This is a genomic window from Chlorobaculum thiosulfatiphilum, assembly GCF_006265165.1.
In the GTDB taxonomy this organism is placed as follows: Bacteria; Bacteroidota; Chlorobiia; order Chlorobiales; family Chlorobiaceae; genus Chlorobaculum; species Chlorobaculum thiosulfatiphilum.
This window is the reverse complement of the sequence record NZ_VDCH01000011.1, coordinates 1-57,671: the sequence shown is the minus strand read 5'-3', so window position 1 is coordinate 57,671 and position 57,671 is coordinate 1. Positions and strand designations below refer to the sequence as shown.

The following is a 57,671-nucleotide window of genomic DNA, read 5'->3' as shown; positions in this document are numbered from 1 at the left end:
CGCAAACCCTCTTCCTGCCGCTGGGCACTATCGGGAAATTGTAAGACATATCACCTTCAACGATGGATTGCGTGGTGAGATTGATTGTTCAGAGTACCCGGAGAAAGGGCCTGTGTTCGCGCCACTCAAAGAGCCGGGCTTTTTCAGAAAAGCTTTTATCGAAGGCGGAACGATCGCATGGCCCAACGGAGCGGATATCGCTCCCGAATCTCTCTACGAAAAACTCCTGCAAAAAGAACAAAACCGGGAAGGTGTTGTACATCAATAGAATGTGCATTTTCAGCGACAAAACAATATCCAAGAAGCCCATAATCATAAATATATCACTTCACCCAGATCGTAACAATAAATGTAAAAACATAAATAATGAACTTTCCAACTTTAAAATAGGATGGATTTCCCAACTTTTCAGCAAATGAAGCTAAAGAAACAACAGGCCAACCCCAAAATGTCCACGCCGTTGTCATTACAAACAAAATTAAAAATCTACAAGCAATTGAAAATATTATGCTTATCGCAAGAATAGACGTAAACAAAAAGGCAATAATCCCTAAACCGTCATCATTCTCACTTTTCTCATCAACTTCAGAAATACGATTTTCAACAAATCGAATAATCTTGCCTTCTATTTGGTCATCAATCGATGATTCATCAAGTATCGACTGCCATATTGGAATAAAATAATCACGAAGAACTAGGACACCTAACGTTGGCACAACAAATGCAGCGAGAGCAATAAAGCCATTAGGATTATCACTAAAAACAAAAATCACTCCTGGCGATAATAGAGAAAGACATACAAGTGAAAGTAAAAGTGGTTTTAATCGAAACAATACTGATTTAAATAAGCAAGTAATTTGCTCAAATTGATTTTTAGCCGCCGTACGCAGTTGATCCTCTAATTTTCGAGTACGATTCTCGCCCAGCAAATCACTCACTGCAAAAATCATAGCTAAAAAACCAAGTATAATGCTCATACAACATAAAAATGTAAATAATCAAATCTTCTCCCTACAACAATTTATCCAATCGACGCTCCTTTACTTCTATTGCACTTCTCACAAAGAAGCTCAACATTTCGTGCCGTATTGCCGCCACCAAGTGACACCGGAATAATATGGTCATACTCCAGTTTCTCTCTGCTCCCACATTTTACGCACTTCCCACCATCTCTTCGCCAGACTTGCATTCTCACCTTCTCTGGAATCCTTTCACGTATAGAGCCAACGGTCAATTTTGAGTCATCCTGACCAATGCAATGAAGTCTTTCTAAATAACGTCTTTCTCGGTCAAACTCACCAATCACAAGAGCTTTGAATTCATCTTCTTTATACGGACCTGAACATTCGTACATTAGATCATGAAAAACAACATAGTGAGAGTTTTGGCTAGACCAATATGAGCAATTATCCAAAACAACACGAGGGATCTCATTTCTTTTACTAAAAAACTGCGGAGCGTGCTTAGCTAATTTTTCAATCTTTTTCACAAGCATCAATTGGGCACGCAGTTCATTTCTTTTTTCTTCAATCTGTGCTGGTGTCTTTTTAAATTTTTCAAAGTATAGATCATCAAGATAAAAAGGCTCCAAATAGTTAGAATTCGCAAACTCCATATCAGAAAGAATACTACTCTTAATCTTTTCGAAATCTATCAATGAAACCCGTTTTACTTGCGCATTTTGTAGTGCCATAATCTAATAAACTTAATAAAAGCTAATAATTCGGGGTCAGCTTTGTACTCGAACCGTATATCCATCAATCAAATCCAACCCAAAAAGCGCCGAGCAATCACCCGGCGCTTTCAGAGTCAATCAAACCAACCTTACGAACAACCCGTCGTCATTCCGCAATCCTCGCACACTTTGCACGTCCCGTTCTGCTTCACTCGTACCGATCCGCAATTTTCGCACTGTTCGCCGGTGTAGCCCTGCACTCTCGCTTGGGCGGCCTGGCTTTTCAGGACGCTTTTTTCGTCGTGGTGAGGCTTGGCGGCGTGGACGGCGAGTTCCGGTTCCGAGGCTTTTGACTTCGCCGCGTGGCCATTGCCGTTTCCGTTGGCCGGAACTTCCGGCACTTCGTCAACCGCCTTGACGTGGACGAAATCCTTGCGGCCCAGATAGTCGTAGCCGATGGAGCGGAAGACGTAGTCGAGAATCGAGGTCGAGTTCTTGATGGCGTTGTGGCCCTGCACCGCGCCCGCAGGCTCGAAGCGGGTGAAGGTGAAGCTGTCCACCAGCTCTTCGAGCGGCATTCCGTACTGGAGCGCCTTGGAGGCGAGTACGGCGAAGCAGTTCAGCAGCCCCTTGAACGACGCGCCCTCCTTGTACATGTCGATGAACACTTCGCCCAGCGAACCGTCCTCGTACTCGCCGGTTCTGAGGAACACCTTGTGGCCGCCGACGTACGCCTCGCGGATGTAACCTTTGCGGCGCTTGGGCAGCATCCGGCGCTCCGAGCGGTGATAGACGCGCTCGACGATGCGCTCCTGCACCTCCTTCGGCCCTTTGGTTTCGTCGAGATCCTCCTCGGTGCCGAGCATGACGACCTCGTCGAGGTCGGCGATGGACGAAATGTTGAGCGGCTGCGAAAGCTTGGAGCCGTCGCGGTAGATCGTGATCGCCTTGACCATCGACTGCCACGCGGCTTTATAGACCTCGCCGATTTCAACGGTGGTGGCGGTAGCCGGCATGTTGACCGTCTTGGAGATCGCGCCGGAGATAAAGGGCTGCACGGCGGACATCATGTGCACGTGCGCCATGTGGTTGATGTAGCGCTCGCCCTTGCGCCCGCAGGTGCTGGCGCAGTCGAAGACCGGCAGGTGCTCCGGTTTGAGGTGCGGCGCGCCCTCGATCATCATGGTGCCGCAAACGTAGTCGTTGGCTACCTCGATGTCCGCGTCGGTCGCGCCGAGGGCGAGGAGCATGTCGAAACCGCCGTCGTTCAGGTCGGCGTCGGAGAAGCCGAGCGAGCGGCAGAACTCCTCGCCGATGATCCACTTGTTGAAGGCGAAGCGGATATCGAAGACGCTTTCGAGCTGCTTTTCGACCGCCTCGATCTTTTCGTCGGTAAAGCCGCGGCTCTTGAGCCACTGCTGGTTGATGCCGGGGCAGCCGCGCAACGTGCCGTGACCTTTGCAATATTTTTCGATCTTTTCGATCTGCGCGTCGGTGTAGCCAAGCCGCCCGAGCGCCTTGTGCACCGACTGGTTGACGATCTTGAAGTAGCCGCCGCCCGCCAGCTTCTTGAACTTCACGATGGCGAACTCCGGCTCGATGCCGGTGGTGTCGCAATCCATGACGAGGCCGATGGTGCCGGTCGGCGCGATCACACTCACCTGCGCGTTGCGGAAGCCGTGCTTTTTGCCCTTTTTGAGCGCTTCGTCCCACACTTTTCCGGCGGCCTCGAACAGCTCCTTCGGGCAATATTCCGAATCGATGCCGCGAGGCTTGACCACCAGCCCTTCGTAATCGTCCTCCGAGCTGTTGATCGCCGCGCGGCGGTGGTTGCGGATGACGCGCAGCATGTCGTCGCTGTTCTCGCGGTAGCGGGCGAACGCGCCGTGATCTTTCGCCAGATCGGCGGAGGTGACGTAGGCCTGGCCGGTCATGAGCGCCGCGATGCCGCCCGCGATGGCAAGGCCGCGCGGCGAGTCGTAGGGAATGCCGAGCACCATCAGCACACGCCCCATGTTGGCGAAACCGAGGCCGAGCGTGCGGAACTCGTAGCTCAGGCGGGCGATCTCCGCCGACGGGAAGTGCGCCATCAGCACGGAGATTTCGAGCACCACCGTCCAGAGGCTCGAAGCGTGCTGGAGTTCGGTGATCTTGATTTTGCCCGTCTCCTCGTCGAGGAAATGCGCGAGGTTCAGGCTGGCGAGGTTGCAGGCGGTGTCGTCGAGGAACATATATTCGCTGCAATTGTGGACGGCGATGCCGTTGGCGACAAAGTGGCTCGTCTCCGGCTCGGTGAGGTCATACACCGGCTCCTCGCCGAGTCGGGTGAGCGAGGCCACGGCGTCGGTGAGCGAATCGTTGTACGCGCCGACCGTCTGGTTCAGGCGGCGCAGTTCGTCCGATTTGCGGCTCTCCGGCATGAAGCCAATCGCCTCCTCGAAGAGCACGCGCGAACTGCGGCTGATGCGCAGGGTGTGCATCTGCTGGACGGGATACTCTTTCGAGCCGCCGTTGCCGTCGGGCAGCAGCGCGACAAGCTCGCCCGCGCGGCGGTTCTCGTAGATTTTCGCCTTGATGCCGAAGTTGAGCAGAAGCAACTGCACCTGGCGAAGCAGTTCGAGCGAGGTGGAGTCGAGCGCGACGTACTGCGACTTCTCGCCGTAGTTCGCCACCGTGCCATCCGCCGTGAAGAGTCCGCGAAGCAACGCGGCCTGCTCTTCGCGCGACAGGCGGAACACCGCGTCGGTGAAGGCTTTGCGCTCGCTGCCCGCGTCGAGCACCGCGAAAGCTTCGAGCTGCCGGAGGATGCGCGGGCTGCCGACGGCGACGCGAGCCGTGGTCACGGTTTCGGTGACGGAGCCCGGCTTGTTGTGCTCACCGAGGTCTGGGCGCATGTCGTTGATAAGCGCATTGGCCCATTCGGCGATTTCGCGCTCGGCTTTATCGACGGTCAGGAAGGCCACGCGGCGCGGCTCTCCGTCGGCGGTGCTGCCCGATGTCGTTGTGATGCAGCCATCCCCGGCAAGCAGGCCGACAAGCTGCGCGGTCTCGGCGGAACCGGTCGTCTCCTTGCCAAACTCCGCGCCGACGAGGCGAACCACGTCATCCTTGCAGAGTTCGCAGGCTTTGACGTCGCCGCGATTCTCGGTGAAAACCGGATGGTCGCCGGTGAGTTTCAGCGAGTAGCCGCTTTTCGTCTTCAGTTCATAGACGGGCTTCGTGCCGGTCGGGAAGATCTTTTCGACCCAGTGCATTTGGCCGTCGATGCTCTTGATTCCGCGCGACTGGCCAACCAGCCCGCCGATGCGTTCAAGGCCACGGTCGGTCGCCACCAGCGTGTCGGCGGTGACGCACGGGTTGCTCGCGTTGATGCGGCCGCTCGCGGGGCAGGTGTGCCACTCGTTGATGGTGGAGTCGAACTGCAAGCCGGGGTCGGCGCACTTCCAGGCGCTCATCACGATCTTTTCCCAGAGGTCCTTGGCGCGAACCGCACGAGCGTCCTTGCCGGTGGTGCGCTCGCGGAGCACCCACATTTCGTCGTTCTGCACGGCCTTCATGAACTCGTTGGTCACGCGAACACTGTTGTTGGAGTTCTGCCCGCCGACGGTTGCGTAGGCTTCGGACTCGTAGTGCGTGTCGTACTCGTCGAAATCGAGGGTCGTGTAGCCCTGCTCGACGAGCGCCAGCACGCGCAAAATGTAGCTCAGCGGCACGGCGCGCTGCAGGGCATTGCGGATGAGCCGGTCGAGCATTTCGTTCTCCTGCCGGTCAGCGCCGCCCCTGAGCGCCTCATCGACGATCGCCTTCAGGAAGCGCGAGCAGATTTTGGAACCGGCAACCATCGCGGCAACCTTGTCCTCCTCCTTGGCTTTCCACTCGATGAACTTTTCGATGTCGGGATGGTCGATGTCGATGATCACCATCTTGGCCGCGCGGCGCGTGGTGCCGCCGGACTTGATCGCGCCCGCCGCCGAGTCGAAGATTTTCAGGAAGCTCATCAGCCCCGACGAGCTGCCGCCGCCGCTGAGCTTTTCGCCCGAGCCGCGCAGGTTCGAGTAGTTGGTGCCCGACCCGCTGCCAAACTTGAAGACGCGCGCCTCGCGGATGGCGAGGTCGAAAATGCCGCCTTCGTTGACCAGGTCGTCCTGGATCGACTGGATGAAACAGGCATGCGCCTGCGGGCGGGAGTAGGCGTCCTCGGATTCGCGGGTCTCGCCGGTCACCGGATCGACGTAGTAGTGCCCCTGCGCCGGGCCGTTGATGTCGTAGGCGAACTGGAGGCCGGTGTTGAACCACTGCGGCGAGTTCGGCGCGGCCATCTGCGCGAGCAGCATGTACGCCACCTCGTCGTAAAACGCCTGCGCGTCCTCCTCGGTGTCGAAGTAATTGTGCTTGCGGCCCCAATCCTGCCAGCAGCCGACCATGCGGTGCGCCACCTGCCTGATGGAATTTTCGCTGCCGGTGACCGGCTGGCCATCCGCGCCGATGATGAGGTTGCCCTCGGCATCACGCTGCGGCACGCCGGTTTTACGGAAATATTTCTGCGCCAGAATGTCGGAGGCAACCTGCGACCAGGAAACCGGCACTTCGACATCGTTCATCTCGAAGACCTTCGAGCCATCGGGATTGCGAAGCACGGAGGTTCTGAGGGTGTACTCGAAACGATCGTAAACGTTTTCACCGGGTGAGGTAAACAGGCGGGCGATTTTCATGTGAAGTCTCCAGAATCGATAATTGGTTGTTGATAGGTAAATCTTTTACATTCCATGACTTACCTCATCCCGGCAGCAAGCCGGAAGCCGTCGTGCATCTTGACGTATGGATAGTACGGACAATATAACCACCTCGCCAAACTGACGAAAAAAGATCATGGAATAAAAAAGATCAGGTCATTGAAAAGGTCGCCCAGCTCACTTCCCGGAGCCAATCGGCGGCATTCATCACGGCAGGTTTCCTGACTTCGACGGCTGCGTCTTTCTCCGACGCTTTCGCTTGAGGCATCCTTCCCCGGCGTTCCCCGTGGTAATCAGAGGTCGGCCAAGTGCATGCGCTCAAACCGTGGCATCCGTCCGGACAGAGCTGTCCGGGAGGCGCACGGCAAACCATCTTACAGTTGCGGGCACAGTGTGCGATTCACACGCACTTCCCTTTTACCCGGATGCTCTCATCCGGCACCGTAATACTCAAAGAGCTCCCAATGGTAAGGATTTTTTTGAAGGCGGGCAAAGCTGGAAGGCGATTTTCCGGACGGCGGAAGGGTGACTTAACGATGCTGAACCCGCCCGACGCGGATGGCAAAACGCTTTGCGGGCGAGGAGCGGGACAGAATTTTTTTACGGTCGAGATGGCACGTCACTTAAGCTTCCACAGCTTCGGATCGACCGTCACCAGCCACTCCAGCGTACGCCGGATGCCCTCGTCCTGCGGCACTTCGCTGCGCCAGCCGAGCATTTTGCGGGCTTTCGACACATCGGCCAAAGCCCGCGAGGCGAGCACATCGACCGCCTGCCGGGTCAGCAACGGGCGCTTTTCGCTTCCGGCAAAACGCCAGGCAGCCTCCATCAACCCGGCGACGGATCGAACCAGTCCGAAGGGCAAGTGGAGCGACGGCGGCGTCGAGCCAATCGCCACGGCAACGCGCCGGCACACCTCCTCGAAGGTGATCGCCTCGCCATCGCAGGCCATGAACGCCTCGCCCACGGCTTCCGGGCGGGTGGCGGCGAGCATCGCCAGATCGACGAGGTTGTCGATATAGATCATGCTCATCGGCGCGTTGCGCGACCAGTAGAACATCTGCCGCTTGCGGATGGTGTCGGCAAGCAGCGGAAAGAGCGTCCGGTCGCCGGGGCCGTAAACCCAAACCGGATAGAGAATGCTCGCCGAAAGCCCGCGCTTCATGACCGACCAAACCTCGTTTGTGCCGCCGATTTTGGTATCGGGATAGGATTGCTTTCGCGTCATGTAGGGCGTCTCTTCGTCGATGCGGCCAAGCAGGTGGTGGTCGAAGCACTCGAACGAGCTGACATGCACCAGCCGCCCGACGCCGTGCCGGAGCGCCGACTCGCAAATCGCGCGGGCGCCGCCGACATTGATGTCGATGAAGTCCCGCATCGGCCCCCAGTCGGAGGTCAGCGCCGCGGCATGCAACACGAGGTCGCACCCGCGCACGGCCGCATCGACCGCAGCCGCGTCGCGCACATCCCCCACGACCACCTCCACGCCAGAAGCCCGCAGCGACTCGATGCGCGAATTCCCCTTCCGCACGAGCGCCTTCACGCCGTACCCGTCCCGCAGGCACCGCTTCACCAGATGCGACCCGATAAACCCGGAAGCTCCGGTAACGAGAACTGTTGTACTCATATGATTTGAATGTTTATGCCGGTCATTATCTCAGTGGAGAAAAACAAAAAATTGAATTGACCGGGAAGGACTGGATACGCAAGCTCACTGAAATCAGAAATGGTTCAGCGGCTTCGCGCGACATCGCCACCACATTACCTTTGCCGAGGCGCGAACTTCCCCGTCACATCGTCGAAGTACGGACAACGCTCAATGCCAAACGCCTGCCATAACGTATCGAGCAATGGCCGAACAGTTCCTTCAATATCCACAGTATTCAAGTCATCTATCCACTCTTCAGGTAAAACAAGATTCGGGCGATCCGCAACAGAAGGAGTCCTGAACGGATCGCCAATGCTTTTATTGATTGATAGTTCAAATCCTTTAACGTTGAGTATTCCTAATCCCAAGATCGCTGGGCCAGCAAAACCCCAACTTTGCACTTTCTCAACAAATAATTTCGCTGATTTATACAGGGGATAGTCTATAGAAGACTCATGAATCAGTTTTTGACTGGTTTCTAAAACATCGCTGCCAAGGATTACGCCTTCATGGATACCATTTCTGAATATCTGGTTATAAGCCTTGTAGCCATCTTCTTTCCAAGCATCAGAGTGAACGACCAAACCATCGAGGTTAAAAACACGATTACCACCGCCTACAATTTTAAAATAATCGGCATAACTGCGATCATAAATTGGTTTCAAATCCACACTCATTCGCCCTGCTAAACCGGCAATAGGCACGAGATGCACCACAAGTTTCGGCCCCGACCTGAGCGGCACGGGTGTCTCCCCATTTAGGATATTTTGGCGGCGGTTTGCAATAAAACGCCGCGCCTGTTCGGCGAGAGTTGCCGTGCGGTCGAAGGCTCCGCGAATCTGGTCGTATGACATGTCTGAAATCATTGTGCCGTTACGCATAACAAAACGCCACCATTGGTTATTGTTCTTGTTTTTGCTTATCCGAATGCCGTGTGGCCCATCATACGACGCCGGAACCCGCAGGATGAGGACATATCCTCCGGCTACCTCAACCTTGTGAAATGTCAGACCATGAATTTTGGCTCTTCGCAGAATTTCGTGGGTAAATGGTGAATGAGGATCGTTTGACCGAGCCACAGTCAATGGTAAAGCCCTATGCAAAGACTGATCGAGAAAAGGACAAATACGTATAAATGTTTATATAACAATCACTTATAGACTTTCCTGATCAACATCTGATTGTAACGCTCAGGAATGGTTTTATAGTTATCCATTAATGCCACCCACGAAATTCTGCGAGGAACCTGAATTTTCGGCTCTATTCTTGCGTCAAGCACGTGTCTGATTCGGCGCTCAGCCGCATCTGCTGACTCTGTGGTAATCGGAACAATGTCATTGGCAATGCCCGCCTTCTCTTGAATTCCATAGACGAAATGACCTCCATCCGCATTGGCAAACGCGACAACGTCTTTGCAAAGCTCAATCTTGTTTTTATCCGGCTCGCTCTTGTCCCGTTCGATTGTTTCCGGCAGCTCTCGTTTGAAATCCAGCGTTTGCGACTCCTGGCATTCGCTTTCGCACAGCTCCAGAAGACGCGCTTCATTAATGCTCGCAAGTGATAGTGGCAACATGGTTTGGGGTAAACCTGTGAAATGTTATAAGTACAAACGACGCATAAAAAGATACGCTTTACCGAAGCAAAAAACGTGATTCCAACATCAAAACCGCTCGAAGCAACGATAGTATGGAGCTGGATGCTTCGCTTCGCTCAGCATGACAGAAAAGACAGAAACTCCTCGTATTTCCGCTCTCCCGCTCTTCCCCAATTCATCATTCATAATTTATAATTCATAATTCATCACTCTCCCCTTTTCCCGTCTCGCTTTCTCAGCAGCTCGACCAGTTCGGCGGTGAGGGTGGCCTGGCTTTCGAAGGCTTCGGTGAGGCGTTCCATGTCGGTTCGGCGGTTGCGTTCGGTTTCGGCATCGAAAAGGATCGGCTTCTGGAAGCCTTCGGAAAGGCTGAAGAGGCGCAGGCAGATGCGAATCAGGATGAGGTACACGACCGGCAAAAGATATTCGCCCAGGATGACCGGCATTTGCTGGTAGTGCCGGATGACCGAATCCCAGTCGCCGATGGCGAGAGCGCTCCACTGGACGAAAAAGTAGAGGTAGATCAGCGGATGGAAAATGAGGAGAAGGCGCAGGATTTTGGACTGGCGCTTGCCCGCCGGGTCGCTTTCGTATTTGGAGAGCAGCCACGGGAAGTGGCCGATCAGCATGGCCGCCCGGCGGTCGTTGAGGTAGCGCGCGCCTTGCAGCGCCGAGTCGATGAACGAGGCGACCTGGCTCAGGAGCGCCGTCGAAAGAATGGTGGCCAGAAAGGCGTAGCTGAAATCATCGAACTTGAACGACCCGGCCAAGTACGGCAGGGTGATGGTTTTGGGCTTGATGACGATGAAGAGCAGGGCGATTCCTGCGAGCGTCACCGAAAAGGTGTGCAGCTTGCGGGCGTGGCGCAGGCTTTCGACCACCGCCTCGGCGTTGGCGCCCTGCATCGAGTTGCCGGGCGGGTCGAGGCGCATGAGCGCCGCCGAGTCGGTCGATGGCGAGTAGAGGCCGTTGACGCCGATCTGGCATCCGGTCACGCCGTCGTAGCGCGTGGAGAGATCGATGGTGCTGCGGCTCAGATTCACGCCGTCGAGCCGCGCGCCCAAAAGGTCGGCGCTGCGCAGATCGGCCCCGCGCAAATCCGCGCCGGAGAGCTTCGCTTTCGCAAACGTCGCGCCGGTGAGGTCGGCCTCCGAAAGATCGATGCCTTTCAGGTCGGCGGCGCTGAAATCGGCGTGGCTGAGGTCGGGCCGGATTTCCGGCTGCGCTTTGCGCCAGTGGTTCCAACTGCCAACTCCAGCCCTGAGCCTGTCGAGATGTTTCTTGTCAGCCATGCAACTTGCGGAAAATCAATTCGTTATGGCCGCAGCTCTTTCGCCGGCGAGCGTCTGCGTTCTTTCGAGCCACGAGAGAATGGCGTTGAAGAGCGAGGCGCTGCGGATCACCTGCGCGTAGGTCTCATCGACGGTCATGTCGCGATTTTCCCTCCGTATCTTCAGGCCGAGCTTGCGAGCCGATTCGGCAACGGCGGCGATTTCGCGCGCCAGATCGGCCTCGCTCTCGATAACCGGAGGCCGCATCATGCGCTGGATGTAGCCGATGTTGTTGCGTACGCTGTTCTCGATGATGCCGTCGTTGATGCTGTGGCGCTGCTTGTTGAAGTCGTCGTAGCGGGTGTTGTGCAGCGGCATGGAGAGGTCGCCGCAATAGTGGGCGCAATAGACCAGCGGATAGTTCGCGTATTTGCCGCTCTTCTTCATCGCCTGGTAATCCCTGACCGCGCCGATGATCGCGCCGTAGAGGTGACCTTCGTCGTCGTTGGTCTGGTTGTAGCGTTCGACCTGCGCCATCACCATTTCGGGCGTGACCCGCTTGTTGGCGTTGTTGTTGTAGTAGTGATTCGGGCTTTCGACCGGGCCGAACATCTCTTTCGACTTGGCCACGTCGGGCGCGGCGGCGCTGTACCAGAGGTCGAACCCGGCGGCTTCGGCGACGGAGAGGTGGGTTTTGTCATGCCAGGCATTGGCGTCGGGCTGGAATGGCTGGGCGAAGAAAAGCGCCGTGATGGCGGCGATGCGAAGGGTCAGAAAGCGCATGAGAATTCTTGCTGAAAGGATTGATAATCAAAGAGCACTTCAAGAGCAAGATACGCAGAATCGGAGAAGAGCGGCAACAGCGGAGGAGCGGACGGACGGAGATTTTGCCGGGCCGCAACTCCGCTCGACGCGAGCGTTGCGGCCCGGCGGCGGCGGGTCAGGCGGACATTTCGAGCATTCTCCGGATCGACTTCAGCGCCCCTTCGCGGAGCTGCTCATCGACGGTGATCTCCGGCGCGCGGTTCACCATGCAGAGGTAGAGCTTTTCGAGCGTGTTCTGCTTCATCTGCTTGCAGACGCTGCGCGGATTGGCGGGGTCTTTGGGCGCGGGGATGAAGGTTTTGCCGGGCGAGCGCTTCTCCATTTCGTAGAGGATGCCCGGCTCGGTGGCCACGATGAAGCTTTTCGACGGACTCTTTTCGGTGTAGTCGAGCAGCGCCGAGGTCGAGCCGACGAACGATGCGTGGCGCAGCACCTCCTCGCGGCACTCCGGATGGGCGATCAGCTCCGCGCCGGGGTGCATCGCCTTGACCTGGATCATATAGACCTCGGAGTAGGCTTCGTGCACGTAGCAGAACCCCTGCCAGAGCAGCATATCGCGCCCCGTTTGCTTCATAACCCACGCGCCGAGGTTGCGGTCGGGGCCGAAGATGATCTTCTGCTCCGGCGGAATCTGGCGCACGATATGCTCGGCGTTCGACGAGGTGCAGATAATGTCCGAGAGCTTCTTGATGGCCGCCGTCGAGTTGACGTAGGTGATGGCGATGGCGTCGGGGTGCGCCTCGCGGAAGGCGCGGAACTCCTCCTCCGCGCAACTGTCGGCCAAGGGGCACCCCGCGCCGGCGTCGGGCATGAGCACCAGCTTGCCGGGGTTGAGAATCTTGGCGGTCTCGGCCATGAAATAGACTCCGGCGAAGACGATCACGTCCGCCGAGTTCTTCTCCGCTGCCCGCGCCAGCGCGAGGCTGTCGCCGACGATGTCCGCCGCCTGCTGGATCTCCGGTAACGTGTAGTAGTGGGCAAGGATAACGGCGTTCATCTCTTTTTTGAGCGCCTCGACTCTCTTGAGCAGCTCTTCGGTCGAAAGGCCCGCCGCCTCTTTCTGCATATCGGTTGCTGTGGTCATATCGATACATCGGAAAAAATGAATAAAAAAACTCCTCGACAGCCGAAGAGGAGCATAGTCCGGAGTGAAAGCCAAAAGGGAACGCGGCTTTCTCCGGTGATTCAACTCAGATAATCTTCCAGGTCGTCGTCTTCCCGGATCAGAAGGAGAATGGCCGAATTGGGCACGATCAGATAGCGCTCCTCCTCGTACTCGATCTCGTAAGCGCTGTTCTGGACGAAGATCGCCAGATCGCCGGTTTTGGCCTGAAGCGGAATGTACTGCGGCGTTTCGGCCCGCTCTTTCCACGGCTCGTCAGTGTCGCTTGGCGGGCCGACCGGATAGCCCGGGCCGGTTTTGAGCACGTAGCCGCTCTGGATTTTGGCCTTCTCCTGAACGCCCGGCGGAAGGTAAATGCCGGATTTTGTCGTCTCGTCGAGGGATTTCGGCTTGATGAGCACCCGGTCTCCGACCACGATGAATTTATCCGTAGCATTTCTGCGTTTGTCAAATAACATGCGCTATTGCAATATCTTGGCGTGAATTTCCGTATGCCGGGAAGCCGGATCGGGTCAAACTGATAATCGCCGCCGGGTTTCGCTCGCGTTTGGCGCAACCGGCGGCCGTGAAGCTCAAAATCGTCATTTCAGCCCAAAAAGCAAAAAAACGGTTTGCCGGACGTCTGGCCGGAAACAGCGGAGCGCCGGAAAAATTCATCGAAGAAAAGCGGGCATATCTGTTATATTTTCGATTCGTATCCTGTATTTTCCGGCCAATGCCCCGGATCGAGACTGTACCTGACAAGATCACCCTGGCTACTCCTGTTCCGGTTTCCCGCCGGACAAACAGGCGGCGAGGGCTACGCTCAATGTGTTAACAAGGAAGACAACGGACGTGTCGAGCTTTTTCCGTTTTATCGCCAAGCATACCGCATATCTCTATTTTCTGCTGTATTGCAGTATCTCCATCATGCTCATGCAGCTTCAGCGCAAGGAAACGCTCGATGCTCTTCGCGAGCGCGGCCTCAGCATGAACGCCGCCATCTCCCGGCAATTCACCGGCGCTACCGCCATTTTTACGCTGGAACGGGACAACCGGCAGCTCTTCCTGCAAAACGCGCGACTCTTCGGCCAGCTCCTGCGCCAGCAGGCGGCGCTCCGTGACGCCAGCGAGCTGAACGCCATTCAGGCGACCGCGCCGCAATGGGTCGGCAACTACAAGGTCGCCCGCGTGGTTGACCGGCGCTTCAGCGCTACCGACAACATGCTCATCATCGACGCCGGTTCGCGCCGGGGCATCGCCAAAGACATGGCCGTGCTGACGCCCGACGGGCTGGTTGGACGGGTCATCGAAGTCTCGCCCAACTATGCGAAAGTCCTGCCGGTGATCAACCAGAATTTCATGGTCAGCGTGGTTTCCGACAGCACCCGCACCAGCGGCCTGCTGGCCTGGCGAAACGGTCACGAACGCCTGGCCAAAATGGAGCACGTGCCCGTCAGCAGCAAGCTGCTCAACGGGGAACGGCTGACAACCTCCGGCTACAGCACCTTCGCCACCCGTGGCATTCCGGTTGGCCAGATCATTCGCATATCCAAAGACAAGCTCTTCTACGACGTCGATGTGCGGCTGTCGGTCGATTTTTCATCGTTGTCCTGGGTGCTCGTCTCACTGGCAAAGCCGTCGATGGAAAAGATCGAACTGATGGACTCCCCCGACGTTCCGGCAAAAGAGGAGTGAACGAAACGCCGGTGACACGGCAATCACAGCCAACAAACAGACAATCAGCCCTGACTTGAAAAAGTATTTTCTCTATATAGCCATTGTGGTCGTTCTGGCATTCGTGCAGCGCTTCCTCGTCTCGAGGCTGCTCATCCTGCACACCGCCCCCGACATCCTGGCCATCCTTATCGCCTTCATCGCCGTGACGGTAGGCCAGAGAACCGGCACCAACTACGGTTTCGGGGCGGGCCTCATTGCCGGAATCCTTACGGGCAACCTCGGCCTTTCAGCCCTTATCGGCACCGTGCAGGGATTCGCGGCGGGCTTCTTCCATGTGCCCGAAGAGAGCCATGCGACCTCGGTCAAGAAAAAGCGCAATTTCTATGCCGCCTCGGTGACCGCGCTCGTCGCCGGCTACCTGCTCCAGTCGATCCTTTCCGATCCGCTCGCGCTTCCCCTCTATGTACGGCTGCCGGAAACGGTGATCATCGGCACTCTCATGAGCATGGCGCTGGCCGTGCTCGTCTATCACTTCGTCCTGAAAAAAATGCTGAAGGATTGAGCCATGGATGACTTTCAGCGCGGAATCAAGCTGACCATATTCTTCATCGCCGCCGTTTTCCTCTTTTTTACAGGGCGTCTTTTCTGGCTACAGATTGTCGATCATGACTCCATCGGTTCGAGATCGGGAAGCATCCGCAGAATCTGGGAACAGGCGCCGAGAGGCCATTTCATCGATCGGAATGGCGCGACCGTCCTCGAAAACCGGGCGCTCTACACGCTCAAAATCATCCCGTCCGAACTGCGTGAGCAAAGCATCCCATACCTGGCCTACCTGCTTGAAATTCCCGTCGAGGAGCTGAAAGACAAGGTCGCCGAGGCGAAGGATTACAGTCCGTTTGCCGTTTCGACCATTTACCGCGACCTGAACGAGCTCATCGTGGCCCGCATCAGCGAGAACCTCTGGCGCTTGCCGGGCGTGATCATCGAAATCGAAGACAAGCGCAAATACAGCGACCTGTTCCGCGGAACCCACCTGTTCGGCTACCTGCGCAACGTGAACCGGACGCAGCTCGACACGCTGGCCGAAAAGGGCTACACCCCCAGCGACAAGATCGGCTTTTCCGGCCTCGAACGAATCTACGAGGAGGAGCTCCGGGGAGAGAAGGGCGCTCGCTACGAACTGGTCAATCCGCTCGGGATGCTGGTCGGCAAGTACAACGAGGGCAAGAGCGACGTGCCGTCAATAAAGGGCAACGACCTGTACCTCACCATCGACGCGGAGCTTCAGCAGCTTGCCGAAAATCTGCTCCGGGCGACGGGCAAATCGGGCGCGGTGGTGGCCATCGATCCCTCGGACGGCGGCATACTGGCGCTGTGCAGCGAACCCGATTTCGACCTCGACATCCTCAACGGCAAAACCCGAAAAAAGGAGTGGGCCGAAATCGCCCTTTCGCCCCAGAAGCCGCTCTTCAACCGCGCCGTGCAGGCGGTCTATCCGCCCGGTTCCACCTACAAAATGGTGCTGGCCATCGCCGGACTCGAAGAAGGGGTCATCAAATCCGAAGACACCATCTTCTGCACCGGCGGTTGGAACTTCGGCAGACGCACCTTCCACTGCCACGGCGGCCACGCTCACGGCACGGTCAACATGAAAAAAGCGATCATCGAGTCCTGCAACATCTACTTCTACCAGCTCATGCTCAAGGTCGGCCTCGACACGTGGGACAAGTATGGCAAAATGTTCGGATTCGGCCAGCGCGAGGGCATCGACCTGCCTGGCGAACGGCGAGGTCTGTTGCCGACAACCGAATATTACAACAAGCGTTACGGACAGAGGCGCTGGACGAAAGGCTACCTGGTCAGCCTCGGCATCGGACAGGGCGAGCTTGGGGCCACGCCGCTGCAACTGGCCAACTATACAGCCACTTTGGGTAACGAGGGCACGTGGCACGAACCGCATCTGGTGAAGGGGTACCGCGACACGCGCACCGGCATTTACGTGCCGCTTCAGCACGAATCGCGCACCCTGCCGGTCTCAAAAGAGACCTTCAAAATCATCAAGGAGTCGATGCAGGGCGTGGTGAATAACAAGGAGGGCACCGGCACCCTGGCGCAGGTGGCGGGCGTGACGGTGGCGGGCAAAACCGGCACCGCGCAGAACCCGCATGGCAAGGATCACGCCTGGTTCATCTGCTTCGCGCCGGTCGATCATCCGAAAATCGCCATCGCGGTCCTTGTGGAGAACGCCGGTTTCGGCGGCAGCATCTCGGCCCCGATCGCGCGGGAGATGATCAACTACTACATCAACGAGAAAAACAGGCCGAAAACCGAAAATTCAGGCCTCAAGGCCGTCGCAAAGGTCAAAGCGCTTAACGATTCGCTGAACACGAACCCGCCCGCGGCAACCGTCCCCGCTACGGAAGCGGGAGCTGCAACCGACTCCACCGGCGTCGCGCCACAGGGCGCAGAGGAGGGCGGCGACTGATGAATTTTAAAACCGAACCGGCGACGATCGCGGCCTTTCTCGAAGATACGAGCAACCTGAAAAACGGCTGGACGCCGGGCGTCTTCTTCCCCGAAACGCCGGAGGAGGTCGCGGCGCTGTTGCGTGACGCCGTGGCGGACGGACGACGTTACACCATCGCGGGCAACGGCACCGGCACCACGGGGGCGCGGATTCCGTTCGGCGACCACGTCATCGCCATGCAGAAGCTCGACCGCATCGGCGAGGTCGAGGTGGCGGGCGACGAACGGGCGCTCCTGCGTGTGCAGGGCGGGGCGCTGTTGCAGGATGTTCAGGCGAAAGCCTCGGCGGCTGGCTGGTTCTACCCGCCCGACCCGACCGAAAAAACCTGCTTCATCGGCAGCACCATCTCGAACAACTCCACCGGCTCGCGCTCGCTCAAATACGGCCCGACGCGCAACCACGTGCAGGCGCTGAAGATCGCGCTGCCGCAAGGCGACCTGCTCGACATCGAGCGCGGAGAGCGCTTCGCCGACGCCGACGGACGCTTCACGCTCGACCTGCCGCTCGCCGGTCGCGTAACGTTCCGGCTGCCGGACTATGCGATGCCGACGACCTCGAAGCACAACGCGGGCTACTGGTCAACGCCGGGCATGGACCTGATCGACCTCTGCATCGGTTCGGAGGGAACGCTTGGCGTCATTGTCGAAGCCACGCTGCTGCTCCACCCCGCGCCGGAGCGGGTGATCGCGTGCATCGCCTGGTTCCGGAGCGAGGAGGAGCTGCTCGATTTCGTCGGCAAGGCCCGCGCCGAAAGTGGCGGCGTCAGCCCGCGCGCGCTCGAACTCTTCGACCGCCGGGCGCTGGAGTTCCTCCGGCAGCGCTACCCGGAAATTCCGGCGAAGACGAGCGGCGCGATCTACTTCGAGGAGGAGAGCACGGCGGACGGCGAGGACGGATGCCTCGAAGCGTGGCTCGACCTGATGGAGCGGTGCGGCTCGCCGGTCGAAAAGAGCTGGGCGGCGCTCGACAGCGTGGGGTTGCAGAAGCTGCGCGACTTCCGCCACAAGCTGCCGGTGCTGGTCAACGAATGGCTCAGTCGCCAGTCGGAGAGCAAGGTGAGCACCGACATGGCGCTGCCCGACGAGCGCTTCGCCGACCTCTTCCGCCTCTACCGCGACGCCTGCGACCGCGAGGGATTCACGTACATCATCTTCGGCCACATCGGCAACGCCCACCTGCACCTGAACATTCTGCCGCGCAACCACGAAGAGTTCGTCCGCGCCAAAGCGCTCTACCGGAAGTTCGTCGCCGAAGTGCTCGCGATGGGCGGAACCCTCTCGGCGGAGCACGGCATAGGCAAGCTCAAAAGCGAATATTTAGTACAGATGTACGGCCGCGAAGGGATCATGGAAATGGTGCGTGTAAAAAAAGCGCTCGACCCTTATCTTGTGCTCAACGTCGGCAACATGATTCCGAAGGAGTATTATGAATGAGGCGGAGGCTTTGCGTTCTTTTCGGATGAAACCGTTTTTCCTCGTGTCATTCTGAACGGAGTGAAGAATCCAGTCTTTTTTCAAGTGATACGATAATCGATTAATTTGAAATATTTTACGCGGTTTTTCTGGATTCTTCGCCTGACTGCGTCGGACTCAGAATGACAAACTGGAGGTCGAATAACCAATTGCGCTGTTAAAAATCAAGACAGCCTCACGCCATTATGAACACGAAACCAGAGAGATAATCCGTTGGCAAAAAAGCAGCAAGGCAAGCCGGAATATGTGACGGTGATCAGCAACCGCAAGGCGCGGTTCGAGTTCGAGATTTTCGACACCTTCGAGGCGGGCATCGAATTGCTCGGCAGCGAGGTCAAGTCGGTGCGGCTCGGCAAGGCGAGCCTCAGCGAGAGCTACGCCATGATCCACCACGGCCAGGTGTGGCTCGAAAACATGCAGATCACCCCCTACGAGCACAACACGCTTGACGAACTCGAACCCAAACGCAGCCGCCGCCTCTTGCTGCACAAGGCGGAAATCATGCGCCTGCAATCCAAAATCAGCGAGAAGGGACTGACCCTCATTCCGCTCAAAGCGTACTTCAACAAGCGTGGCGTACTCAAGATCGAACTCGGCCTGGCGCGTGGCAAAAAGCTCTACGACAAACGCGAGACGATCAAAAACCGCGACGCCGAACGGCAGTTGCAGCAGATCAGAAAACAGTATTAATCCCCGACAATCAGACAGACCATGCACTTTCCATCCGTCAAGGAACAGCTCGATATCATCGTCAACAACACCGTCGAGGTCATCAGCACCGGCGAACTCGAACAGAAACTCCAGAAATCGATCAAGACCGGCAGGCCGCTGAAGATCAAGCTCGGCGCGGATCCGTCGCGGCCCGACCTGCACCTCGGCCACTCGGTGGTGCTCCGCAAGTTGCGTGAATTTCAGGATTTGGGACACGAGGCGATTCTCATCATCGGCGACTTCACGGCCATGATCGGCGATCCGTCGGGCAAGAGCAAGACCCGCCCGCAGCTTACCGCCGAAGAGGCTCGCGAAAACGGCAAGAGCTACTTCGAGCAGGCCTCGAAAATCCTCGATCCCGAAAAGACCACCATCTGCTACAACGCCGACTGGCTGGGCCAGATGCAGTTCGCCGACGTGATTCGTCTCGCCAGCCACTACACGGTGGCCCGAATGCTGGAGCGCGACGACTTCGAGAAGCGCTACCGCTCGCAGACGCCGATCTCGATCCACGAGTTCCTCTACCCGCTCGCCCAGGGCATGGACTCGGTGCACCTGAAAAATGACGTCGAGCTTGGCGGCACCGACCAGAAGTTCAACCTGCTCGTTGGGCGCGATCTCCAGCGCGAGTACGGCATTGAGCCGCAGGTGTGCATCACCATGCCGCTGCTCGTCGGCACCGACGGCAGCGAGAAAATGTCCAAGTCGCTCGGCAACGCCATCTGCTTCAACGACACGCCGGAGGATATGTACGGCCGTACGCTCTCGATTCCCGACACGCTGATCGAAAAGTACTGGAACCTGCTCGTACCGCACCACAGCGGCAATGGTGCGCCCATCGCCGAGCGCATCGCCGCCAATCCGCGCGAAACCAAGCGCGAACTCGCCCGCGAGGTGGTCGCGCAGTACTACTCGCCGGAGGACGCTTCGAAAGCGCAGGAGCACTTCGACCGGGTGATCGTCAACAAACAGGCTCCGGACGACCTCGTGACCGTCGAGTTCGAGGAGGCCTCGATGCCCGTCGTCGAGCTGCTCATGGCGCTCAAGGCGTTCCCGTCGAAGAACGAGGCGCGGCGCATGATTCAGCAGGGCGCGGTGCAGGCTGGCGACGAAAAAGTGTCGGACATCAATGCCATCATCGAGTTCAGCGAAACGCCCGTCATCATCCGCGCGGGCAAGCGTAAATTTTTTAAGGTGGCGAGCGCAAAAAAATCGTTTTGATTGCGTTCCGTTTTTCCTATAATTGCACAAACTGACGACTTACTTTAACCTCTATCCGGAGCTACCACCTTGTCATTCGTCCCGACAAAAGTATTCTTCACCAAGGGTGTCGGAAGGCACAAAGAGTATCTCTCTTCGTTCGAGCTTGCCTTGCGTGACGCCAAGATCGAAAAGTGCAACCTGGTGACGGTTTCCAGTATTTTTCCTCCCAAGTGCGAGCGCATCAGCGTCGAAGAGGGGATCAAGCACCTTTCGCCGGGACAGATCACCTTCGCGGTCATGGCGCGTAACTCCACCAACGAGAACAACCGGCTCATCACCGCCTCGGTCGGCGTGGCGCTTCCGGCCGACGACAGCCAGTACGGCTACCTCTCCGAGCACCACCCGTACGGCGAAACCGCCGAGCAGTCGGGCGAGTACGCCGAGGACCTCGCCGCCACGATGCTGGCCACCACGCTCGGCATCGAGTTCGACCCGAACAAGGACTGGGACGAGCGCGAGGGCATCTACAAGATGAGCGGCAAGATCGTCAACTCGTTCAACATCACCGAGTCCGCCGAGGGCGAAACCGGCATGTGGACGACCGTCATCTCCTGCGCGGTGCTGCTGCCGTAAGGGCGACCGAACAGCGAGACATTCGTATCGATACCGGGAATCAGTCGCGTGACCGATTCCCGGTTCTTTTTTCTGGCAAAACGCAACAGGAACAGGGCTTGCGCCCCTCGCCGCCGCCGGAAGTTGAGTCCTGACTGCGTATATTACGCCTTGCCGTCGTCGTTCAGGGGAAACGGCAAGCCGTCTGCGGGAACGCTATCCGCAACTCATCAATCACGCCACCAGAGAGACATGACACAGGAAGTGAAAACCGATGTGCTGGTTATCGGCAGCGGCATCGGAGGGTTGTATTTCGCCATCAACATGGCAGACCACGCCACGGTCACGATCATCACCAAAAAAGAGAGTTCGACCTCCAATACCAACTGGGCGCAGGGCGGCATCGCCGCAACCATCGCCGGTGACGATAGCGCGGAACTGCACATCGACGACACGCTCGACGCGGGCGCGGGTTTGTGCGACGAAGCGATGGTGAGCATTCTGGTGCACGAAGGCCCGGCGCACATCCGGCGCTTGATCGAGCTTGGCGTGGAGTTCACCACCAACCCCGACCACACCCTCGACCTCGGCAAGGAGGGGGGCCATTCGCGCAACCGCATCGTGCACGCGAAGGACCTGACGGGCCGCGAAGTCGAAACGGCGCTGCTCGCCCGCGTCGAGGCGCATCCCAACATCACGCTGCTGGAGCACCACTACGCGCTCGAACTCATCACCGAGCACCACCTCGGCATCAAGACCAACGACATCGACTGCTACGGCGCTTACGTGCTCGACACGCTCAACCACAAGCCGAAGAAGATTCTCTCGAAGGTGACAATGGTCGCCTCCGGCGGACTGGGCCACGTCTATCTGCATACGACCAACCCCGATATCGCCACCGGCGACGGCGTGGCGATGGCCTACCGCGCCGGAGCACAGATCGCCAACATGGAGTTCATCCAGTTCCATCCGACTTCGCTGTTCCACCCGAAAGCCAAGTCGTTCCTGATCTCCGAGGCGGTGCGCGGCTTTGGCGGAATCCTGCGCAACAAGGAGGGCGAGGCGTTCATGCAGCGCTACGACCGGCGCGAAAACCTCGCCCCGCGTGACATCGTGGCGCGAGCGATCGACTCGGAGATGAAAAAGAGCGGCGACGAATGCGTCTTTCTCGACGTGACGCACCTCGACGCGGAGCGGGTGAAGGAGCACTTCCCGCACATTCACGAGACCTGCATGAGCTTCGGCATCGACATGACCAGGGAGATGATTCCGGTGGTTCCGGCGGCGCACTACTCGTGCGGCGGCATCCGGACGGACGAAAGGGGACGCAGCACCATCGCGCGGCTCTACGCCTGCGGCGAAACGAGCTGCACGGGCGTGCACGGCGCGAACCGGCTGGCGAGCAACTCCCTGCTCGAAGCGCTGGTCTTCGCCTGGCGCTCCAGCGAGGACATCCGGACGGAGCTGAACTCGATCCATTTCGAGCACGAATTCCCCGACTGGGACGACTCCGGCACGACCAATCCGGAGGAGTGGATTCTGGTGGCGCACAACAAGAAAGAGACGCAGGCGATCATGAACGACTACGTCGGCATCGTGAGGAGCGACTTTCGGCTCGACCGCGCCCGGCGACGCATCGACTTCCTCAAGGAGGAGACTGAGGCGTACTACAAAAAAACGAGAATCACGCCGCAGATCATCGAGCTGCGCAACATCATGAAAGTCGCGAGCCTCATCATCCAGGGCGCCATCAAACGCCGCGAATCAAGAGGCCTGCACTACACGACAGATTTTCCGCAAAAAGACGACAAGCACTATCTCGCAGACACCGTGCTGCGGTCGTTTTAGGGGCGGAGTTTTGTATAGGAACTTCTGGGACTTATAGGTCGGATAAGTCCCAGAGGAAGAAGAGCTTAAGAAGCTTCTCCCCCAATTCATCATTCATAATTCTCCCCTACCTCACCTCCTGCCAGTCGCGGGCGTAGCGGAAGTCTATGCCAGGCGTGCGGCTTGAAAGTTTGGCGATGACGGGCATCATGCGCTTGTACTGGTTGCGCACCACCATCTTCCGCACCCGCTGGTAGAAGGCGGGGTTAATGCCTTCCGAGAGAATGGCGTCGCGTTCCATGCGCTCTTCGAGCATCATGTACAAAAGCTGATCGACCTCTTCGTAGCTGAAGCCGAGATCAGCTTCGTCGCTCTGCCCTTCCCAGAGGTCGGCGGAGGGCTGCTTGTCGATCAGCTCCACGGGAATGCCGAGGTACCTCGCCAGGCCGAAAAGCTGCGTTTTGTAGAGGTCGCCAATCGGGTTGACCGCTGAGGCCATGTCGCCGAACATGGTGCCGTAGCCGAGCATCAGCTCGGTCTTGTTGCTCGTGCCGAGCACCAGCCGTCCGTCACGCGCCGAGACGTCGTACAGGCAGAGCATCCTCGACCGCGCCATCACGTTGCCTCGCCGCAGGCGGCTGGCGTCGGGACGCGTCGCGAAAAAGGCATCCACCACCTCCGTCACCGGCATCGTCTCGGCCCGAATACCGAGCCTGTCCACCATGAGTTGGGCGTGATCGAGGCTCGCCTGGCTGCTTGTTTTGTAGGGCATCAGGAGCGCCAACACATTCTCTGCGCCGAGCGCCCTGGCGGCCAGCTCGCACACCACCGCCGAATCGATGCCGCCCGAAAGGCCGAGCACCACCGACCTGAAGCCGAACTTCCTGATCTCGTTGCGGATGAAGGGAATGAGAATGGCTTCGACCAGGCTGTAATCGAGATGGAGGTTTCGCGGTTGCATGGATTGAAAATCAAAAAGAGGTGAAAAAACGGATTAGCCCGCTCTGGAGCAGGAACGCGATCATCGTCGCCGTAGCGATCAGCACTGCCGATTTTCTGAAAAATGCGTCGATCTCCAGATTCTCGCTGACGAGCAGGGTCTGCATACCGATGCGAGCGATGAAGAGCGCGTGGACGAGTGCCGCCGCCATGACGAGCCAGCGCCAGGCTCCGGCAAAGCCGAACGGCTCAACGAGCCACACCGGCGTCAGCGAAAAGCAGAGCAGCGTCATGATCTCCTTCCGGATCGATTCGGATCGCGCGGAACCGGCGAGCGAGACAAGCGCTCCGGAGAGCAGCCAGAGCACCGCCACATTGACCGTGAAGCCGATGACCGCCAGCAGCATGGCCATGCGCGGCGCGCCGATGAACGGAAGCTTGACGAACTGCACGATCGCGATGACCGGCGCGGCGTACTCCTTCATGGCGTTCAGCTCCCGCAAGCGCTCGCGGGCCTCCCGCCAGAAGGCATCCGGACGGAAAAGCACGGAAAAGATCGCCGCGAAAAGCCACTTCACGCCCATGATTTTTTCCCTGTTATCTGAGCCATTTCTGGGGATTCTGCTTGGCCTTGCCCTTCCACACCTCGAAATGCACCGTCGATCCTCCTTCGGGCATCGCCGCCGAAGAGCCGATCGACTGGCGGGACTGGATGAGTTCTCCCCTGGCCACCGACACGCGACCAAGATTGGCGTAAACGGTAAGATAGGATTTCGGATGGCGGACGATCACCACGTTGCCGAAGGTCGGCAGGTAGGCCACCTGCACCACCTTGCCGCCGGAGACCGACCTGACCGGAGTGCCGACCGGAACTGAAATGTCAATGCCGTTGCTGACGGTCACGATGTTCAGCTCCTTGTCGAGCGAAGAGCCGAACTTGCGCACGACGACGCCGTTGTTGACCGGCCACGGCAGCGCTCCGCCCTTGTCGAAATCGACCGACACCCGGTCGATCTCCGACTCGGTCTGATCGATAACCACCACCGGCTCTTCCGGCGGAGTTTTACGAGCTGCGGGCGCCGGACGCGCAGGTCTCTTCGGAGCCTCTCCGGAGCGAGCCGGCGGTGGCGGCGTCTCGCCTTCCGGTGGCGCTTTGGTGCGTACGATTCTTTCGTTTTCCGCGGCGATGCGACGACGCTCGGCAGCCCGCTGCACCGCCAGACGCTGACGCCGCAGCGCTTCCAGCCTTGCCCGCTCCTGCTCCTTGCGGATCAGCTCCTGCTGGGCCATGATCAGCGACTCGATCTTTTTCTGCATCGCCCGCTGTTTTCTGCGCACTTCGGTAATCCGGGCCGCATACGTATTCTTGTCTTTCTGAATCACGGTGAGCACCTGCTCCTTCTCTTTCTTTTTGGAGGAGTAGCTCTGCAACTGCTGCTGCTGGTTCTTCATGGCCAGCTCCTTCTCGCGGTAGCTTCGCTGAAGCTGCGCCCGGCTGCTCTCCAGTTGCTCTGCGCTCGTCTGCAAATCGTTCACCTTCGACCTGACCGATCCTGAAAGAAATCCCATGTACCTTGCCCGCACGATCGCGCCATTGACCGAACCCGAAGAGAGCATCAGCTCGGCATTGCGGTCTCCGCCTCGCTTGTAGGCCGCAATGACCACCTGCCGGAAGTCGGTCGAAACATGGTGATAGGTCTCGCGATTCTCCTGAAGCTCGCCCTGAAGCTGGTCGATCTCCTTGTCCAGATTGTTCAGGAGCGACTGGTTTTCCGTGATGAGACGCTCATGAACTTTGATCTGATTGCGAATATTGTTCAGGTCGGCAATCGAGCGGCGCTCGTTCTTTTTGGTGCTGTTGAGCTTTGACTGGTACTCCGAGAGCTGCTTCTTCAGCCCTTTCAGTGTGCTCTCGACCTTGCTGCGCTCGCGGGTAATGCGGGTCATCTCCCGGCTGTCCGCGCGGACAGCGGCGGGCGCAAGGGTCATCGTGACGGCAAAGAGAAGGCTGAGGCAGAGAAGCTTTATGATGGAGACCGAAAAAAAACGGTTGCCGGAAAACATTCGCATGGTATCGGATCGGTTGGCGCTCACAGTTGCAATCAAGAGACCTGCGCGGTGGCCGGGCAGGCTTGCAGGTTCAGATAAAAAGTGGCTTTAAAATAAAATTTGTTTTTCTGAGCCTGAAATAATTAAATACGCCTTTTACCTATAACATTGGAATCAAATGGACAAACTCGTCATCCGGGGCGGAAAAAAGATTTGCGGCTCCATCGCCGCGTCAGGATCGAAAAATTCCGCGCTTCCGGTCATCGCGGCCACCCTGCTCACGCCTGATGGCGCTTTCGCGATCGATCGCATCCCGGATCTCAAGGATGTCCGCACCTTCATCCAGTTGCTCGACTATCTCGGCGCGGAGACTTCGTTCGAGGGCAACCTGCTGACGATCTCGACCGGCCACCTGAAAAGCATCGAGGCGCCGTACGAGCTGGTCAAGAAGATGCGCGCCTCGATCTACGTGCTCGGCCCGCTGCTCGCGCGATTCGGCCACACGAGAGTCTCGCTGCCCGGAGGCTGCGCTTTCGGCCCGCGCCCCGTCGATCTGCACATCATGGTGATGGAAAAGCTCGGCGCGACCGTCACCATCGAGAAGGGGTTCATCGACGCCAAGGTAAACGGAAAGCTTCGCGGCGCGCGCATCGACTTTCCGATCACCTCGGTGGGCGCGACCGGCAACGCCCTGATGGCCACCGTCACCGCCGAAGGGACGACCGTTCTCGACAACGCCGCGCTTGAACCAGAGATCGAGTGCCTCTGCAACTTCCTCGTAAAGATGGGGGCGCAGATCGACGGCATCGGCACCACGACGCTCGTCATTGACGGAGTCGACCGGCTCAAGGCAGTCGGCTTCGAGAACATCTTCGACCGCATCGAAGCGGGCACACTGCTCAGCGCCGCCGCGATCACCGGCGGCAGCGTCACCGTCACCGGCGTCGTGCCGGAGCAGCTCGCCTCGGTGCTCGACGCTTTCCGGCAGTCCGGCTGCACGGTCACGGTCAACGCGGACACGGTAACGCTCGCCGCGCCGGAAAAGCTGCTGCCGGTGGACATTACCGCGCAGCCCTACCCCGAGTTTCCGACCGACATGCAGGCGCAGTGGATGGCGCTCATGACCCAGGCCAGTGGCGACAGCACCATCATCGACCGCATCTACCACGAGCGTTTCAACCACATCCCGGAGCTGAACCGCCTCGGAGCGCACATCGAAATCAGGGACAACTGGGCGCTGGTTCACGGCCCGCAGGAGCTGACCGGCACGAAAGTCATGTCCACCGACCTGCGCGCCTCGGCCTGTCTCGTGCTTGCCGGGCTGGTCGCAAAGGAGACCACCGAGGTGCTGAGAGTCTATCATCTCGACCGCGGATACGAAGCCATCGAGAAGAAACTGACGGCGCTCGGAGCAGACATCGAGCGGGCGAAATATCAGGAATTCTGATGAAAAACGGGCTTAAAAAAAAGTTAAATATCGTTTGCAATTTTAATCACATACCTTATATTAGACCACTCTGAAGAACGACATGGCTTTCTGAAGGGCCCTTAGCTCAGTTGGTCAGAGCAAGCGACTCATAATCGCTGGGTCGTAGGTTCAAGTCCTACAGGGCCCACCAACTGATTCAGAGACAAGTTTATATGGCGTGTTCGTCTAGTGGCCCAGGACATCGCCCTCTCAAGGCGAAGATCACGGGTTCGAATCCCGTACACGCTACTTAGTATAAATTCCGGCACAAGTCGGGATTTATACACTATGCACCCGTAGCTCAACTGGATAGAGCATCTGACTACGGATCAGAAGGTTAGGAGTTCGAATCTCTTCGGGTGCACCAGAAAAATCAGGGACTTGCAGGCTGCGGCTTGCAGGTCTTTTTTGTTTTATGCCCCTCTCCGGCTCTTCCTCGACGTTACGCCCTCCTCACTGTCTCTCTGCGGCTTGAGAATCTCATTCTCCGAAGGTCGCCGAATACCCATTCCTGAACGCGGCTCCCGCACGACAAAAGCTTGCGTGGTTGTGCATATATTTCAACGAATTGACCTCTCCGTTCACACCGAACCAACTCCCATGAAAACAGAGTTACCGGACGCATTGTTAAAAATCGCCGTCGAGACTGCGCTTGTGGCCGGCAAAGAGATTCTTTCAGTTTACGAAACCGGGAATTTTTCTATCGAAGCGAAGGCGGACAAGTCACCGTTGACCAGTGCCGACAAACTGGCTCACGCCGTGATAGCCGCGAAACTGGAAGAGACCGGCGTACCCGTCCTGAGCGAAGAAGGCCGGGCGATTCCTTACGCCGAACGCGCCGCATTGACGCGCTTGTGGATTGTCGATCCTCTCGACGGAACGAAGGAGTTCATTTCGCGCAGCGGTGATTTTACTGTCAATATCGCGCTGATCGACGAGGGACAACCCGTTCTCGGCGTCATCTACGTGCCGGTTCTGGACGAGCTTTTCTTCGGCATTGTGGGCGACGGCGCGTACAAAGTCGAGGGAACAAGCCGGTTCAAGAGCATCGGCGAATTGATGGCGACGGCCATCAAGCTGCCTCTGAAAAGCGACGGAGCCAGGTACCGAGTCGTCAACAGCCGTTCGCACATGAACGAGCGAACGACGGCTTTCATCGATTCCCTGCGCCAGAAACATCCCGATCTGGAGATCGTACAGCGCGGCAGTTCGTTCAAAATCTGCATGGTAGCCTCCGGCGAGGCTGACATCTACCCGCGCTTCGGCCCCACGATGGAATGGGACACCGCCGCTGGTCATGCTATCGCTCTGGCCGCCGGAAAGCACATGGTAAAAGCCGACGAACAAGGTGACCTCGCCTACAACAAAGAGAACCTGCTAAACCCTTTTTTTATCGTACAATAAACGAGTATGACCATTCGGATAATGCTCTGATGCCCGGGCGTAAAGAGCTGCAAGATTCACCTTGCAGCTCTTTTTATTTTTCACGAAAAAATCCCTTAAAAAAATACGCCAAGTCATTCTTCAACAAGCGGATGAGATCGATCCTGTGCAAATGCATCCAGGCAGTAACAAGCCGATTTCCGGTTCCTCTCATCAATAGCCGCAAGCGCCATGCCGCTCCACTCCACCCTCGCAGAAAACATACTCAGAAATCACACAATACCGCCCAATGGCGGACAGATAGCTGCAACTCTAAATAATAAAGCACCTTGGCATGACGACTTTCATCTCTATAATCACGATGATTCAGTGTATATTCAAAAAATATTTTTCTTCTTCCCTGCTGAATAGCTGTAGTATTTCTATCTCGGCAGTTAACCGAGTCACTCCATGCTCTATCCAACAGATGAGCCGCTTTACAACCTTCCCGGCATAATTCCTGGCCCTGCATTTACGTTCAATCCGGACGGCCTCGTTACCGGCTGTAACGTCAACGCTCGCGACGCCGTGTTCGGCCTCGGCGACGGAGGCTTGACCGTCCTGAATCTTCTGGACTCCGCGCATCCCGATGATCGCGAAGCGTTGCGCCTCGCCGTCACGGCGGCGCTGCGGAGCGATTCGGAAGCGTCGTGCGAAGCGAGAATTTTGCATCATAACCGGATGGAATATTTGTGGCATTCGATCAACGCCAGAAAAATCGTGACCGGCGACGAACCATCGCTCATCGCCACATGCCGGGAGATCACCCGCTGCAAGCAGTTCGAAGAGTCCCTGCGCATCAGCGAAACGAAGTTCAAGCGGCTCTTCGACGGCCACTCGACCGTGATGCTGGTCATCGATACGGAGTCGAAAATGATCATCGACGCCAACCGCGCCGCCGCCACCTTTTACGGCTGGCCGGTCGAAGAGCTGCGCCAGATGAACCTCGAACAACTCGCCGTAACCTCTCCCGAATTTCTGGAGCGAGAGATCGAACAGATCAGAAGGCTCAAACAGAAAACCGTTTCAGCCCGCCACCAGAGAGCCGATGGCAGCATCCGGGACGTCGAAGCCTCGACCAGCCTTATCGAAATTCAGGGCAAGGAGGTGTTCTACTGCATTGTCAACGATGTGACCGAGCGCACGCAGATTGAGATGGAGCTGCGTTTCAGCAGGTCACAGCTCGACTTCGCGCTCGAAAAGAGCCATGTCGGCTGGTGGAGCGTGAACATCACGGATGGCTCGGCCTTCGGCACCATCGAACATGCACGGATATTCGGTTACGACTCGACAGACCAGGAGTGGAGCTTTCAGAAGTTTCTCGACCACGTCGTTCCCGAAGATCGCAACCGGATCAGCGCCATGATTCAGCGTTCGAAAACCAGGCAGACCGGCCTGCATTTCGAATGCCGCATTCGCCGGAGCGATGGCGAGCAGCGCTGGATCATGGTGATCGGAGGATTGCAGCCCAATGACCTTCACGGCAAACGGCTCCTGGCAGGCATCGTCATGGATGTTTCGGATCGCAAATCCGCGGAAATCGAACTCCGGGACGCCAAAACAAAGTTCGACCTTGCGCTGAAAGCAGCGCGAGCCGGCGTCTGGGAGATGAACATCGAAACCGGCAAGGCGGTCTGGTCGAACGAGATTGGGCGCCTGCTGGGTCTTGAACAGCAAAAACAGGCCCCGTCGCTCGATCTCTGGATGAAAGCCATTCATCCGGATGACCGGCAAAAAGTGATCGACACCATCACGGAGACCACCAGAGAAGCGATAGAATCAAATATGGAGTTCCGGGTCACCTGGCCCGACGGTTCGATTCACTGGCTGATGTCGCGCGGACAGCCGGTGCACAACGCAAACGGACAGTGGACCGGTTATATCGGCACGATCATCGATTCCACGGAGCGCCGGAAGCTGCTCGAATCGGTACGCCAGCGAGAAATGGAGTATCGTTCGCTGTTCGAAAACATGCCGAACGGTTTTGCCTATTGCCAGGCGTTGTACGATGAAAATGATACTATCGAGGATTTCGTATTCGTCGAGGTCAACCGGAAATTCGAGGAGTTGCTTTCGCTGAAGGATGTCACCGGCAAACGGGCGACGCAAATCATTCCTGGAATCAGGACGACCGACGCTGAATTGTTCAGCATATCGGAACGCATCGTCAAAAGCGGTCAACCTGAATATTTCGACTATTTCCTGAACGCGCTTCAGGAGTGGTTCTCTTTTTCGGTTTACAGCCCGAAACGCGACTATTTCATCGTCATTTTCGATGTCATCACCAAACGCAAGCAGATCGAGCAGTCGTTGCAGGAAAGCGAAAACAAGTTCCGCACCATCACCGAACAGATCTCCGAAATCGTTTTCGTTACTGACTTTACGGGTATCGTCCGCTATATTTCGCCATCTATACAAAAAACGGCAGGATACCGACCTGAAGAGATTGTCGGTCACTCCTTTTTCGATTTTCTCGCAAATGATGAGGTAGAGCGGGCGAAGCACAAGGTCGGCGAAGCGATTGCCAAACGCATCGATTCTGAAGTGTTCGAGTTGAAATACAAGAAAAACGATGGCTCGGATCTTTATGGCGAAGTCGGCGTCAGATACTTTCAGGAAAACAACGGCAGTGATTATTCAGGCATGATCGGCGTGATTCGCGATATAAGCCGGAGGAAAAAGGCTGAAGAAGAGAAAAAAATACTCGAACTCCAGCTTCAGAAAGCCGAACGCCTTGAAACGGTGGGAAGACTTGCCGGCGGCATCGCCCATGACTTCAACAATCTGCTTTCGCCGATTCTCGGTTACGCCGAACTTGGGATGCTCAAAGCCGCCGAAGAGCATTACAACCCCGAATATTACACCGCTATCGTGCAGGCGTCCGAACGCGCCAGGCAACTGATCGCCCAGATTCTGACCTTCAGCAAAGCGCATGACAGCAAGCCTGTGCCTGTCAAGGTTCAGTCCATCATCGAAGAGGTCATTCAGCTCCTCCGTCCGTCGATTCCGGCAAACATCAGGATAGAGATGCATATCGACAAAGCGTGCCGCAATATCCTCATCGACCCTTCGAAGCTGCACCAGATGCTTGTCAATCTCTGCACAAACGCCTTGCAGGCGACCGACAGGAGCAATGGCGTCATCACCATCGAGCTGCGCGAGGTCACGCCCGGCGAAGCATTGCTGAAAAAACTGCCGGGGCTGTTGGTTCAACCCCACGCGGAGCTGAGCATTTCCGACAACGGCGTCGGCATGGACAAGGCGACGAGCGAGCATATTTTCGAGCCATTTTTCACCACCAAGGCCGCCGACAAGGGTTCCGGCCTCGGCTTGTCGGTCGTGCACGGCATCGTCACCGGTTACAACGGGCACATTCTGGTTGAAAGCGAGCCGGGAGAGTTTACGACCTTTCGCGTCTATCTGCCGTTGATCGAAGAGATCAACGAGCAGAAGTGTTCGCGCCCTGTTCCCCAGCAGGGCAAAGGAAGCATTCTTTTTGTCGATGACGAGCAGGTCATCCTCAACATGATCTCGAAAATGCTGAGCAAACAGGGTTTCGAGGTATGCGCCGTGAAGAATCCGCGCGAAGCCATCGAGCTTTTCAGGCAGAATCCCGAAAGATTCGATCTGGTCATCACCGACCTGACCATGCCCGAACTCAGCGGATTCGAACTGTCAACCGAACTGAAAAGTACCTGCCCCCGGATTCCGATTATCCTGATGACCGGCTTTGGCAAGGATCTCGAAGATGAGCATAGTTTGAACAGGCATGGTATCTGCAAAATCCTGAAAAAGCCCGTCAGGCTTGCCGATCTGGTATCGGCGGTCAACGAATCCATCTCCCTGGAAAACGGCTAATGCAGCAAAAATCAACCGCTAAACCGCATGAGCGCAAGCTCGCCGAGATTTCTTTACGAAAAAGTTAAAAATGACGCTGGATTTCCGATTTTTTTGCTACATTAAGCCACTCTATTGAGGAGTGGCCAAATTGGTAAGGCACCTGATTCTGGATCAGGCAATTCCAGGTTCGAGTCCTGGCTCCTCAGCACTCTAAAGCCTTGTAGCGGAAAACGTTACAAGGCTTTTTGCGTTTCTGCCGGGTACAGCTATTCTTTGATTTTTAAGCTTAAACGGACCCTGGAATCCCCTCGAAACTGACCGGATGATCATGACGGAAACATGACTCCCGACCGCCCTCCAAATACCGGATCGCATTGCGCTGACAAATAAATTTCCCAACAATTGCCTCGGCATTCAGGCATATGTGTGCGGGTATGACAATATAAATAATGGCTTTAGCCTAATATCTTGCTTGGGTGGCATTGGTGAGATTTTGTTTCGAGAGCAGGGAACAATGCAGAAATGGCGTGATTTTCGAGAACAGGCGTACGGATTTGTCCCTGCGATGAGGGGTCATGATGAGCATTTTCCTGAAGATTCCAGATCAGCGCTCCCTGAAGTCGCTTACGGGAAGGGATAAAAAAAAGAGACAGAGTTTCCTCTGTCTCTTTTTTGCTTAAGTCCTTGTTCAGGAACTTATTTTGCTTCGCCAGCAGGAGCAGCGGCAGGAGCAGCCTGGTCGGCAGCAGGTGCTTCAGCAGGTGCAGCGGCAGGTGCTTCAGCAGGTGCAGCGGCAGGAGCCTCGGCAGGTGCGGCGGCAGGAGCCTCGGCAGGAGCTTCAGCCGGAGTCTCAGCAGCTTTCTGAGCGCAACCAACGAAAGAAACAGAGCTCAGGAGAAACAGGAAAGCAAAAAGTTTTTTCATGATTCGAATGCAGTTTTGTTTTCAAATAAAAAAATGTTACAGCTTGTTCAGCTCACGAATAATAATCAAAATCACTGATTTTTCAAAAAAACACTCTCAACACACAGGTACTTTTTAACAGGCGATTTTTACGATTATTATACCGCCCTCTTCACGACAACAACAAGTATTCAAAAACACGGATCAGCGATCAGCAGCAAAAGGCATACGACAGAAACGTCTTCGTCTCCTCTCCTGTACGAAGACGGAGAGGAGGAAGACATCCGTAATCAATTAATCGACAAGCATTTGCAGCTCCTGAGGGGTCACCTCGTGGAAGTTGAGGTAACGGTAAACCTTGTCACCGTTCTGCGACAGCGAGCCAGCGATCTCCATATACTCATCCTTGCCGGGCAGATGGCCGAGCAAAGCGCAGACGGCGGCCAGTTCGGCGGAGCCGAGATAGACCTTCGCGCCCTTGCCCATTCGGTCGTCGAAATTGCGGGTGCTGGTCGAGAAAACCACGGCGTTGTCGGCCACGCGGGCCTGGTTGCCCATGCAGAGCGAGCAGCCGGGAATTTCAGTGCGTGCGCCTGCGGTGCCGAAAACCGAGTAGTATCCCTCTTCGACAAGCTTCTTCATGTCCATCTTGGTCGGCGGCACGACCCAGAGCTTGGCCTTTGCCTGACCTTTGCCGCGAAGCACTTCGCCCAGTGCGCGGAAGTGGCCGATGTTGGTCATGCAGCTTCCGACGAACACCTCGTCGATGTTGTTCGGGCGCTTCTCGTCGGCGAGAATCTCGCTAAGCGTGGCCACGTCGTCCGGATCGTTCGGGCAGGCCAGGATCGGCTCGGCGATTTCGTTCATGTCGATCTCGATCACCGCCGCGTACTCGGCGTCGGCGTCCGGCTCCAGCAGCTCCGGCTTCTTGAGCCACTCCTCCATCTTGCCGATGCGGCGGCGGAGCGTCTCGACGTCGCCGTAGCCCTCTTCGATCATCTGACCGAGCAGCCTGGCGTTGGACTTGAGATATTCGATCACCGGCTCCTTGTCGAGGCGCACCGTGCAGGCCGCGGCGCTGCGCTCGGCGGAGGCGTCGGAGAGCTCGAACGCCTGCTCCACCTTGAGCTGCGGCAAGCCCTCGATTTCCAGTACTTTACCGGCGAAGATGTTCTTCTTGCCCTTCTTTTCGACGGTCAGCAATCCTTTCTTGATGGCGACATAGGGAATAGCGTTGACCAGATCACGCAGCGTAATGCCAGGCTGGAGTTCGCCCTTGAAGCGCACGAGCACCGACTCGGGCATGTTGAGCGGCATGGTGCCGGTCACGCCCGCGAAGGCCACGAGGCCGGAACCGGCCGGGAAGGAGCAACCGATCGGGAAGCGGGTGTGCGAGTCGCCGCCGGTGCCGAGCGTGTCGGGCAGCACCATGCGGTTCAGCCAGGTGTGGATGACGCCGTCGCCCGGCTTGAGCGCCACGCCGCCTCGGCTCATGATGAAGTACGGCAGGCTGCGATGCATCTTGACGTCGGTCGGTTTCGGGTAGGCCGCCGTGTGGCAGAAGCTCTGCATGAAGAGGTCGGCGCTGAAGCTGAGTGCGGCAAGCTCCTTGATTTCGTCGCGGGTCATCGGACCGGTGGTGTCCTGCGAACCGACCGTGAGGGTCTCGGCTTCGACGTACATGCCGGGGCGGACGCCGGCGAGGCCACACGCCTTGCCGACCATCTTCTGGGCCAGCGTGTACCCCTTGCCGGTATCGGCGGGCTGTTCGGGGCGGCTGAAGATCGACTCTTCGCCGAGGCCAAGCAGCTTGCGGGCCTTGCGGGTGAGGTTGCGGCCGATGATGAGCGGAATGCGCCCCCCAGCGCGAACTTCGTCGGCCAGCGTATTCGGTTCGAGCGAGAAGGTCGAAATCACTTCGCCGTTCTTTTCGATAGTGCCCTTGTAGGGATAGAGGTCGATCACGTCGCCCATCTCCAGCGAGTTTACGTCGGCCTGGATCGGCAACGCGCCGGAGTCTTCAGCGGTGTTGAAGAAGATCGGAGCGATGATGCCGCCAATCACCACGCCAGCGGTGCGCTTGTTCGGCACGGCGGGAATGTCCGCGCCGAGGTGCCACTGCACGGAGTTGATGCCCGACTTGCGGCTCGATCCGGTGCCGACCACATCGCCGACGTAGGCGAGCGGATGGCCCTTCTCCTTGAGGCTGGCGATGGTCGCGATCGGGTCGTCCATCTTGGAGCGCAGCATGCTCAGTGCGTGCATCGGAATATCGCTGCGGGTGAAGGCTTCGCTGGCGGGCGAGAGGTCGTCGGTGTTGGTTTCGCCCGGAACCTTGAAGACCGTGAGGGTCATCTGCTCGGCAAGAGTCGGCCTGGAGGTGAACCACTCGCCGTCGGCCCACGATTCGAGTACCGATTTGGCGTAGCTGTTGCTCTGGGCCAGCTCAACCACCGCGTCGAACGAATCATAGACAAGCAACGTCTTTTTCAGGGCCAGCGCCGCGGCTTCGGCGACCGCGCTGTCGGCGCTGGAGAGCGCATCGACCAGCGGCTTGACGTTGTAGCCGCCGAGCATCGTACCGAGAATCCCGACCGCCTCGACCGGCGTGATCACGGCGCAGGCGGCCTCGCCGCGAATGATGGCGTCGAGGAAGGCGGCCTTTTCGAGAGCGGCATCATCCACGCCGGGGCTGATGTGGTTCACGAACAGGTCGAGCAAATACTCCTGCTCCTGCACTGGACTCTCTTTGAGCAGCGCGATCAGCTCGACGGCCTGCGAGGCGGTCAGCGGAAGCGGCGGAATACCGAGTTGCGCGCGCTCCTCTGTGTGGGCGCGGTACTGGCTGATGAGACTCATATAATGATCTCCAGGGTAATGATTATAAGTGATGATGCGATGGTAATTACGGCGAACGGTATAAGCCGGAATGGTTTTTTGCCCCGAAAAAAGCAAAGCATTAAAATAAACCAGCCGCAAGTGAAATGCAAAACCTCGCCAGCAGAGCAATGGATGAGAACCGTACTTTTTCAGGTATTCGCGAGACAGAAGCTTAGAAATTCAGAAGCTTTACGAAATTCCGACGCACCACTCATGAAATAATGATACGCCTTACCGAAAAATCGATCAAACGGTTCTCGTTTCAATGTATTAGCCGGGACTGAACCTGCCTGACGACCACGCCGAACCTGCATGTCGCTTCACGCCTCACCATCATAACCCGCCAGGAACACAACCCCTGAATGCTGAACGTTACCGGGGAGACGGAAAACAGGAAAACCCCGATTTTCCGGGGTTTTGGTTTTGCATGACGACGCCTGCGAGGAGCCCTTTTTTACAGGGAAATGGATTCGTCTTCTTTTTTCCGGAACAACTCATATCGGGCAAGGAAAAGTGCGCCGATACTCATCAATGCGGTTGTCGAGGGTTCAGGGACAGGCATCGGCCCATCGTCACCTTCTATACCAACATCAGCAAAGGATGCGCTGGTTTGCAGCAACTGGATTCCGTTGAGCACCCCAATCTGGGAGTTGCTTCCTGGCGAATAGGTGAAGCTAAGGTTTCCGGATTCATCAGAGCGCAGATCGGATATCGAGGTATAGTTATATCCGTTGACAAAAAGAGGCGTGGCGCTCGATGGATTTGATAGTGTTACCGATGTTCCACCAGCGGTGACAAGCGTTTCGGGATTTATTGCGTTTACAGCCTGCTGTGAATACACGTACAATGTATAAGTCGCGTCAGTATCCAGATTAATGAAATCGACCGCCGAAGTTTCATAGGCAAGCGCGTAATACCTCATCAAAGGATCATCGGCTGTTCCTGCAAAACGGTCAGAACTCTTGTTGATAACGCCTATGGTGTTAAAGGATACGGAAACAGCAACGCTCGATGCCGACCCGCTTGCGGGCATCTCTAAAAAGTCTTATGAGGTAGCTGAATTAGTGAGAATTGCAGTGTGTAAGCGATTTTACAGATGTATTAATAAAGTTTTTTAGGTGATTTTCAGAGGAGTATTCGACTTTTTAGAGATGCCCTTGCATACGTCAGGCTTACAGGCGGCATATCAACATCGGCATCGTAAAGGTTCCATGTCTGTCCGGCATCACCATACATCGCCTGCCCTGTATAAGATGGAGTCGTATCAGACAAGCCGAACTGAATATTGATCAAATCTCCAACACTTGCCTCTGCCGTAGAACAATTGAAGATAATTACAGCAGCCAGCGCACCGCACAACAGATTTTTCATACCCAATCCCTCCCCGGATTGTGAAAAGATTCACTTTATAAATAAGAATGCTTTATGAAATAACTTAAAAAAAAATCATCATGTTTTTCAAACATGAACTCAATAAACGATTCTTTTCCCCAAGTTCCCATAACATATTTTTTACAATATTTTCAAGCGATCAGCAAAAAGAAAATAATACGCCATGGATACCCTCAAACATTGCAAGACAGGCAAAAAAAATAGCGATAACCAACTTTTATATAAATAGATAGCAAAATTCTTCTCGTGCTCGCATATATTCTTATGGATGTATCACAGTACAAAAAAAAGAAACGTTTACTATATTAAAAAATACTTAAATAATCATAATTATATCAAAACCATATTCTATCATTCGAGCACTTAAATGATAGAACAAGTCAAAGTAAACTCTCGCTCATCACGAGTCATGAGAGATCGAAAAGCAGGATTCACTGTTCAGATGCCTCGCTTCACTCCTGAATATCTTTTCCGGCATCGAGGAGAGTTGCGATGTGCGAGCTATTCCATTCTTTCGACAAGTCTGGATCAGGATGACAGATGGTATTGGCTGCTTGTTCTTGCCGAACGTACTGGAAATTGTGTTTCTGCGCCGGCGAGAAGAACATCGTACGTTGCCGGTTATCAAGCGATAAACATGCTGTCGCCGTAACTGAGGAAGCGGTAACCGTTGTCGAGGGCTTCGTGGTAGGCTTGCTTGAGCAGCTCCGTTCCGGCGAAGGCGGCGGTGAGCATGAGCACCGTGGAACGCGGCGCGTGGAAGTTGGTGAGCAGGGCGTCGATGATCCTGAATGTGTAGCCGGGATATATAAATATATCCGCCTCGCCGCTGACCTCCTGCGTGAATTCGCTGCCAAGCAGCCGTGGCGCGGCGTGTTCGAGCGCCCGCGTGACGGTGGTGCCGACGGCCACGACTCGCCCGCCGGTGGCTTTGGTTTTGCCGATCTTGCGGGCGCTCGCTTCCGGGATATTGTAGAACTCCCTGTGCATGATATGCTCCTCGAAGCTCTCGGAGCGGATCGGCAGAAAGGTGCCGAGGCCGACGTGCAGCGTGACGTGGGCGATTTCGACGCCTTTGGCGCGAACCTTGTCGAGCAGCTCGTCCGTAAGGTTGAGCGACGCGGTCGGGGCGGCGACCGAGCCGGGCAGTTCGGCGAAGATCGTCTGGTAGCGCTCGCGGTCGAGTTCCTCGGCGTCGCGTTTGAGGTAGGGTGGAATCGGCACGGAGCCGTGCGCCTCGAACAGCTCCGTGAGCCGCGCCGTCGCGCAGCCGAAACGCGCGACGCCGTCGCTGGGCAGCGCTTCGACCGTCAACTCGACGCCATGCGCCAGCAGCCGGTCGCCAACACGGAGCCGCCCACGATAGAGCGCGAGGTTCTGCTCGCCCTCGTGCTTTTCGAGCAGCATCAGCTCGATACGAGCGCCGGTCGGTTTGCGGGCGATGAGCCGCGCCCGGATCACCTTGCTGTTGTTCAGCACCAAGAGATCGCCGGGGCGGAGCCATTCGTGCAGCGCGGCGTAGGCGGAGTGGGTGATCGACTGCGTCGCCCGGTCGAGCACGACGAGCCGCGTAGAGCCGCGCTCTTCGGGCGGATAACAGGCGATGCGCTCTTCGGGAAGGGTGTAGTCGAAATCGCTGACCTTCATCTTTACAGGTGCTTCAGTCTCGTGCGCACCGCCTCGGCATGGGCCTGAAGCCCTTCGTGGTCGGCGAAGCGGGCGATCTTTTCACCGGCGCGGGCCAGCTCGCTCTTCGACCAGGCGATGATCGAGGTGTGCTTGACGAAATCACGCACCGACAGTGGCGAAAAAAATCTCGCCGTGCCGTTGGTCGGCAGCGTATGATTCGGCCCGGCGAAGTAGTCTCCGACCGTCTCGCACGACCACGGCCCCATGAAGATCGCTCCGGCGTGGCGCAGATCAGGCAGAATCTCCCAGGGATTGTCAACGTGCAGTTCGAGGTGCTCCGGGGCGATCATGTCCGACATCTTGCACGCCTCCTGCATCGAACTCGTGACGACAATCGCGCCGTTGTCCGTGAGCGCGCGGGTGATCACCTCGCCGCGCAGCATCGTGCCCGCAAGACGTGCGGCGGCCTCCTGCACGGCGGCGGCCAGCTCGGCGGAGGGGGTGATGAGCACCGCCGAGGCGTCGGGATCGTGCTCGGCCTGCGCGAACATATCCATCACGATGAACTCCGGCTCCGCGCCTGCGTCGGCGATCACCACCACCTCGGACGGCCCGGCGATGCTGTCGATTGCGACGTGGCCGAACACCTGCTTCTTGGCGAGCGCGACATATTTATTACCGGGGCCGGTGACGATGTCAACCTTCGGGATGGTCGCCGTGCCGAAAGCAAACGCCGCCACGGCCTGCGCCCCGCCGAGCCGATAGACCTGCGTGACGCCCGCGACCTTAGCCGCCGCAAGAATGTGCGGATTGACCTTGCCCTCGGCGTCGCACGGCGTACTCATGTAGATTTCATCCACGCCAGCCACCTGCGCGGGCGCGGCGTTCATCAGCACGGAGGAGGGATAGGCCGCCTTGCCGCCCGGCACGTAGAGCAGCGCCCGCTCCATCGGCGTGACGCGCTGGCCGAGAATCACGCCGCCGGGACGCTCGTAAAAAAAGCTTTGCTCCGCCTCGTTGCGGTGGAACGCAGTGATGTTCGAGAACGCCTCTTCGAGAATCGAGATGAACTCCGGATCGGCCTCCGCGTAAGCCGCCTCGATCTCCGCCTCCGGCACCCGCATGTCGCTGAGCCGCACACCCTGAAAGCGCTCGGTGTAGTCGAGCACCGCCGCGTCGCCCTCGGTTCTGACGCGATGCAGAATTTCATCGACCGTGCGTTGCGCATCGGAATCGAACGACACCGTCCGGTTGAGCTGTTCTCTGAGGGCTGCTTCGTCCTGCGGGAAATGGTAGATCGTTAACACGGCGCTTCTGGATTTTGGATGATGATGGCTCCGGCGGGCGGGGCGCTGGGTTTCGTTGCGTAATGTAATCATTGGCGCACTGAAACGAAACTCCGCCGGGTGGAAGAGGGCCTGCCGGACGGCTCAAAATTGGGCTTTCACGGCCTACGATTTCATTTGAAATATAGGTTCCATTAAGTACTTTTAGGCTTCATTCAAAACCTTGGAATCAGGGCTGATTCTGCTACTTCCAAGCCACTATGCACCATACCAAGATACTTACGCATCATGAGCTTTTTCGGTAACCTGTTCAAAGACATCGCCATCGATCTCGGAACAGCCAACACTCTCATTTTCATCCGCAACAAGGGCGTCGTGCTCAACGAGCCATCCATCGTCGCCCGCGACCGCAATACAGGCAAAGTCGTCGCCATCGGTCAGGACGCGCTCCTGATGCACGAAAAGACGCACCCTGGCATCGTCACCATCAAGCCGCTGGCCAACGGCGTCATCGCCGACTACGAGGCGACCGAGGAGCTGATCCGCGGCCTCATCAACAAAACCAAGAAACAGTTCTCGCTCGGCATCCGCCGCATGGTGATCGGCATCCCGTCGGGCATCACGGAGGTGGAAAAACGGGCCGTGCGCGACTCGGCGGAGCACGTCGGCGCCAAGGAGGTCTATCTCGTGGCCGAACCGATGGCCGCCGCCATCGGCATCGGCATCGACGTCAAGGAGCCGATGGGCAACATGATCGTTGACATCGGCGGCGGCACCACCGAAATCGCGGTGATCTCGCTCGGCGGCATCGCTTCCGGCGAATCGCTGCGCGTGGCGGGCACCGACATCACCAACGCCATCATTCGTCACTTCCGCAAGGCCTACAACCTCGCTATCGGCGAGCGCACCGCCGAAGAGGTGAAGATCAGGATCGCCTCGGCCTACAAGCTCGACAAGGAGCTGACCATGAACGTCCGTGGCCGCAACCTCGTCACCGCCCTGCCGGAGGAGCGCGAAATCAACTCCGCCACCATCCGCGAGGCGATCGCCACCCCGATCAGCCAGATCATCACCTCGGTCAAGAAGAGCCTCGAAGTCACCAAGCCGGAGCTTTCGGCGGACATCCTCGACCGCGGCCTCTTCCTGGCGGGCGGCGGCGCTTTGATCAAGGGACTGGACAAAAAGATCAACGAGGAGACCAAGCTGATGGTGCACATCAGCGAAGACCCGCTGACCGCCGTCGCGCGCGGCACCGGCGCGGTGCTCGAAGATCTGGAGAAGTACCGCTCGGTGCTGATCTCGACCAAGCGCTACTGAGAGGAATTTGCTTGTTGGCGGGCGGGCTGACCGGCCTGCTCTCCCTGTCATTCTGAGTCCCGACCCGTCGGGGCGAAGAATCCATAACTATTTTTTCTGTAACAAGTTGGATTCCTCACTTCGTTCAGAATGACAAGGCCGATGCAGGTTCAGCTTATTTGTTGTGAGTCTTGTCTGACGCCGCCCTTTGGCGGGCCTCGTCGATGAGCCTGCGGTAAAACGCTTCGTACTCTTCCACCTTCAGGGCGGTCTCGAACCGCCCTGCCTGGGATACTGCGGCCTCCGAAAAGCGCTGCCACACCGCTTCGTCCTGCAAAATCGAGAGCGCGCTGCGGCTCATCCCCTCGATGTCGCCGTGCGCATGGCGGAAGCCGTCCACCCCCTGCCGCACGAACTCCGGAAATCCACCCGCGTCGGTCACGACCACCGGCACGCCGCAGGCCATCGCTTCGAGCGCCGCCAGGCCGAATGACTCGACATTGCTCGGCATGAGCATCAGGTCGGCGATGGAGAGCAGCGGCACGATGTCGTCGAGCTTGCCGAGAAAGCGCACCTTGCCGCCGATGCCTTGCTGCCGCACCCAGGTCTCCGCCTCGCCGCGATCCGGCCCGTCACCGACCAGCAGCAGCGTAGCATCGATCTCGCGCTGAACGCGCTCGAAGATCGCCAGCACATCCATGATGCGCTTGACGGGGCGGAAGTTGGAGATGTGAATCACCACCTTGCCGCCGTCCAGCCCAAGCAAATCCCGCCGTCCGGGCAGGCGTTTGAACACGGTGGTATCGACGAAGTTGTAAATCACTTCAATGGGCTTGCGAGGCGTGAACATGCGGATGGTCTCGTCGCGCAGATAGCCCGACACCGCCGTCACGCCGTCGGACTTGTTGATGGCGAGCCGCACGGCGTCGCTCATGCTCCGGTCAGCGCCGACGATGGTGATGTCGGTGCCATGGAGCGTCGTAACGATCCGGAAGCACTCCGAAGCAGGGCACTTCTCTTCGAGCATCTGCCGGGCGAGCATGGCGCTGATGGCGTGCGGAATGGCGTAGTGCGCGTGGACTACATCAAGCTCCTCGTAATACGCCACTTCGGCGATTTTGGACGCCAGCGCCAGCGAGTGGTACGGCGTCTCGAAGAGCGGATAGTTCATCGCCTCGATCTCGTGGCAATGGATGTTGCGCGAATAAAGCCCAAGCCGAAACGGAGCCGCCTGACTGAAAAAGTGCACCGTATGCCCCTTCAAGGCCAGCGCCTTCCCCAGCTCAGTGGCAATAGCCCCGCTTCCACCGTAAGTATGATGACAGGAAATCCCGATTTTCATGATGTTGTAAAACGAGTTGGATCAACATGCTATGCTCCAAAAGTACGAAAATCGGAGGAGAGTTGGAGGAGGCGGGGTTTGACGGTTTGCGCTGTCATTTTTCTTGTAGAAAAAGCAAGATTTTTCTTGAAAGAATTTCCGGGGTTCTCATTTCACATTCCCAAATCACCAAGACATCCCAGCCCAATGTTTGAAGTTCGGATTGATGTTTCGCATCTCTGTCAATGTTCCTGTGGATTTTCTCAACCCAATAGACTGAATTCGTTTTGGGTACTCGACGCCCTCTAACGCAGTCGTGCCCATGCCAGAAACAGCCATGCACAAAAATGATTTTCTTGCGAGATGGAAAAACCAGATCAGGTTTTCCGGGAAGGTCTTTGCGGTGAAGCCGAAAACGAAATCCGAGACCGTGAACGAGCGAACGAATCTTGATTTCGGGCGAGGTGTTTTTTCCTCGAACCCTGCTCATGATCCAGCTTCGTTTCTCGTTCGGGAAAATATCAGTCATTGAGCGACATCAATTCTTAAACCCGGATCGGTTTCGCATTCATCGACTATGGCGTTATACTCGGCAATAAGCTGCTCCGCTGTGTTTCGGCGGCCAATCTGGGCGAATTTGCCAATTTCATACAAATTGCCTGCTATAAACTGCTCGGCTTCGAAAACATCGAGCCGGTCAGCCATGCCAGCCTGCTCGGCCAGCCCTTCAGCCAACACCGCGCCTCGATCTGTGGTGATAATAACAGGCTTCATTCCGTTATCGAGATTTCTCCGACATTTTCGAATAAGCGCTTCGGAAGGAGATGTAGTAACGTGAATAGCGACATCCTCGACGATAAAGTCACCTTCACGACCTGATACGTTATCAGCGACGTTCGCACCATGATGGCGGAGCGGCGAATCAAGCAAAAGGTTCAGTTTCGCGCCAACCAGATGTTGAAGCATGGTTCCGACAACAGTCGAACCATGAGACTGCGCTTGTCGTTTTTCGGCTTGAAACAGCAAGTCCCTTATCACGGCGCGAAGAGATTTGGAGGCGTCAAACCGGAACACGAAGGGCTTGCCAGAAAAAAACTCCCGCACCCGTTCAATCCACCAATCCTCCATCTGGTCGAAATTGATGGGGCCTGAAGCATGAAGCCCATTCAGAAAAGCGACATACTTCCGCATATTTCCCACGCTGCCTCTGCTGGTTCGCCCACCCTCTTCGGCAAGTACGCGGTCAATGCCGTGCTCTTTCAGAATAGATTGCACCGCTGATTTTCCGAGGCCCATGACCTGTCCGCCGCCGTCAGTGAGCAGGGATTCCGGGTCTAATGGCATTCCAAGTTTTTTCCCATGGCGACTTACAACCAAGGCGACACAAAGCGGCCCTTTGCCCCTCATGCGATTCTTATGGGCAAATTCCATGAGTTTTTCTTCAAGGGACATCAGAAACCTCTTTTCATTATCAGTTCGGCAAGCGGAGAAAGCAAATTCTCCGCAAGGTAACGAGCTACAGGCACAGCGACAGCGTCGCCCATCGCTTTGTATCCTTCATTATACGTGCCGGGTAATTTGTAACTCTTCGGAGCGCCCATCAGCGCGGCGGCTTCATTGACGGTAAGAAGCCGGGTTTTATATGAACCGTTATTCTTTATGACCAGAAATTGGCGACTACTGCCGCCTTCGGGTGTCCGGAGACATCCGGCGACGCCATCAAAACGCAATTCCAAAACCTGGCGACCATGGCGTATGCGTTTGTAGCCTGGAAAAACAATTCGGCCATTATTGGCTTCGATGGTCATTTTCTCACGATGCTTTTCGGGAACCAACTGAAGCAGACGCTGCTGTTTTTCAGGCTCATGACAAGGGGCGGAAAACTCTATCAACTCATTGAGCTGCTTTTTTCTCACCGACGGCTTGGGCAGATCCCACCATACCCAGTCACGCAATCCTTCCGACGCACGAACGATTGAGACGGGATGGCACCAGACAGGCTGATCCGTTTCAAATTGGCCAATCGGAATTCCGGCATCTACAGCGATGACAAAAACACGCTTTCTTGACTGCGGCACCCAATGAACAGCATCAATCACAACAGCGCCGACTCTGTAACCTCTTTCTGCCAAGGCATGGTGAAGTTTCCGGTAATGCTCCCCCTGCGCTGCGGACACCAACCCGACTACATTTTCCGCAACGGCCAGCGGCGGTCGTTCAGGCAGCTCATCCATTACACGGAGCCATTGCCAAACCAGTCCGCTTCGGGAGCTGGAAAGGCCCCCCATGTTTCCGGCCAATGAAAGGTCCTGGCATGGAAAACTCCCCCATGACAACAATGCCTGAGGTAAATCACCACCCTTCACATCTTCAATGGAACCGAGATGAAAAAGTCTGGCATCGTGGTTGGCACAAAAAACCCTGGCTTTTTTTTCACAGATGTCATTGGCCCAGACGGTTTGAAAAAAGTCTTTCAGTCCTTCAGCGACAAGACCGCTACCAGCAAAAAAATCCAGACAGGTGGGCTTGTTCTCTCTTCTGTTCATCACCACAATTTTCCAATCTCGATTATTATTCTATTCCGAAAGAATACAATGCGTTAACGCAATTCATAGATTTTCTTGTTAAGCGCTTGACTCCAGAGCTTGAGCCTTATGGAAAACCATGTTGCAATCTACCAATCCATCAGCAAAAAGCCATCTTCACGCATGGCAACGCTACAGGACGAGCAGAATCAGTCAAGCGAGCTTGATCCTGTAGGTGTCAGTCAAACATGCAGTTGCGCGTATCTGGCCATTTCAGAAGTCATAAACATTTCGCCATACGTCAAAAACGCTTTTTATACAACGATTTTTTGCTTACATTGAGTCCTTATTTTTTTACGGCTCCTTCGTTGTCGTGTTTCGAGATCAGGCCCCTTCCTTTTCTTGAATCTTCGGGGGAGCTTCTTTTTTCCCCTGCTTTTATCCCGAAGGCTGAGACAATCAATTACCGGGCGCAGGCAACAAATTTCCTCTCTCCGGCACCGCCAATCCGCCCTGCCAAACCGCTGCTTTACAATATCCCGCCTTTAGCGTATTATGCGCTACAAGTATTTCGCTCACAAAGCGGATACAGTTCTTGCACCTAACCCGAATCCATGGAAATCCTTTTTCTCTTTTTTCTTCTCATTCTCCTGAACGGTCTGTTCGCCATGTCGGAGATGGCGCTGATTACCGCCAAGCGCTCGCGCCTCGCAAAGCTGGCCGAGGATGGCGACAAGGCGGCGGCGGCGGCCATCAAGCTCGGCCACGAGCCGACGCGCTTTCTGTCGACCGTGCAGATCGGCCTCACCATAATCGGTGTGCTCAACGGCATCATCGGCGAAGCATCGTTCACGCCGCCATTGTCAGCCATATTCGAGTCGTACGGCATGAGTCCGGAAACGAGCCACATCGTTTCGACCGCGCTCGTCGTGATCGTCATTACCTACATCACCATCGTCATCGGCGAGCTGGTGCCCAAGCGGCTCGGCCAGGGCGACCCGGAGGGGGTCGCCCGCATCGTCGCCCGCCCGATGCAGATTCTCGCCACCGCGACGCGCCCGTTCGTGCGCCTGCTCTCGGCATCGACCGACGCGCTGTTGCGCCTGATGGGCAAGCACGGGCAGACCCAGCCAAGCGTCACCGAGGAGGAGATTCACGCCATGCTCGAAGAGGGCTCCGTGGCGGGCATCATCGAGCAGCAGGAGCACGAAATGGTGCGCAACGTCTTCCGCCTCGACGACCGGCAACTCGGCTCGCTCATGGTGCCGCGCGCGGACATCGTCTATCTGGACACCACCCTGCCGCTCGAAGAAAACATGCAGCGCGTCGGCGAGTCGGAGCATTCGCGCTTCCCGGTCTGCCACAATGGTTTGCAGTCGCTGCTCGGCGTGGTCAATGCCAAGCAGTTGCTCGCGCAGACCATCAAGGGCGGCGTCACCAGCCTGGCCGACAACCTCCAGCCCTGCGTCTATGTGCCCGAAACGCTGACCGGCATGGAGCTGCTCGACCACTTCCGTACCTCCGGAACGCAGATGGTGTTCGTCGTCGATGAGTACGGCGAAATCCAGGGCCTCGTCACCTTGCAGGACATGCTCGAAGCGGTCACTGGCGAGTTCGTGCCGCGCAACCTCGAAGATTCGTGGGCCGTGCAGCGCGAGGATGGCTCGTGGCTGCTCGATGGCCTGATTCCCGTGCCGGAGCTGAAAGACACGCTCGATTTTCGCTCGGTGCCAGAAGAGGAGAAGGGGGTTTACCACACGCTCAGCGGCATGATGATGTGGCTGCTCGGACGCCTGCCGCAAACCGGTGACATCACCTTCTGGGAGAGCTGGCGCCTCGAAGTGGTGGACATGGACAGCAAACGCATCGACAAGGTGCTCGCCACCAGAATCGACGATCAGGCCGACGAAGCGCCAAAATAGGGAAACTGAGCGGCGACGATCCGGGGAGTTGCCTTGCTGAAAGGTTATCCGTACATTTTACGTATGAGAGAACTTTGTTAGAGCAAGCACAACGCGCACGAATGGTCGAGGAGGTCAGGCATGAGCATTCCACGAAACATCACGGTTGAGCGGAGCGACGCCGCTCCGATGGAGGAGCAGCCGTTCGAGCTGGTCGAGCGCAAGGGCATCGGCCACCCCGACACGATTTGCGACTCGATCATGGAGGCGGTCTGCATCGACCTGTGCCGCGAGTACCAAAGCAGGTTCAGCCACATCTGCCACCACAACATCGACAAGGGGCTGCTCGTGGCGGGGCGGAGCCTGCCGAAAACCGGCGGCGGCATGATCCTCGAACCGATGAAGCTGATCTTCGGCGACCGCGCCACCTACTCCTGCAACGGCCAGCTCGTGCCGGTGGGCGAAATCGCCGAAGCCGCCGCGAAGCGCTGGATCCGCGAGAACCTGCGCTTCGTCGATCCCGACGAACACCTGCTCTTCCAGAACGAGATCAAGCCCGGTTCGCCGGAGCTGACCGATGCCTTCGCCCGCAAGGTGATCGGCGCGAATGACACCTCGGTCGGCGTGGGCTACGCGCCCTTCAGCGACACCGAGCGCATCGTGCTCGCCACCGAGCAGCTCCTCAACTCCCCCGGCCTGAAAGCGCGATTCCCCGAAGCTGGCGAGGACATCAAAATCATGGGCTGCCGCAATGGACGGAAGCTGCAACTGACGGTAGCGATTGCCTTTGTGGATCGTTTCATTCCGAATGCGCAGCACTATTTCGAACGGAAAGCCGCCCTGCGCGATGAGCTTCTGGCCTTCGTCGAAAGCCAGAACTGCGCGTTCGACTCGCTGGAAATCGACATCAACACCCTCGACGATCCATCGCGCGGCGAGGATGGCCTCTACCTCACGGTGCTCGGCACCTCGGCGGAAGGCGCCGACGGCGGGCAGGTGGGGCGCGGCAACCGGGTCAACGGCCTCATCGCTTTTGGCCGACCGCAGACCACCGAAGCCGCCGCCGGAAAAAATCCGGTGAACCACGTCGGCAAAATCTACAACGTCCTGAGCCACGAGATCGCCGCCAGAATCCATCGCGAAGTCGCCGGAGTGCGGGAGGTTGCGGTGTTCCTGTGCAGCCAGATCGGTCGCCGGGTCGATCAACCGCTCATCGCCTCGGCCCGGCTCACGCCCGAACCGGGAGCTGAGATGGCGGAGATCAGCAGACACGCCACCAGTATCATCGACGGCGAACTCGAAGGGATCGAAATCTTCTGCCAGAAGCTGGCCGACGGTCAGTACCGGGTGTGCTGAACCGCGTCTCGCGCCAGAGAAAAATCGCCTCAAACGCTCATGGCTGTTATCCGGCAAATCGTTATGTTCGGTCAGCTTGCAACCTTCACCATCAGCCGGAATTCCACCCGTTAACCCGATGAGCAGCCACGAACAGAAAAAGCAGAATGTCGCCCTCAGTTCGGTTGTGGCGAGCTTGCTCTTGACCATCATGAAACTGGTGGTCGGCCTCATGACCGGCAGCATCGGCATTCTCTCCGAGGCCGCGCACTCGACGATGGATTTCGGCGCGGCGGCGCTGACCTGGTTCGCCGTCCGGATCAGCGACAAACCGGCGGATAAAAAACACCACTACGGCCACACCAAAATCGAGAGCGTCAGCGCACTCATCGAAACCGGCCTGCTGCTGCTCACCTCCTGCTGGATCGTCTATGCCGCCGTCGAGCGGCTCATCTCCGGCACGGCGGAGATCGAAGTGACATGGTACGCCATCGCGGTGATCGTGGTGTCGATTGTGGTCGATATTTCGAGGGCGACCGCCTTGAAAAAAGTGGCGAAGGAGACCAAAAGCCAGGCGCTCGAAGCCGATGCGCTGCACTTTACCTCCGACATCGTCTCCTCGGCGGTGGTGCTGGCGGGGCTGGGATTCGTCGCGCTCGGCCTTCAATGGGCGGACGCCGTCGCAGGTATGTTCGTGGCAGTGCTGGTCGCGAGAGCCGCGTGGGAGCTGGGCCGCAAAACCTTCGATGTGCTGGTGGACGCCGCGCCGGAGGGACTCTCCGAACAGATCGAAGAGATCGTCATGAACGCGCCGGGTGTTATCAGCATCCACAAAATGAGGATCAAGCCTGCCGGGCCGTTCGTCTTCATCGACCTCACCATTTCGGTCAGCCGCACCCTGCCGCAGGAGAAGGTTCTGGCCATCTGCGCCGGAGTCGAAGAGCGGCTGAAAGCGGAGCTTCCCGACAGCGACATTACGGTCAACGCGAGGCCGGTCGTGCTCGACAGCGAAACCGTCACCGAGCGGATTCACGCCGTCGGCCTGAACCACGGCCTTCACGCGCACAACATTCTCGCGTCGCTTGCGGGCGAGCACAAACAGATCACCTTCGACGTCGAGGTTGACAGCCGCCTGACGATCCGCGAGGCGCACGACGCCGTGACCGAACTCGAAGAGGAGCTGCACCGCGAATTCAACGAAGAGATCGACCTCTGCATCCACCTCGACCCGCTCAACAGCGAGGAGCGCAACGCACGTCCCGCCGACCCCGAAAACGAAGCGCGGATCACCGCCATCATCCGCCAGGCGGCCAGCACGATTGCCGGCATCCGCGACGTGCATGCCTTGAAAATCCACGTATCGAGCCACAACAAACTCTGCATCACGCTGCATTGCGGCTTCGACGACAACACCGTCCTCGCCGACGTCCACCCCCTCACCAGCCGCCTCGAAAGCCTGATCTACCGAGACATTCCCGAAACCTCAAGAATCATCGTCCACGCCGAACCGGTGAACGCGGTGGATTGAGAACAAATGTTCACCACCATGACAATTTCCTCCCAACCCCAAACCCTCGCTTTCGACGTTTACGGCACCTTGATCAACACGCACGGCCTGATCTCAATGCTCGAAGCTTTTGCGGGCGAACGGGCGGAGGCGCTGTCGATACTGTGGCGACAGAAGCAGCTTGAATATTCGTTCCGGCGGGCGTTGATGCGGCGATATTGCCCGTTCCCGGAATGTACCGCGCAGGCGCTAGAGTTCGCTTGCGCATCGTTTCAGATCGTGATTTCCGCAACCCAGCGCCGGGAGCTGCTCGACATGTATCGCCGACTTCCGGCTTTTCCGGATGTCGCGAACGGCCTCGAACGCGCCCGTGAGGCGGGATTCAGGTTGTTTGCCTTCTCGAACGGACTGGCTTCGGATGTCGAATCGCTGCTCGATCATGCGGGAATCCGGGAGTTCTTTCTCGATATTGTCAGCGTCGATGAAGTCCGGTCGTTCAAGCCCGATCCGGAGGTTTATCGCCACTTCATGCACCGGGCGGAAAGCCAGCCGGAACACACCTGGCTCGTCTCGTCGAATCCTTTCGATGTCACCGGAGCGCGGGCCGTTGGCATGAATGCGCTCTGGGTGCGGCGATCCGGTGACGCGGTTTTCGATCCGTGGGAGTTCCGGCCCACCGCCACCGTCAGCGGTCTGGCGCAGGTGGCCGATGCTGCACGAACGGCCCGGCAGCACGAATAAGTCCTCCCCGCTCCGGAGCGAGCAGGCACAATATTGCCAAATCGTTGCGGCTGAAAGATGCGTGACCTACATTGAAAGAAACGGCGTCGCAACCAAACCTGTTCAGCCATGACACTCACTCCGGAAAAACGTGCGCGGATCATGCAGGGCGAGATTCTCATCGATCTCGACTGGCTGCCGGATGGGGTCATCGGCGCGAACGGCTGTGTGCTCATAGAGGCCGAACCGCCGGTGGTGTGGCGAATGCTCACCGATTACGACCACCTTCACGAAACGATGCCCAAGGTGGTGTCGAGCCGGTTGCTGGAGTCGAACAATCACACGAGGATCATCGCGCAGTCGGGCAAGTCGGGCATTTTCATTTTCGAGAGAACGGTGAACTTCACCCTCAAGGTCGAGGAGGTTTTTCCGGAGCACCTCTGGTTTTCGCAGATCGGCGGGGATTTTCAGGTCTATGAAGGCGAGTGGCAGCTCGAAGCGGTCGATGGCAAAAACGGCCACGCAACGCTGCTGACCTACAAGGCGGAGATCAAGCCGGACTTTTTCGCGCCGCAGTTCCTGGTGAGCTTCGTGCAGAGCCAGGATTTGCCGACCATCCTCAGGGCGGTCAGAAGCTACTGCGAGGCGCGAGCCAAAGACTAATCCGGACGGCGCGGCAGGAAGATCGACAGCGGCGCATCGTGGAAAAGCTCCCGGTCGCCGACCGTTCTCGTGCGCTGGATTCCCCGCCGCTGCCGGAGCGTTTCCGGCAACCGCCGCAGCACATCGAGGAACGCCCGCGCCACCTGCGCGGCTCGCGCCATTCCCTCTTTTCCGCCCGCGAGATAGTAGAGCATCGCCGCCGCTTCGAGCGCGAGGCGCAGCGGCAGCAGCGCGATGAGCGGCGCGGCGCTCCGGTTGCGCAGCAGCGTGAGCAGGGCGTTGCGGTGGTTGTAATAGACCTTCAGTGGCGAACCCTCCGCGAGCGACGCGCCGCCCTTGTGCCAGACCACCGACTGCGGCGCGGAGCGCACCCGGTAGCCCGCCAGCGACATGCGCCAGCAGAGATCGATCTCCTCCATGTGCATGAAAAAGCTCTCCTCGAAGCCGCCGAGCCGCTCAACCGCCTCGCGCCGGGCGAAGAGCGCCACGCCCGACGCCCAGAAGATGTCGCGCGGCTCGTCATACTGCCCGGCGTCCTCCTCCCGACCGCCGAAGCTCCTGCCGAGGCAGTACGGAAATCCGAGGCGGTCGATGAGACCTCCCGCCGCTCCGGCGTAGTCGAACACCCGCCTCCCCTGCCGCCGCTCCGGCAGCGACAGAATCTTCGGCTGCAACGCGCCGATCATCGGATCGCTTTCGGCGGCAGCGACGAGACTGCCCAGCCACTCCGGCTCGACGACGGTATCGTCATTCAGAAAAACCACATAGGACGACAATGCCTGTCGAAGTCCGGCATTGCACCCGCCAGCATATCCGGCATTGGCAGGCAGGCGAAGGACGGTGGTGTCGGGATAGCGTGATTCGAGGCCGGTGAGGTCGGAAGCCTCGCCGCCGTTATCGACGACGATGACGGAAAAGTCACGGAAGGTAGTTTGGCGAAGGGCGTCGAGGCAGGCGTCGAGCATCGGGCGATTCCTGAGATGCGGAATGATGACCGTCACCGCCGGAGCGGTTTTGCCCGATGCTTGCATGATCAGGTAATTGGAATGGACAGACGCGGGGTTATGTCAAAAAAACGGCACAATGGATGATCCTGCATCATTCTGTTCTGTAGGGGCAGCCCTTGCGGCTGCCCTTTAATGACGACACCGACAAATCTCCCGACAACCGAAATCCCTCCGCGCGGTTCACCGCAAAGACTTCCAGAAATCGGCGGCCATTGCGGCGGTTTCTTCCGGCGTGGTCGCCGTGGCCACGTGTTGCAGTAGCGCGGAGCCGACCACCGCGCCGTCGGACAGCTCCCACATCTTGAGCACGCGCTCGCGATCCTTGATGCCGAAGCCGACGACAAACTTCTTCTTCGCATGCTGACGAACGCGCTTCAGGTACTCGGCGATCTTCTCGTCCATCCCGGCGGCGTCGAGCTTGCCCGTGCCGGTGGTGGCGTTGACCGCGATGCAGTAGGAGAAGTCGGTGGACATGCTGTCGATGAGCTCGATCCTTTCGGGCGGCGTGACCGGCGAAATGAGGTAGATCACCGAAAGGCCGAAGTGCTTGGCGCGTTCGAGGAAATCCTCCGACTCCTCCGGCGGCAGGTCGGGAATCAAGAGGCCATCGACGCCCGCCCGCACCGCGTCGTCCATGAAGCAGTCGCCGCCGTAGGCGATGAGCGGATTGCTGTAACCCATGAGTAAAATCGGCGTGGTGATCTTTTTGCACCCCTCGCCGTTACGCGCTTTTCTGACCATCTCGAAGATGCTGCCGACATGCACGCCGTGGCTGATCGCCTTGTGCGCCGCGTCCTGGATGACCGGCCCGTCGCCAATCGGATCGGAATACGGCATACCGAGTTCGATGAGGTCGGCCCCGCTCTCCTGCAACGCTTCGAGCACGGGCAAGGTCGCGCCCGGCACGGGAAATTCAGGCATATAGTAGGCGATGAGCAGCTTCTTGTCCTGCTTCACCAGCCGGGTAATTCTGTTCTCTTTCATAGATGAAATAGTGAGGGCACCAGATTGGGGATGACGAAAATATCAAGCACCATGGAGAACATGGTGATCATGTGCACCAGCACGCTTCCCCAGACATTTTTCGATTTGAGCGTAATATAACCGCCGAGAATGCCAATCGGAAAAGCCATCATCGCCATCAATCCACGCTCGTACATGCCGACCGGCGCGACGGCGTAGTGGTTCAGCACGTAGCACATCGCGGTGACGAAGACGCTCAGGTGTGGATTGAAGCCCTTCTCGACCATCGACGAGAGCATCAGCCCGCGCCACAGGAACTCCTCGGCCAGCACGAGAATCGGAAAAAGGAAGAGGAAGTTCATGTTGACCAGAATGCCGAGCATGTCGGTCATCGGCGGCGCACCCTTCGAGTAGTAAATCACGGTGTTGACGATATCCATCACGAAGAGGATGCCGCCCGCGATGCCGCCCCATTTGAGCGACTTGGCGCGATCCCCGCCTGCCAGGTACATCTCCGCCCACTCGCGCTTGCTCGTGCCGCGCCAGATGACGACGCCGATGCCGCCAACAACGTAGAGCGCCAGCGCGGGCCACTCTTGCAGCGGCGTGAAATGACCGACGAGGCCGGTAATCCAGATAAGCGCCGTCAGGCCGAAGGCGAGTTTGAGACGCTCATTGAGCGACGAGGAACCGGAAGCAATCGCGTTTACATTTTCCATGATTGTTCAGGAATTTCTTGGTTTCGATAATTACTGCAAATAGTTGGGCCGCACTTCATACTCGACCGGATCGTCCATTCCGGCGGACGCAAAGGCGCGCAAACGCCGGGCGCAACTGTCGCACACGCCGCACGCCTTGCCCTCGCTTTTGTAGCACGACCAGCTAAAGTGAAACGGCGCATCGAGTTCCATCCCTTTTTTGACGATCTCCGCCTTGCTCATGGCGATGAGCGGCGTCACGATTTCGATGCGGGTTTCGGGCCGTGTGCCGAGGTCGATCACCTGGTTGAAGGCGTCGTAAAAGATTTTGCGGCAATCGGGATAGCCCGATGAGTCCTCCTCGACCGCGCCGATGTAGATGCGATTTGCGCCGATCACCTCCGACCAGCTCACGGCCATCGAGAGGAAATTGGCGTTGCGGAACGGCACGTAACTGGTGGGAATTTCAGTGCCTGCGAGGTCTGCGGGGCCGACGGGAATCTTCGCGTCGGTCAGCGACGAACCGCCGATGGTACTGAGAAACATCGCATCGACCTCCAGCCGGTCGGCGATACCGTAATGGTCGCAAATCTGCCGGAAACACTCAAGCTCCTTCGTCCACGTCCGCTGCCCGTAATTGACATGCATCGCCGCCAGCTCGAACCCCTCGCGATGCGCCAGCGCGGTAGCAACGAGGCTGTCCATCCCGCCGCTGACCAAAAGTACTGCCTTCATAAATTCAGGTCGAAATAACGATTAAAGATTGATGTTAAGTGTACGGAATTGAGGAGATAAATAAAAAAGGCGGACTGCCGGAATTGCCAGCTCTACAGAGAAGCGTTACTTTTCAGTAACTGAACCCCTGAACCGGAATGGACGCGATAACGACTTTTCTGACAACGCTTTGGCACTGGCTTGCCGCAAGCTGGGAGTGGCTGTTGTCGGAAAAAGGAAAAGACATCACCGGCGCACTGGCGAATCTCGCCACGATTATTCCAGTTATCGCTGGAATCTTCATTTGGCTTTTCTTCCGGTCACGAAGAACCAAGCAACAACCGACGCCGCTCGATCCGAAAGCCAACGCTGATTTGCTGAAGCGCAACCGTCAGCGGATGCTGGAAAAAGTGCGCCATATGTGGGTCGAGGGCGTTCTCGAACAATCGCTCTACCGTATTGCGCGACTCGAACTCGGTTACAAAGAGTCGCCGGAGATGGTGGAGCATTCATGGAACCTCGTCGTCGAACGGGCGGGTCGCCAATCCGAGCCGATACGCGCCGGAACGCCAATGATCGAGCTGTTCGACCGGTTCGACAAAACCCTGCTCATCCTCGGCGCGCCGGGCGCGGGTAAAACCACGCTGCTCCTCGAACTGGCGAGAGACCTCATCGAGAGAGCCGAAAACGAAAGCTCACTTCCGATTCCGATCATTTTCAACCTCTCATCATGGGCATTGCAACGTCCGCCTATTGCCGACTGGCTCATCGATGAACTCCGCAAGCGATACGACGTGCCAGAAAAAATCGCGCGATTCTGGATCGAGAACGAAGCCATTTTGCCGCTGCTCGACGGACTGGACGAAGTGGCAAAGGAGCATCGTAACGCCTGCGTCGAAGCAATCAACGCTTATCGTGAAAACAACGGATTGCTGCCAATCGCCATTTGCAGCCGCATCGCCGATTATGAGACGCTCACCTCAAAGCTCAAGCTGCAACACGCCGTCACCGTCCAGCCGCTGACGCCAGAACAGGTTGATCGCTACCTCGCTGAAGCTGGCGATTCACTTGAACCGGTACGCAAACTGGTAAGAGAGGATAAAACGCTACTGGAGCTTCTCGACAATCCCCTGATGCTCAGCATCATGCAGCTTGCATTTTACAACAATGCAGATGCAGCAACATCACTTGAAGACGGAAACATCGAAAACCGGCGCGATAAACTGTTCGATAGCTATATCGCAGCCATGTTCAAAAGGCGCAAACCGTCAGTGCCTTACAAACCAGAACAAACAAAAAAATGGATTTCCCGTTTAGCTAATGCCATGAAACAGCGAGAACAAACTGTTTTCTATATCGAACAGCTCCAGCCTGAACTGTTGCCAAACAAGCATCGAATTCAGTTTAAGGTTTTAAGCTTGACAGCTTCAGCGCTGGTAGGCGGACTGGTGGGATGGTTGGCTACTAGGCTGTTTTTTGGGTTGAGTGCAGGACTGGTCTTTGGTCTGAGCGGTGGACTCAGTACAGAGCAGCTATCAAATCATATTAAACTTGCCGTAGGCAATTTTGATTTAAAACGATGGATCAAATTATCATCTTGCATCCGACTCACAATCGGAAATAAGATCGACTGGCTTGTTGTCGGCTGGCTTGTCGTGTGGCCAATTTACTCACTTCTCCTCGGGCTGGTCATCGGAATAACACGAGGACTATTTGTCATGATAATTGGCTGGCTCACCGGAATGGCAGTTGTGCTTTTTTTTAGACTAATGTTTGTAAACACCTTCGTTTATCCTGAGATAGATAAACAAACTGAAACGAACCAAGGCGTACATCGATCTTTTAGGTATGCTGTATTATCAGGGATTATTATCGCACTATTCTGTGCTGTTTTCTTTGGGATGCTCTACGGACTGGCCTTCAGGCTTAGAGATGGACTTGTCGTTGGTCTAAACGGCGGCATAATCATCGGCCTTTTCTCCGGACTATTCCTTGGGGGCTATGCTGTCATTCAGCACTACGTGCTGCGTTTCCTGCTCTGGAGCGAGGGATTCGCGCCGTTGCGGTATGTGCGGTTTCTTGATTATGCGGCGGATTTGCTCTTCCTGCGCAAGGTCGGCGGCGGGTACATTTTCGTGCATCGCATGATCATGGAGCACTTCGCGGCTATGGAGGACAGCGAATCCGCCGCCTGACCACCCACAAGCCCGAGCGTCGCGCCTCCCCTCGTCCCCCCTTCCACCGCCACCTAAAGGGCATCTCTAAAAAGTCAGTACTGACATAAGGTATTGAAATCTATCGATTTAACTGAAATATCCATATCTTGACGC

Annotated in this window: 49 protein-coding genes, 4 tRNA genes and 1 riboswitch (2 of these 54 only partly in view); of the genes, 24 read left to right on the top strand and 29 right to left on the bottom strand. The window is 57.2% G+C overall.

Features of this window, described 5'->3' with window-relative positions; translation table 11 throughout:
- On the top strand, positions 1-44 hold the end of the coding sequence (locus tag FGF66_RS06740) for a GNAT family N-acetyltransferase (RefSeq protein WP_139456905.1). Its footprint begins 457 nt before the window's first position; the window shows 44 of its 501 coding nt (coding positions 458-501); its start codon lies off the left edge, out of view; the stop codon is at positions 42-44.
- A protein-coding gene (locus FGF66_RS06735; RefSeq protein WP_342779645.1) for a DUF2442 domain-containing protein crosses the window boundary here: on the top strand, positions 1-268 show its 3' portion. Its footprint begins 41 nt before the window's first position; only the last 268 of its 309 coding nucleotides appear in the window; its start codon lies off the left edge, out of view; it ends in the stop codon at positions 266-268. The genes FGF66_RS06740 and FGF66_RS06735 overlap by 85 nt, the downstream gene beginning before the upstream one ends.
- A gap of 55 nt (positions 269-323) precedes the next feature.
- Here FGF66_RS06735 and FGF66_RS06730 read toward each other — a convergent pair whose 3' ends face one another.
- The 11 genes from FGF66_RS06730 to FGF66_RS06675 form a co-directional block, all read right to left on the bottom strand.
- The gene (locus FGF66_RS06730; RefSeq protein ID WP_139456904.1) at positions 324-977 is read right to left on the bottom strand and encodes a hypothetical protein; all 654 of its coding nucleotides are present in this window, start codon (positions 975-977) and stop codon (positions 324-326) included.
- Between the two features lie 44 nt (positions 978-1,021).
- Positions 1,022-1,693, bottom strand: a complete 672-nt coding sequence (locus tag FGF66_RS06725) for an HNH endonuclease (RefSeq protein WP_139456903.1) — start codon at positions 1,691-1,693, stop codon at positions 1,022-1,024.
- 131 nt (positions 1,694-1,824) lie between these two features.
- Positions 1,825-6,387: an LAGLIDADG family homing endonuclease gene (locus FGF66_RS06720; protein ID WP_139456902.1), complete on the bottom strand. Its 4,563-nt coding sequence runs from the start codon at positions 6,385-6,387 to the stop codon at positions 1,825-1,827.
- A gap of 215 nt (positions 6,388-6,602) precedes the next feature.
- Positions 6,603-6,869, bottom strand: a riboswitch (cobalamin riboswitch).
- A 158-nt stretch (positions 6,870-7,027) separates the two neighbouring features.
- The gene (locus tag FGF66_RS06710) at positions 7,028-8,035 is read right to left on the bottom strand and encodes an SDR family NAD(P)-dependent oxidoreductase (protein ID WP_139456901.1); all 1,008 of its coding nucleotides are present in this window, start codon (positions 8,033-8,035) and stop codon (positions 7,028-7,030) included.
- A gap of 134 nt (positions 8,036-8,169) precedes the next feature.
- Positions 8,170-9,135 (bottom strand): hypothetical protein, encoded by a 966-nt coding sequence (locus FGF66_RS06705; RefSeq protein WP_170181253.1) that lies wholly within the window; start codon positions 9,133-9,135, stop codon positions 8,170-8,172.
- A 71-nt stretch (positions 9,136-9,206) separates the two neighbouring features.
- On the bottom strand, positions 9,207-9,629 hold the full coding sequence (locus tag FGF66_RS06700) for an AlbA family DNA-binding domain-containing protein (RefSeq protein WP_139456899.1): 423 nt from the start codon (positions 9,627-9,629) through the stop codon (positions 9,207-9,209).
- Positions 9,630-9,856: 227 nt separating this feature from the next.
- The gene (locus tag FGF66_RS06695) at positions 9,857-10,942 is read right to left on the bottom strand and encodes a pentapeptide repeat-containing protein (protein ID WP_139456898.1); all 1,086 of its coding nucleotides are present in this window, start codon (positions 10,940-10,942) and stop codon (positions 9,857-9,859) included.
- Positions 10,943-10,957: 15 nt separating this feature from the next.
- Positions 10,958-11,704 (bottom strand): hypothetical protein, encoded by a 747-nt coding sequence (locus FGF66_RS06690; RefSeq protein ID WP_139456897.1) that lies wholly within the window; start codon positions 11,702-11,704, stop codon positions 10,958-10,960.
- 157 nt (positions 11,705-11,861) lie between these two features.
- The gene (gene nadA / locus FGF66_RS06685) at positions 11,862-12,830 is read right to left on the bottom strand and encodes a quinolinate synthase NadA (RefSeq protein ID WP_139456896.1); all 969 of its coding nucleotides are present in this window, start codon (positions 12,828-12,830) and stop codon (positions 11,862-11,864) included.
- Positions 12,831-12,931: 101 nt separating this feature from the next.
- The gene (locus tag FGF66_RS06680) at positions 12,932-13,327 is read right to left on the bottom strand and encodes a co-chaperone GroES (protein ID WP_139456895.1); all 396 of its coding nucleotides are present in this window, start codon (positions 13,325-13,327) and stop codon (positions 12,932-12,934) included.
- Positions 13,317-13,613, bottom strand: a complete 297-nt coding sequence (locus tag FGF66_RS06675) for a hypothetical protein (RefSeq protein ID WP_139456894.1) — start codon at positions 13,611-13,613, stop codon at positions 13,317-13,319. Before FGF66_RS06675 ends, FGF66_RS06680 begins: the two co-directional genes overlap by 11 nt.
- A 66-nt stretch (positions 13,614-13,679) precedes the next feature.
- Between FGF66_RS06675 and mreC the strand changes: the two genes are divergently transcribed.
- The 8 genes from mreC (at position 13,680) to nadB (ending at position 22,904) form a co-directional block, all read left to right on the top strand.
- Positions 13,680-14,546 carry a rod shape-determining protein MreC gene (gene mreC / locus FGF66_RS06670; protein WP_139456893.1) on the top strand — a complete coding sequence of 289 codons (867 nt, stop codon included), beginning with the start codon at positions 13,680-13,682 and terminating at the stop codon, positions 14,544-14,546.
- 55 nt (positions 14,547-14,601) lie between these two features.
- Positions 14,602-15,090 carry a rod shape-determining protein MreD gene (locus tag FGF66_RS06665; protein ID WP_139456892.1) on the top strand — a complete coding sequence of 163 codons (489 nt, stop codon included), beginning with the start codon at positions 14,602-14,604 and terminating at the stop codon, positions 15,088-15,090.
- 3 nt (positions 15,091-15,093) lie between these two features.
- Positions 15,094-17,016: a penicillin-binding protein 2 gene (gene mrdA / locus FGF66_RS06660; RefSeq protein ID WP_139456891.1), complete on the top strand. Its 1,923-nt coding sequence runs from the start codon at positions 15,094-15,096 to the stop codon at positions 17,014-17,016.
- Complete coding sequence (locus FGF66_RS06655) at positions 17,016-18,491, top strand: FAD-binding oxidoreductase (RefSeq protein WP_139456890.1); 1,476 nt, start codon at positions 17,016-17,018, stop codon at positions 18,489-18,491. Before mrdA ends, FGF66_RS06655 begins: the two co-directional genes overlap by 1 nt.
- A gap of 252 nt (positions 18,492-18,743) precedes the next feature.
- On the top strand, positions 18,744-19,220 hold the full coding sequence (smpB, locus tag FGF66_RS06650; RefSeq protein WP_139456889.1) for an SsrA-binding protein SmpB: 477 nt from the start codon (positions 18,744-18,746) through the stop codon (positions 19,218-19,220).
- A 21-nt stretch (positions 19,221-19,241) separates the two neighbouring features.
- Positions 19,242-20,462 carry a tyrosine--tRNA ligase gene (gene tyrS, locus FGF66_RS06645; RefSeq protein ID WP_139456888.1) on the top strand — a complete coding sequence of 407 codons (1,221 nt, stop codon included), beginning with the start codon at positions 19,242-19,244 and terminating at the stop codon, positions 20,460-20,462.
- Positions 20,463-20,531: 69 nt separating this feature from the next.
- Positions 20,532-21,077 carry a pyruvoyl-dependent arginine decarboxylase gene (locus FGF66_RS06640; protein ID WP_139456887.1) on the top strand — a complete coding sequence of 182 codons (546 nt, stop codon included), beginning with the start codon at positions 20,532-20,534 and terminating at the stop codon, positions 21,075-21,077.
- A 231-nt stretch (positions 21,078-21,308) separates the two neighbouring features.
- Complete coding sequence (nadB, locus tag FGF66_RS06635) at positions 21,309-22,904, top strand: L-aspartate oxidase (RefSeq protein ID WP_139456886.1); 1,596 nt, start codon at positions 21,309-21,311, stop codon at positions 22,902-22,904.
- 106 nt (positions 22,905-23,010) lie between these two features.
- Here the strand turns inward: nadB and FGF66_RS06630 are convergent, their stop codons facing one another.
- From FGF66_RS06630 to FGF66_RS12640, 3 genes are read right to left on the bottom strand one after another with little or no spacing between them, the layout of a single operon-like run.
- Positions 23,011-23,844, bottom strand: a complete 834-nt coding sequence (locus tag FGF66_RS06630; protein WP_139456885.1) for an NAD+ synthase — start codon at positions 23,842-23,844, stop codon at positions 23,011-23,013.
- Between the two features lie 10 nt (positions 23,845-23,854).
- Positions 23,855-24,406, bottom strand: coding sequence for a hypothetical protein (locus tag FGF66_RS06625; protein WP_139456884.1), 552 nt, complete (start codon positions 24,404-24,406; stop codon positions 23,855-23,857).
- A gap of 13 nt (positions 24,407-24,419) precedes the next feature.
- Positions 24,420-25,892, bottom strand: coding sequence for a murein hydrolase activator EnvC family protein (locus FGF66_RS12640; RefSeq protein ID WP_246046606.1), 1,473 nt, complete (start codon positions 25,890-25,892; stop codon positions 24,420-24,422).
- 157 nt (positions 25,893-26,049) lie between these two features.
- Between FGF66_RS12640 and murA the strand changes: the two genes are divergently transcribed.
- From murA to FGF66_RS06575, 7 genes are all read left to right on the top strand, one after another.
- Entirely contained in the window at positions 26,050-27,318 is a 1,269-nt protein-coding gene (gene murA / locus FGF66_RS06605; RefSeq protein WP_139456882.1) for a UDP-N-acetylglucosamine 1-carboxyvinyltransferase, read from the top strand.
- Positions 27,319-27,413: 95 nt separating this feature from the next.
- Positions 27,414-27,490 (top strand) — tRNA-Ile (locus FGF66_RS06600).
- Positions 27,491-27,514: 24 nt separating this feature from the next.
- A tRNA-Glu gene (locus FGF66_RS06595) sits at positions 27,515-27,588 on the top strand.
- 41 nt (positions 27,589-27,629) lie between these two features.
- Positions 27,630-27,706: transfer RNA gene (locus FGF66_RS06590), tRNA-Arg, on the top strand.
- Between the two features lie 233 nt (positions 27,707-27,939).
- A complete protein-coding gene (gene cysQ / locus FGF66_RS06585) occupies positions 27,940-28,743 on the top strand; it encodes a 3'(2'),5'-bisphosphate nucleotidase CysQ (RefSeq protein WP_139456881.1) in 804 nt (267 codons plus the stop codon).
- Between the two features lie 429 nt (positions 28,744-29,172).
- Positions 29,173-32,619, top strand: coding sequence for a PAS domain S-box protein (locus tag FGF66_RS06580; RefSeq protein ID WP_139456880.1), 3,447 nt, complete (start codon positions 29,173-29,175; stop codon positions 32,617-32,619).
- Positions 32,620-32,734: 115 nt separating this feature from the next.
- A tRNA-Gln gene (locus FGF66_RS06575) sits at positions 32,735-32,807 on the top strand.
- 249 nt (positions 32,808-33,056) lie between these two features.
- On the opposite strand, the gene FGF66_RS12635 is transcribed toward FGF66_RS06575, so the two are convergent.
- From FGF66_RS12635 to hisD, 7 genes are all read right to left on the bottom strand, one after another.
- Entirely contained in the window at positions 33,057-33,476 is a 420-nt protein-coding gene (locus FGF66_RS12635) for a hypothetical protein (protein WP_170181252.1), read from the bottom strand.
- A 322-nt stretch (positions 33,477-33,798) separates the two neighbouring features.
- Entirely contained in the window at positions 33,799-36,363 is a 2,565-nt protein-coding gene (gene acnB, locus FGF66_RS06565; RefSeq protein ID WP_139456878.1) for a bifunctional aconitate hydratase 2/2-methylisocitrate dehydratase, read from the bottom strand.
- Between the two features lie 475 nt (positions 36,364-36,838).
- Positions 36,839-37,417 carry a PEP-CTERM sorting domain-containing protein gene (locus tag FGF66_RS06555; RefSeq protein WP_139456876.1) on the bottom strand — a complete coding sequence of 193 codons (579 nt, stop codon included), beginning with the start codon at positions 37,415-37,417 and terminating at the stop codon, positions 36,839-36,841.
- Positions 37,418-37,509: 92 nt separating this feature from the next.
- A complete protein-coding gene (locus FGF66_RS06550; RefSeq protein ID WP_139456875.1) occupies positions 37,510-37,755 on the bottom strand; it encodes a hypothetical protein in 246 nt (81 codons plus the stop codon).
- A gap of 473 nt (positions 37,756-38,228) precedes the next feature.
- Positions 38,229-38,384, bottom strand: a complete 156-nt coding sequence (locus tag FGF66_RS12630) for a hypothetical protein (RefSeq protein ID WP_170181251.1) — start codon at positions 38,382-38,384, stop codon at positions 38,229-38,231.
- A gap of 16 nt (positions 38,385-38,400) precedes the next feature.
- Positions 38,401-39,423, bottom strand: a complete 1,023-nt coding sequence (queA, locus tag FGF66_RS06545) for a tRNA preQ1(34) S-adenosylmethionine ribosyltransferase-isomerase QueA (protein ID WP_139456874.1) — start codon at positions 39,421-39,423, stop codon at positions 38,401-38,403.
- 2 nt (positions 39,424-39,425) lie between these two features.
- On the bottom strand, positions 39,426-40,712 hold the full coding sequence (gene hisD / locus FGF66_RS06540; RefSeq protein ID WP_139456873.1) for a histidinol dehydrogenase: 1,287 nt from the start codon (positions 40,710-40,712) through the stop codon (positions 39,426-39,428).
- A gap of 267 nt (positions 40,713-40,979) precedes the next feature.
- Between hisD and mreB the strand changes: the two genes are divergently transcribed.
- Complete coding sequence (gene mreB / locus FGF66_RS06535) at positions 40,980-42,008, top strand: rod shape-determining protein (RefSeq protein WP_139456872.1); 1,029 nt, start codon at positions 40,980-40,982, stop codon at positions 42,006-42,008.
- Positions 42,009-42,162: 154 nt separating this feature from the next.
- Here the strand turns inward: mreB and bshA are convergent, their stop codons facing one another.
- From bshA to FGF66_RS06515, 4 genes are all read right to left on the bottom strand, one after another.
- Positions 42,163-43,329, bottom strand: coding sequence for an N-acetyl-alpha-D-glucosaminyl L-malate synthase BshA (bshA, locus tag FGF66_RS06530; RefSeq protein ID WP_139456871.1), 1,167 nt, complete (start codon positions 43,327-43,329; stop codon positions 42,163-42,165).
- Positions 43,330-43,423: 94 nt separating this feature from the next.
- Entirely contained in the window at positions 43,424-43,837 is a 414-nt protein-coding gene (locus FGF66_RS06525) for a very short patch repair endonuclease (protein ID WP_139456870.1), read from the bottom strand.
- Complete coding sequence (locus FGF66_RS06520) at positions 43,834-44,760, bottom strand: DUF4928 family protein (protein ID WP_139456869.1); 927 nt, start codon at positions 44,758-44,760, stop codon at positions 43,834-43,836. The genes FGF66_RS06525 and FGF66_RS06520 overlap by 4 nt, the downstream gene beginning before the upstream one ends.
- Positions 44,760-45,854, bottom strand: coding sequence for a DNA cytosine methyltransferase (locus FGF66_RS06515; RefSeq protein WP_139456868.1), 1,095 nt, complete (start codon positions 45,852-45,854; stop codon positions 44,760-44,762). The genes FGF66_RS06520 and FGF66_RS06515 overlap by 1 nt, the downstream gene beginning before the upstream one ends.
- A gap of 593 nt (positions 45,855-46,447) precedes the next feature.
- Here FGF66_RS06515 and FGF66_RS06510 point away from each other — a divergent pair.
- From FGF66_RS06510 to FGF66_RS06490, 5 genes are all read left to right on the top strand, one after another.
- Positions 46,448-47,755: a hemolysin family protein gene (locus FGF66_RS06510; RefSeq protein WP_139456867.1), complete on the top strand. Its 1,308-nt coding sequence runs from the start codon at positions 46,448-46,450 to the stop codon at positions 47,753-47,755.
- Positions 47,756-47,875: 120 nt separating this feature from the next.
- Complete coding sequence (locus FGF66_RS06505; protein ID WP_139456866.1) at positions 47,876-49,090, top strand: methionine adenosyltransferase; 1,215 nt, start codon at positions 47,876-47,878, stop codon at positions 49,088-49,090.
- Between the two features lie 118 nt (positions 49,091-49,208).
- Positions 49,209-50,597, top strand: coding sequence for a cation diffusion facilitator family transporter (locus FGF66_RS06500; RefSeq protein WP_139456865.1), 1,389 nt, complete (start codon positions 49,209-49,211; stop codon positions 50,595-50,597).
- Between the two features lie 18 nt (positions 50,598-50,615).
- The gene (locus FGF66_RS06495; protein ID WP_139456864.1) at positions 50,616-51,317 is read left to right on the top strand and encodes a haloacid dehalogenase type II; all 702 of its coding nucleotides are present in this window, start codon (positions 50,616-50,618) and stop codon (positions 51,315-51,317) included.
- 108 nt (positions 51,318-51,425) lie between these two features.
- Positions 51,426-51,959 (top strand): SRPBCC family protein, encoded by a 534-nt coding sequence (locus FGF66_RS06490; protein WP_170181250.1) that lies wholly within the window; start codon positions 51,426-51,428, stop codon positions 51,957-51,959.
- Here the strand turns inward: FGF66_RS06490 and FGF66_RS06485 are convergent.
- The 4 genes from FGF66_RS06485 to queC all read right to left on the bottom strand — a co-directional run bounded on the left by FGF66_RS06485 (position 51,956) and on the right by queC (position 55,362).
- On the bottom strand, positions 51,956-52,990 hold the full coding sequence (locus tag FGF66_RS06485; RefSeq protein WP_139456863.1) for a glycosyltransferase family 2 protein: 1,035 nt from the start codon (positions 52,988-52,990) through the stop codon (positions 51,956-51,958). The two genes, FGF66_RS06490 and FGF66_RS06485, sit on opposite strands and share 4 nt — an antisense overlap.
- 156 nt (positions 52,991-53,146) lie before the next feature.
- Entirely contained in the window at positions 53,147-53,950 is an 804-nt protein-coding gene (gene trpA, locus FGF66_RS06480) for a tryptophan synthase subunit alpha (protein ID WP_139456862.1), read from the bottom strand.
- Positions 53,947-54,648, bottom strand: coding sequence for a CPBP family intramembrane glutamic endopeptidase (locus FGF66_RS06475; protein WP_170181249.1), 702 nt, complete (start codon positions 54,646-54,648; stop codon positions 53,947-53,949). The genes trpA and FGF66_RS06475 overlap by 4 nt, the downstream gene beginning before the upstream one ends.
- A 30-nt stretch (positions 54,649-54,678) precedes the next feature.
- Entirely contained in the window at positions 54,679-55,362 is a 684-nt protein-coding gene (gene queC / locus FGF66_RS06470; protein WP_139456861.1) for a 7-cyano-7-deazaguanine synthase QueC, read from the bottom strand.
- A gap of 137 nt (positions 55,363-55,499) precedes the next feature.
- On the opposite strand from queC, the gene FGF66_RS06465 reads away from it, so the two are divergent.
- A complete protein-coding gene (locus FGF66_RS06465; RefSeq protein ID WP_139456860.1) occupies positions 55,500-57,536 on the top strand; it encodes an NACHT domain-containing protein in 2,037 nt (678 codons plus the stop codon).
- Positions 57,537-57,671 lie beyond the last annotated feature (135 nt).

Excerpts from the sequence above, each read along its gene's own strand:
- FGF66_RS06730 (WP_139456904.1), bottom strand. The coding sequence starts at position 977 with ATGAGCATTATACTTGGTTTTTTAGCTATGATTTTTGCAGTGAGTGAT.
- FGF66_RS06580 (WP_139456880.1), top strand. The coding sequence starts at position 29,173 with ATGCTCTATCCAACAGATGAGCCGCTTTACAACCTTCCCGGCATAATT.
- FGF66_RS06465 (WP_139456860.1), top strand. The coding sequence starts at position 55,500 with ATGGACGCGATAACGACTTTTCTGACAACGCTTTGGCACTGGCTTGCC.
- FGF66_RS06520 (WP_139456869.1), bottom strand. The coding sequence starts at position 44,760 with ATGTCCCTTGAAGAAAAACTCATGGAATTTGCCCATAAGAATCGCATG.
- FGF66_RS12630 (WP_170181251.1), bottom strand. The coding sequence starts at position 38,384 with ATGTTCTTCTCGCCGGCGCAGAAACACAATTTCCAGTACGTTCGGCAA.
- acnB (WP_139456878.1), bottom strand. The coding sequence starts at position 36,363 with ATGAGTCTCATCAGCCAGTACCGCGCCCACACAGAGGAGCGCGCGCAA.
- FGF66_RS06700 (WP_139456899.1), bottom strand. The coding sequence starts at position 9,629 with ATGTTGCCACTATCACTTGCGAGCATTAATGAAGCGCGTCTTCTGGAG.
- FGF66_RS06490 (WP_170181250.1), top strand. The coding sequence starts at position 51,426 with ATGACACTCACTCCGGAAAAACGTGCGCGGATCATGCAGGGCGAGATT.
- bshA (WP_139456871.1), bottom strand. The coding sequence starts at position 43,329 with ATGAAAATCGGGATTTCCTGTCATCATACTTACGGTGGAAGCGGGGCT.
- FGF66_RS06720 (WP_139456902.1), bottom strand. The coding sequence starts at position 6,387 with ATGAAAATCGCCCGCCTGTTTACCTCACCCGGTGAAAACGTTTACGAT.
- FGF66_RS06515 (WP_139456868.1), bottom strand. The coding sequence starts at position 45,854 with ATGAACAGAAGAGAGAACAAGCCCACCTGTCTGGATTTTTTTGCTGGT.
- FGF66_RS06695 (WP_139456898.1), bottom strand. The coding sequence starts at position 10,942 with ATGGCTGACAAGAAACATCTCGACAGGCTCAGGGCTGGAGTTGGCAGT.
- mreB (WP_139456872.1), top strand. The coding sequence starts at position 40,980 with ATGAGCTTTTTCGGTAACCTGTTCAAAGACATCGCCATCGATCTCGGA.
- FGF66_RS06475 (WP_170181249.1), bottom strand. The coding sequence starts at position 54,648 with ATGGAAAATGTAAACGCGATTGCTTCCGGTTCCTCGTCGCTCAATGAG.
- queC (WP_139456861.1), bottom strand. The coding sequence starts at position 55,362 with ATGAAGGCAGTACTTTTGGTCAGCGGCGGGATGGACAGCCTCGTTGCT.
- mrdA (WP_139456891.1), top strand. The coding sequence starts at position 15,094 with ATGGATGACTTTCAGCGCGGAATCAAGCTGACCATATTCTTCATCGCC.
- FGF66_RS06525 (WP_139456870.1), bottom strand. The coding sequence starts at position 43,837 with ATGACTGATATTTTCCCGAACGAGAAACGAAGCTGGATCATGAGCAGG.
- FGF66_RS06485 (WP_139456863.1), bottom strand. The coding sequence starts at position 52,990 with ATGCAAGCATCGGGCAAAACCGCTCCGGCGGTGACGGTCATCATTCCG.
- FGF66_RS06500 (WP_139456865.1), top strand. The coding sequence starts at position 49,209 with ATGAGCAGCCACGAACAGAAAAAGCAGAATGTCGCCCTCAGTTCGGTT.
- FGF66_RS06630 (WP_139456885.1), bottom strand. The coding sequence starts at position 23,844 with ATGCAACCGCGAAACCTCCATCTCGATTACAGCCTGGTCGAAGCCATT.
- FGF66_RS06625 (WP_139456884.1), bottom strand. The coding sequence starts at position 24,406 with ATGGGCGTGAAGTGGCTTTTCGCGGCGATCTTTTCCGTGCTTTTCCGT.
- murA (WP_139456882.1), top strand. The coding sequence starts at position 26,050 with ATGGACAAACTCGTCATCCGGGGCGGAAAAAAGATTTGCGGCTCCATC.
- FGF66_RS06655 (WP_139456890.1), top strand. The coding sequence starts at position 17,016 with ATGAATTTTAAAACCGAACCGGCGACGATCGCGGCCTTTCTCGAAGAT.
- FGF66_RS06505 (WP_139456866.1), top strand. The coding sequence starts at position 47,876 with ATGAGCATTCCACGAAACATCACGGTTGAGCGGAGCGACGCCGCTCCG.
- trpA (WP_139456862.1), bottom strand. The coding sequence starts at position 53,950 with ATGAAAGAGAACAGAATTACCCGGCTGGTGAAGCAGGACAAGAAGCTG.
- FGF66_RS06690 (WP_139456897.1), bottom strand. The coding sequence starts at position 11,704 with ATGCGCTTTCTGACCCTTCGCATCGCCGCCATCACGGCGCTTTTCTTC.
- FGF66_RS06555 (WP_139456876.1), bottom strand. The coding sequence starts at position 37,417 with ATGCCCGCAAGCGGGTCGGCATCGAGCGTTGCTGTTTCCGTATCCTTT.
- FGF66_RS06510 (WP_139456867.1), top strand. The coding sequence starts at position 46,448 with ATGGAAATCCTTTTTCTCTTTTTTCTTCTCATTCTCCTGAACGGTCTG.
- nadA (WP_139456896.1), bottom strand. The coding sequence starts at position 12,830 with ATGACCACAGCAACCGATATGCAGAAAGAGGCGGCGGGCCTTTCGACC.
- FGF66_RS06680 (WP_139456895.1), bottom strand. The coding sequence starts at position 13,327 with ATGTTATTTGACAAACGCAGAAATGCTACGGATAAATTCATCGTGGTC.
- FGF66_RS12640 (WP_246046606.1), bottom strand. The coding sequence starts at position 25,892 with ATGCGAATGTTTTCCGGCAACCGTTTTTTTTCGGTCTCCATCATAAAG.
- nadB (WP_139456886.1), top strand. The coding sequence starts at position 21,309 with ATGACACAGGAAGTGAAAACCGATGTGCTGGTTATCGGCAGCGGCATC.
- tyrS (WP_139456888.1), top strand. The coding sequence starts at position 19,242 with ATGCACTTTCCATCCGTCAAGGAACAGCTCGATATCATCGTCAACAAC.
- queA (WP_139456874.1), bottom strand. The coding sequence starts at position 39,423 with ATGAAGGTCAGCGATTTCGACTACACCCTTCCCGAAGAGCGCATCGCC.
- cysQ (WP_139456881.1), top strand. The coding sequence starts at position 27,940 with ATGAAAACAGAGTTACCGGACGCATTGTTAAAAATCGCCGTCGAGACT.
- FGF66_RS06725 (WP_139456903.1), bottom strand. The coding sequence starts at position 1,693 with ATGGCACTACAAAATGCGCAAGTAAAACGGGTTTCATTGATAGATTTC.
- FGF66_RS06710 (WP_139456901.1), bottom strand. The coding sequence starts at position 8,035 with ATGAGTACAACAGTTCTCGTTACCGGAGCTTCCGGGTTTATCGGGTCG.
- FGF66_RS06495 (WP_139456864.1), top strand. The coding sequence starts at position 50,616 with ATGACAATTTCCTCCCAACCCCAAACCCTCGCTTTCGACGTTTACGGC.
- FGF66_RS06550 (WP_139456875.1), bottom strand. The coding sequence starts at position 37,755 with ATGAAAAATCTGTTGTGCGGTGCGCTGGCTGCTGTAATTATCTTCAAT.